The following is a 57,039-nucleotide window of genomic DNA, read 5'->3' on the forward strand; positions in this document are numbered from 1 at the left end:
GGTGAGATTTGCGTTCATCGACGCCTGGAAAGAAGAATGGCCAGTTGAGTTCCTGTGCAAAGTTATGCGGGTCACATCACGTGGTTTTCGCGCGTGGCGGGTTCGCCCGATGAGCCAGCGTCAACGCGATGATATGGTGATCCTGGCTCACATCCGTGAACAGCATCGCTTAAGCCTGCAAAGCTATGGGCGGCATCGGATGGGCTATCAGTAACCGCATGAAGAAGGATCTGGCAATCCGGGCGTTAGATATGGCCGTTGCTTTGCGCCAACCACCGGAGGATTGCATTCACCATACGGATCGTGGTTCACAATATTGCTCAAATGAGTATCAGAAGCGCTTGTCCAAGCACGGTTTCAAGGTCTCGATGAGCGGCAAGGGAAATTGTTATGATAATTCTATGGTCGAGACGTTCTTCAAATCCATTAAGGCTGAGCTGATTTGGCGCAACCGTTGGGACACACGCCGTCAGGCTGAAGGCGCGATCTTCCAGTATATCAACGGGTTCTATAACCCGCGCCGTCGCCACTCATCGCTTGGCGGGAAAAGTCCCTTGGCTTTTGAGCGAAAGGCCGCATAAATGAGTTCAGAGACCGGAACGTAAGCGGGACAAGACCACAGTGGACCGAAACACTTGCCCATGCCACATAGGACGATAAGCGCATCATTGTTACCTCTCTTAGTTCATGCTCCGTATCAAAAGTAAGCGCCGACACGTTAAGTTCGGGTACCTCTCCCCTAATCAGGGCAAGTACATAAGAAAGTCCCGGGCCATCAGTTGTTTCTCTGGAATCCGCATCTTCACGTTGCATATTGGAATAGTCTAAAAACTCCTGGAGGACCTCTTCTGTTGCCTCATGGTTTTCCAGTGCATGGGCGAATGCCAGCAATCTTCTACTATGGTACTCTCCTATTTCCGATCTGTTTGCCAGAGCACGTAGAAGAGAGGTATCCCCAGTAGCTATCGGCAGATAACTATAGAAACTCCATGGATATTCAGCCAATGCGAGTAACTCGAGCGCTTCGTCAACGCACCCGTTCAGCCAATATGCAGAGATAATTCTGTTCTGCCCCTGAGGTTTCGAACGTTCAAAGTCGATGTGCTGCACGACATCGTAAAGCGACCCCTCCTTTAGTTCTTTTCTAAGGCGGCCTCGGTCACCGTCAAATTGCAGCAATGCAACAGACATCAGCAATCGTTTCAACTCATTTCGTTGTTCTTGTGCAGGGGTCTCTGCAATTATGAGAGTACTCAGGCGAGCAATGCGTATATGGTTTTCAGGATCATCTGTTAACCCTTCTGCATATGCCTGAGTTAAGGGCTGGCCATGCCATGTTGGCGTTTCACTACACTGCGAAAACGCTGGTGTTGCTGTCGCCAAGGCAATAATGTAATCTCAAAATCAGCATCATTCATCTTCCCCTCGATGTCAGAGACCGGCAAGAAAAAGTCTTGATGATCATTTGCATCTGCTCCTTTGGGCCGCAGAACGGCCATACCATCGAGAACGGCAACAATTCGAGAGCAGCTTGAACCATCCGTGATTTCGCTTCCAATGGGCAGGTTCGGTTTTGTATACTTTGTCACTTTCAAGGTCTCCAAATCACTGAGGGGTAGTCGATAACTGCATCGCGTTCCGTTCCAACGTGACCAGCCCCAATCATCCGCATTGTCGCGCACCAAGCCTGAGCCTTGTTCAGTCCCGATTTATAGATGAGAGTTGAAAGTCGAAGCGGAGCATTTTCCGCGTCGATCAGGTCGCAAATTCGTTGGTCAGCTTCCGGGTCCGGCATTTCATGACACATTAAAATGCGGCGGTTGTTGTCTCGGTAGTTCCGAGAAAACATCGCATCTGAGACTACCGTAACTCGATGACATGCATCACGAGGCGTATGTTTTACGATCTCAGCGATTGTCGGCACGCTAGAGCTGGACCGGAGCGATGTTTGCGCCTTCACATAAACAAGGTAGACCTTTCCGTCCTGTAGAGTAATCCGTACATCAAAAGTGTGAGATCTTCCCCGACCTTTCCCGGTCCGACTCGGCAACGGAATCGTCAACGGTTGGCATTCGCTTCCAACGACATGCGGTTGCAAAAACGCGTCAATTTTAAATGCTTCCTCAATCTCAGAGTCATTCAGAATCAACGACGGTTGAAATTCAAACATGCTGGTCGACAAGGTCATTCCAGACTTGTACGATCTGTTGCTGCGAGACAGTGGATTGCGGCGATTTCCCCACCCAATGACTCCTTCGATCTCTCCGATTTTAATCCGAGGTTTGCGTTTAGCAGCCTCCTTTCGTGCCTTGGTTCTTTTGGTGGTTTTGCGTGAAAGCTTAGAGGTTTCTTCAAGCGAATTCATCGTGATGCCTCCATCAATGACAGATGTGTCTTTGCGAAGCCCCCAATGGAAAATGCCTTGCCCATCCCTCAGGCATTTCCCCGGCAAGTCTAAGCGCTGCATGCTCCTCATACATACCACCTTCATCAATCGTCTGATCCAACTCCCCTTCCGCTATTTCGAACATCCAGGGAATCCAGGTATCAACGAATTCATGCTTGACGGACGCTTCTGGCGCAGAAACCAATGCGAGTTTATGGATCGGGCAAACCCGCGCGGATGCTATCGCCCAAAGAGCCCGCCCATAACTTAAGACCATTGCGTCGGATGCTACCTGTGACCGGGTGTCCTGACGAAAGCAAGCTGGGCAAATTCGGCTTTCTCCCCGCAGGAGATGTTGCTGACCTATTCTGTGACCAAAGATTTCATAGACATGCGGCTCAACCAGAATAAAAGCCTGTTGTATCAGGTCATCAGTCGCAACACCGGAAAGTTCTTCCAACGCCTCAAATGCCCTGCGCTCTCCCTTTAGGAATTGCGCCATCGTCACTTCTGCGTCCAACAACAGATCTGCAACAGTTGGAACACCATTGGCGAAGGCCAAACGCGAGACAAATGACGCCGTTGTCTCCTCTGAATGTAAAGGAACTGTATTCTTCAATCTCATGTTTTCGGGTGTGGCAAAAAAAGAGGGGCGCCACAAGGGCACCCCAAGGTTTCAATGACCGAACTCACTAATTTACCGCTCGTTTGTTTTATGCCTGCGGCTCAGTCATTGTCATGGAGCAAGCGCACCTGCTCCGTGTTGATCGGAAGTGGGGGAATTGAAACCAGTTCAAGTTCTACGCCCCCTCAAAACCTTCTTAGGTATTGTTTTTACTTCATTTTCATCAAACCATCTCTGGTCCAGACATTAGAATTCCGTCATCCATTTTTCGACGCATTTCGAAATTTCGTAAAAAATTACGATTTCCGACAGTTAGCTGCAGCCAGAGGTGCCGCCACAGGTATTGCACTTCATACAGGTGCCGTTGCGCACAAGCGTGTAGTTGCCACAATCTCCGCAGGGATCCCCCTCATACCCTTGCATCTTGGCCTTGGTACGATCATCCATTGTCATAGACGCAGGCGTTTCAACCGCAGCGGCTTCCGCAGTCAGTGTATCCACTGGCGTTGGCATCGCAGTCTGCGCCACCATCTCAGTGTTACCGCCCTGCAGGACCACCAACTCTTGGGGCATACGCTTGCGCAAATACCCAGTTGATGAAATCTGTTTCAACACAGCAAGTGATTTTGTTGCAGCAGATTCAGTGAGTTCCTTGACGTTCCTCACCCCTTCTTCCTGCCCGCGTCCAATATCATCAAAGCTTGCGCCTTCGGGCTTCACATGGGCCAGATCGGTGCGATCCAAGTAAGACACAGCCAACTCGCGGAAGATATAATCCAAGATCGAGGTCGCATTTTTAATGCTGTCGTTGCCTTGTACCATGCCTGCTGGTTCGAACTTGGTGAAGGTAAATGCGTCCACAAATTCCTCAAGCGGAACACCATATTGCAGACCAACAGACACGGCGATCGCAAAGTTGTTCATCATCGCCCGAAAGCCCGCGCCTTCCTTGTGCATATCGATAAAGATTTCGCCCAGGGCGCCGTCTTTATATTCCCCCGTGCGCAAATAAACTTTATGCCCGCCAACAACCGCCTTTTGGGTGTATCCCTTGCGCCGATCAGGCATTTTCTCACGGTGGGATTTGATGATTTCCTTCACGATCACTTTCTCGATGATCTTCTCGGCCAAAACCGCAGCTTTTGCATGGGGCGTGCCGCTTTCTAGGATCTCTTCGGCCTCTTCATCATCCTCAACCAAGGCCGCCGCCAAGGGTTGCGACAGTTTCGATCCATCCCGATACAGCGCATTCGCTTTCACACCGAGGCTCCAGGACAATTCATAAGCCTGCTGACAATCCTCGATCGTGGCGTCATTTGGCATGTTGATCGTCTTAGAGATCGCGCCCGAAATGAACGACTGCGCCGCCGCCATCATGTGAATGTGACTGTCGACCGACAAGAACCGTTTGCCTTTCTTGCCGCACGGGTTTGCGCAGTCAAAAATATGGTAATGTTTCTCGTCCAGATGCGGCGCGCCTTCTAGGGTCATCGTGCCACAAACATGATCGTTTGCCGCATCAATGTCCACGCGCGTAAAGCCCAGATGGCGCAGCAGGTTGAAACTGGGATCGTTCAGTTTTTTCACTGGAATGCCAAGGGTTTTCTGACAGAATTCTTCGCCCAAGGTCCATTGGTTGAACACAAAGCGAATGTCAAAGGCGCTGGCCAAAGCCGCATCAATTTTCTCCAACTCACGCGAACCAAATCCATGGCCAATCAGTGCTGTTGGATTGATCGCAGGGGCATTGCCAATGCTGGCGTGACCGACGGCATAACCGATGATTTCCTCAATCTGGGCAGATCCATACCCAAGCCCTTCAAGGGCTGCGGGCACCGATTGGTTGATGATTTTGAAATAGCCGCCCCCGGCCAGTTTTTTGAACTTTACCAGCGCGAAATCAGGCTCAATCCCTGTGGTGTCGCAATCCATCACAAGGCCAATTGTTCCCGTCGGTGCAATCACTGAGGTTTGTGCGTTGCGATACCCGTTTTTTCGCCCCAGATCCAACGCTTGATCCCACGCCGCCTTGGACAGCTCAATCAGATCTTCCACCGGACAATTGCCATGGTCCAGCGGCACAGGTTTTACATCCAAATCTCTGTAACCACTGCTTTTTCCATAGGCTGCATTGCGGTGATTTTCGATCACGCGCAGCATGTGTTTTTCGTTGTTTTTGTATCCCGCGAACGCTCCAAGTTCACCTGCCATCTCAGCCGACGTGGCATAAGAAACGCCCGTCATAATCGCGGTCAGCGCAGCACCAAGCGCACGCCCTGCGGCGCTGTCATAACCAAGGCCCATATTCATCAAAAGCCCACCGATATTGGCGTAGCCCAGGCCAAGCGTGCGGTAATCGTAACTGCGTTGGGCGATCTCTTTTGATGGGAACTGTGCCATCGTCACAGAGATCTCAAGCGTCACAGTCCAAAGGCGCGTGGCATGCATGTAATCTTGTGCGTTGAAACGGCCGTTATTGTAGAAGGTCAGCAGGTTCATCGATGCCAGGTTACAGGCGGTGTCATCCAAGAACATATATTCAGAACAAGGGTTTGACCCACGAATTTCGCCATCTTCCGGGCAAGTGTGCCAAGCGTTTACTGTGTCATGAAACTGAATGCCAGGATCGGCACAAGCCCAAGCCGCATGGCCCACTTGTTCCCACAGATCGCGGGCTTTGATGGTCTTAGAGGTCTTGCCATCTGTGCGGTTGATTAGGTCCCAATCCGCATCATCTTTTACCGCTTTTAGGAAGGCATCTGTGACACGAATAGAGTTGTTGGAATTCTGGCCAGAAACCGATGCGTAGGCTTCTGAATCCCAATCCGTGTCATATGTCGGAAACTCAATACTTTCATAACCTTGGCGGGCATAATCCAAAACACGCTTCACATATGTTTCAGGGATTGATGACTTTTTGCTGTCACGCAAAGCCGTCTTCAAGCCCGCATTCACTTTCGGATCATAGGCGTCTTCCACCTTACCATCCCAAGATTTGATCGCTGCGAAAATTGCATTCAGACATTGTTCATGCATTTTGGAGCCGGCCACGATGGACGCAACCTTTTGTTCCTCAAGCACCTTCCAATTGATGAATTCCTCAATGTCCGGATGATCCGCATCTATGATCACCATTTTTGCAGCGCGCCGTGTGGTGCCGCCAGACTTGATCGCACCAGCCGCGCGGTCACCGATCTTCAAAAAGCCCATCAAGCCCGATGATTTACCGCCGCCAGACAGTTTCTCATTCGCCGCCCGCAGTGAACTAAAGTTCGTGCCCGTGCCGGATCCGTATTTGAACAGTCGTGCCTCACGCACCCATAAATCCATAATGCCGCCGTCAGACACCAAGTCATCCTTAACCGATTGGATAAAACAGGCATGCGGTTGCGGGTGTTCATAGCTGGACGTGGATTGGGTCAGTTTGCCGGATTTATAGTCAACATAATAATGTCCCTGCCCCGGGCCATCAATTCCATAGGCCCAATGCAGCCCTGTGTTGAACCATTGCGGGCTGTTTGGTGCGGCACGCTGTGTCGCCAACATATAACGCATCTCATCAAAATACGCGCGCGCATCATCCTCGCAGGAAAAATATCCGCCCTTCCAGCCCCAGTAAGCCCAAGCCCCCGCCAAACGATCGAAAACTTGCTTGGCTGAGGTCTCGCCACCAATGCGGTCCGCCTCGTCCAGTTTTTCAAGCGCAGCATCGTCAGGAACGGAACGCCAGAGAAACTCGGGCACATCTTTTTCACGTATTTTCTTCAACGCCGCCGGAACGCCCGCTTTGCGAAAATATTTCTGCGCAATCACGTCAGAGGCAACTTGGCTCCAGCTGTTGGGCACTTCGATGTCATCCAAGCGAAATACAATCGTCCCGTCCGGGTTGCGGATCTCGGACGTGGTGCGGGTAAACTCAAGCGACGCATATGCGTCGCGGCCAGATTCAGTAAAATTACGCTCGATCTTCATTATACGCCGGTGCTCCCTAAGACTTACCGCTTATCAAATTGGCCATGCGCATGCGTTGCGACGGTCAGAAATTCTGTCGGAAGACCCCCAAGTGCAACTCAGAATTCGCATAAACACGCGTTACGGTCCAATAGAAACGGGCCGAGGAATCTAATGCAGTTTGGGCTTATTATTATGTCCAACATCATGCCCGACTGCCGTCGTACACACGGCTTGGGACACAATATGTGGTGTTATGCCTTCCAGTGACTACAATCTGGCGTAACCTGTGGTTCCCGGTCAACGAAAAAATTTGCGTTTTCCACTGCTCTTTTGGGTTGACCCTACATTCTTTGGATAGCGTCAATATCAATCATAGGTTGTATTGCCGCTTAAACACTCCCCTAAATCTCCAAGTCGGAATTGGATTTCTCATTGAGTACGGCACACTTAGGAACAGTTGTTCACGCGCCCCCGGCCGTAAACATTACGCAAAATCAGAGAACCTGTCACAAGATTGATTCTGTTCACCTAGCGTGTCATCAACGCGTAAGAAATTGATGCCAAGCACAAATACCGGCTTGGGTGGGTGAATTTTTCTTCTATCTGGTGAGATGTGGTCGGGACGGCAAGATTCGAACTTGCGGCCTACGGTACCCAAAACCGTCGCGCTACCAGGCTGCGCTACGCCCCGACTGAGGATTGATTACAGTCTGCGCCCGGGGATTAAAAGAGCAAAAATGCATAAAATCGGGGAAATCATGAGTTTTTTTCCGACTTCCTGATGTTCAAGCAAAATAGCGGTATTTTCATCTGGCGTCAGGGCAGCGATATACCACAGCACCCGAACTGAAGCTTGGATGCGCGATTGAGGTTGGGTCGAACGACTCGGTCTGATTGGAAAGAATCCCCAAGCGACGGGCCATTCCGCCATTAATCTCAAGAACGGCTTTAACGGCATCGCCACCAAAAAGCGCAGTTCGATCCAGTGGGACAGCGTTCTCATGCACGGTGATAAGCCGCCCTGCACTGTCGAAGAACAATATATCGAGTGGGATAAGCGTATTGGCCATCCAGAAACTCGCGGGTCGTGCTGCGGGGTATACAAACAGCATGCCGCTTGAACGTGGCAAGTCCTCGCGGTGCATCAACCCAATGCGTTGTTCTTCGGCGTCATCAGCAATCTCGACCCGGAACCTGGCTGTGCCCCAATCACCACGCAACCAAACGATGTTTTCTGCGCAGTTGGGCGCTGCAATATTTACTTCGGGATCTACTTCGGGCGAAACAGCGTCTTGAGCCATCAATGACCTCGTTAAAACCACCCCCAGAAAACACAACAACGCGGCGCAATCTCTGCACCACGTTGTTGTTCGTTTTCGGTTGTATATATCGAACATCTGCGCCCCTTTCGGTTCATAAGACACGATGACCGCATCAAATGCCCGTACATTTAGTAAATGTATGCACAGTATATAATCCGCAAAACCGCGTTCAACCGCTATTTCGTGGTTAGAACATCGTCTTCCGTCATGGCGGCTTCCCAGCTCGATACGATTGTCGCCATACGCCCACGTTTACCGTCAATCATACGAAGCCCAACGGCTTCACCTGATTGCAGATCCGCAAGACCAGAACGACGCAAGATTTCGATGTGAATAAACACGTCTTCTGGACGACCAAACACATTTGCAAACCCGAACCCTTTGGCTTTATCGAACCACTTGACCCGTGCAGGTTCAAGCGGTGTCTCGGCCAAGCCTGCTATGCTCAGGTATTCCTCGTCCTCAAGTTCAATGAACGAATCCGTTTCCGGAGGTTCGATTGCAAGAACTTCAGTTGCCTGAACGCCACGTGCAGTACGTTGAATGCGAATTTTGACACCGGCTGCATCAGCAACAGAACTTTGCCCAAAATTGCGCAGTACGTTCGCGTGCAGCAAAATATCTGGACCGCCGGTTTCGCAAACCACGAACCCGAACCCTTTAACGGGATCGAACCATTTCACTTTTCCTAGGACCGTTTCGTCCAATTCATTAATTTCAGTCATCCCACAACACTTATATTATAGTTTTTCATCCTCACCCGACAACTTGTGGCCTATGCGCCATCAATTGCAAAGGAAAAACTTGGTTTCGTTACATTTTTTCATTTCACGTTACGTCAAATTTATGGGTTTAGCCTCAAAATTTCCCAGTTTTCGTCTGCAGAACTCCGTCTCCAAGCAAATCTATCGTGCAGTCGAAATGCACCATCTGCCCAGAATTCGATCTCTGTTGGGATCAATCGAAACCCTCCCCAAAATGGTGGCCTCGTTGGGGCTGTTCCATGTTTGGCTGTTTCTTTCGCAACATTCGCAAGCAGCGAAGATTTAGACTTTAGGGGTTGAGATTGCTTCGAGGCCCACGCCCCAATGCGGCTTTGCAAGGACCGCGACGCAAAATACGCATCTGCTTGGGCGCCATCTTCGCGTGACACATGTCCACGCACCCGAATTTGACGTCTTAAGCTTTTCCAATGCATAACGAACGCTGCAGTTCCCGTGGCTTCAATCTCTAGCGCCTTCTGGCTGCCATAGTTAGTATAGAACACAAATGCGTCCTTCTCCACACCCTTGAGCAGAACAATCCGCACATTTGGCATGCCTGAGTTGTCATTTGTCGCAAGTGCAATAGCATTGGGGTCATTCAGCTCACTGTCCTGAGCCTCCTTCATCCAATCCTGCACTATTGCAAATGGATCATCTCCTGCAAAAATCCCAGATCTGCTACTCATTTCGACCTCATGTCTTCACGTAACCTGCGCCACCACCGATATTCATACACCAAAGTAAGATCAACCTGGCCTTGTCGACAGTCTGGCATCGAATAAAGTAATTGACAACGTTCATAAAGATCACTTTTTGAGCATTTCACGCCTTTTTCGTGTATTTCGCGACATTTCTCAACTTTAGGTTAACCGCTCTGTTCGGTCTTGTTGTGCTGAAACGTGCCCATGTTGATTCTGAAGCCGGTTCCATGTCAGACAGCGGGTTGAAGCAAACGCTCTGATAGCTTAGAGAATTCAGACAGAAATCAAACATTCCGGGGAAAGATATGTCGGCAGGACTTATGGAAGGTAAACGCGGCCTGATTATGGGGCTCGCCAATGACAAATCTATTGCATGGGGCATTGCGCAGGCCTGTGCAGAACAAGGTGCGGAACTTGCCTTCTCGTATCTTGGTGATGCATTTAAGAAGCGCGTTGTACCGCTGGCGGAAAGCATGGGCGTTGATACGCTGATCGATTGTGACGTATCAGATGCGGCATCAATGGACGCGGCATTTGCGGAAATCGAAGCCAAATGGGGCAAACTTGACTTCATCGTGCATGCCATCGGTTTTTCAGACAAGAACGAACTGCGTGGCCGTTACGTTGACACGTCGCCTGAAAACTTCCGTATGACCATGGATGTGTCCGTTTATTCCTTCACAGCCGTTGCACAGCGCGCAGCGAAACTGATGACAGATGGTGGATCTATGATCACCCTCACCTATTATGGTGCGGAACAGGTTATGCCACATTATAATGTCATGGGTGTTGCAAAGGCGGCTTTGGAAGCTTCCGTTAAGTATATGGCAGAAGACTTGGGCAAAGATGGCATTCGCGTCAACGCGATCTCTGCGGGTCCGATCAAAACACTGGCGGCCTCTGGCATTGGTGATTTCCGCTACATTATGAAATGGAACGAACTGAACTCTCCTCTGCGTCGCAATGTGACCCAGGAAGAAGTCGGCAAAACCGCTGTTTATCTATTGTCAGATCTCAGCTCTGGTGTGACCGGTGAAAACCTACACGTAGATGCCGGGTATCACGTCGTTGGCATGAAGGCGGTTGATGCGCCTGATATCGACGCCGGCAAAAAGTAAGACACTCATCTATACTATTTATTGCTTTGCTTGCCGCTGCCCGAACCGGGTGGTGGCAAGTTTTGTTTAGGCATATTTGATTTATCCACCGCGCTTGGACTGCCCTCTCGACAAACGGCGGTGCGAAACGCTATTACAACGCAAATCTTTCTGCCGCGCCACAAATCTGAGGACACAGCCATGAGCGACCATCGCCTGCCACATGAAAAAGGCTTCCACATCAGCTGGGACCAAATCCACCGCGACTCTCGTGCGCTTGCTTGGCGTTTGGATGGCAAAGGCCCCGATGATGGCGCGTGGCGTGCTTGCGTTGCCATTACGCGCGGTGGCATGGCCCCTGCGATGATCATGGCACGTGAATTAGATATTCGCACCGTGGACACGATTTCGATCAAATCCTATGACCACCAATCGCAATCCGAGGCAACAGTTCTAAAAGCGCCTGACGCAGAATTGATGGGCGACGGCGAAGGTGTTCTAATCATCGATGATCTCGTCGACAGCGGCAAAACCTTGGAAGTCGTGCGCGCCATGTACCCTAAGGCACATTTTGCAACGGTTTACGCCAAACCAAAAGGCCGCCCTCAGGTCGACACATTCATCACTGAGGTGTCACAAGATACTTGGATCTTCTTCCCCTGGGACATGGCATTACAATATGTCGAACCCTACCGCGGCAAAGACTGATCCCCATATTCAAAGCGCCCGCTGATCCGGGCGCGCTTTTCTTACTATATAATAAAAGACGCATATGATGATGAACTGGTCCGACCTTCTGAACACTTACAACAATGGGACAACACAAACCCGTAAAGATTTCAGACGCGAGCCCTATATTATAGACGCGGATCGTATTTCATTTTCTGCCCCCTTCCGGCGCCTTGCGAATAAAACCCAAGTGCACCCTCTGCATGACCACGACCATATCCATCACCGCCTGATCCATTCCGTCGAAACCGCCAGCGTTGGCCGTTCACTTGGCATCGGTGTTGGCCAGTGGCTTGAGGATGAAAACCACATAGATAAATATGAACGTCACACGATTGCGGGCATTATCCAAGCGGCCTGTCTGGCTCATGACATCGGCAATCCACCCTTTGGGCATTCCGGCGAAAGCGCAATCGGGGCATGGTTTGCACAGCAATTTGACACCCCCAATCCATTGTTCACCGAGATTGACGACAACCTGCGGCCCGAGTTCATGGAATTTGAGGGCAACGCCCAGGGCTTCCGCATCCTCACCCGCCTAGAGATGTATCGAAATGAAGGCGGCATGCGCCTGTCTCATGGGGTCCTGGGGGCCTTCAGCAAATACCCTGTCACAGCCGACGTCCAACGGATCATTGAGGATCACACAAAAGAAATCCACGGCAGTGATTTCAAGAAACATTTATACTGTGGCCTGAAGAAATTCGGTGTGTTCCATTCTGAGGCGGAACAATTCCACAGTTACGCCAAAATCCTTGGCCTGCCCCAAGAAAACCACGATGGTCATCAGTTCTATCGCCGTCACCCGCTTGTATTTTTGGTCGAAGCAGCCGACGATATTTGTTACAATATCATAGACTTAGAAGATGCCTTCACCTCTGGTGACCTCAGCTATCAGGACGTGCGCGATCTTCTCAGCCCGCTTTCTGCGTTCAGCACCGATAGACGCGACGGCAGCACGGAAGCGGAACATATTTCCCATCTGCGTGCCCTCGCCATTGGTGGTGCGGTGTTTGCCTGTATCCAAGCGTTCAAAGCCAAATACGGTGACATCATGTCGGGCAAGTTTTCCGATGGTTTGGTAGATGTATCTGATAAATCCGACACATTCGCCGCCATCAAAACCATCGCCAATCAGCAATTGTTCACCTCGGCGCGCAAAACCAAACTCGAGGTCTCGGGCCGGGCCACCATCCACAACGTCTTAAACGGCATCACGCCCGTCTATGCGGCATTGCAAGACAAGGGATGGGACAAAGGCAAACTCGGCGATTATGAGAAACAAGTTGCGCGTGCCCTTGAACTTGATTTGCGGGACGTCACTGACAGTTACAGTGCACTGCATTCCATGGCTGATTTCACCTCAGGCATGACCGATCGTTACGCAGTGAAGATGTCACGGATGCTCAGCGGTATTTAAAGCCGCGCGCCCCCCCTTCAGCGGCCATTTTCTGCCGTATAAAACCATGTCACAGTTTCGTGAATTGCCTCAAGGCAGGCCTAAACATAGGCGGGGATCAGATATTTTGTATCTGGTTAACTCTATGTGGTAAGGACATAATTCCATGAAAACACTGGCACTCACATCTGCAATTCTCATCGCAACCACGCTTTCGGTTTCCGCTGAAAGCCGCGAAATCCTGACCTATGACGCCGTTGCAAAGGGCGTGTCAGCCTGCGTCAATCTTGCGGCGGAAAACAGCTGGAACATGTCGATCACTGTGGTGGACCGCGGCGACAATCCCGTGGCGACAACCCGCATGACCGAAGCATTGCCCTTCACCTATACCGCGTCCGGCCTGAAGGTGTCTTCCTCACTGGCGTGGGGCATGCCCACCGCCGATATCGAGACCTATATCGCTGATAAACCCGAGTTCCGCGCCCTGCCCGGTCTGTTGACCGTCGGTGGTGGCCTGCCCATCACCAGCGAAAACGGCACATTGATCGGCGCGATCGGTGTCGTCGGCAGCAGCGTTGAAAACGACGCAGCCTGCGCCCAAGCTGCAATCGATGCGATGCTGGCAAAATAAGCCCCAAAACCCGCCCTCGCCCGATCATATTTCAGAACCGGGCGAGACCTTCATCACGTTTTCAGCACTTTTCTCACCCATAAAAATGGCAAATTCCTAACCTGGTGTTTCGTTCATTTGTTCGCGCTACTGGTTGGTTTCCGGCTGCCCGATTTAATCAAATTCTAACCATAACGCTGTTAAGTGGCGCGGTGTTAGATGCCATTCGCAATATATTTGGTCTGCTTTTGCCCGCATTGATCCCGTCTTGGCGGTTCTTTAAGGCTGTCCAACCATCCCCCCGAATTGAATGGCGTTTCCCGGATCAGAACCTCAACAAAGATGCCCAGTGGCAACCTTTTCGCCCCCGGCCATCCCATCTGTCCTGGGCGACTATTCTGCGCCGCCTGTTTTGGAACCCGGACTGGAACGATGCACTTTATATGGACACTTGCGCCGAACGCCTCACCGCGCATCCGACGGATCAATTACAGCAGGAAATTCTAGCCCGACTGTTCAGTGACCTGCCCCCCAAATCCCACGCGACGGCATTGCAGTTTCGATTGAAGTTCATTGATCGTGCGGATGGCCTATTGCAAGACCATGTCACTTTCATCTCAGACATCCACCCGATCCCCGGGAACACCACATGAGCTTTGATACAGCCCTGCGCCTTAGTGAAATTCTGTTGGGATGGGCCATTTTACAGGCCAGCCTTGAACATTTGCGTATGCCACACATGCCACCCCCCCTGTTCATGCTGCGCGCGGCCCTTGCGGTATTACTCATATTTGGTGTCGCCCCTCATCTCGTGTTGCCTTCATTGTTCATCACCTCTCTGGCCCTATTGCACCGTTTTCAAGGCCCCTATAACGGCGGAGCTGATAAGATGGGCCTGTTGATTTTAACCTGTTTGACCAGCGCGCGTCTCGCACCAACACTGGCTTGGGCTGAACTTTCCCTTGGCTATCTCGCGGTGCAATTGATCCTGTCCTATTTCATCTCGGGTCAGATCAAAATCGTGAACGCAGAATGGCGATCTGGCCGCGCCTTGGCCGATGTTTTCGCCTATTCCGCCTATCCCGTCAGCGAAGACTTGCGCGCCATATCACAACGCCCATATTTCACCTGGGCCGCATCATGGGCTGTCATGGCGTTTGAGGTCATCTTTCCCCTAACATTCCTCTGGTTTAGCACTTTGGCAATCGCGTTGATCATTGCCGCCTGTTTCCATTTATCAAATGCGATTTTCTTTGGTCTCAACAGGTTCTTCTGGACATGGCTGGCTGCATATCCCGCGTTGATTTGGCTACAAAACCGACTGATAGGGCTTTAAAATAGGCCTCGGCGTACCTATATACGGGTCATGGTAATTCTTAACAATGATCTTTCTGATATACAGAACCCCGATTTCGACACGCCCCATACGGGCCCCCTTTCCCCGGAAATTGAAGCAAAGCTTCAGGGCCTCGAAAACATCGCATGGACCATGGAAAACCTGATCCCTTTGCCCGCAACGTCTGTGCGCTTGGGCCTTGATAGTTTTCTGGGTATTATTCCGATCTTTGGCGACATCTTCACATTATTGCCCGCAATTTATGTCATCCGTTCGGCGGCTCAAATGGGCGCATCCCGACGGTTGTTGATCCGTATGTCCTTGAACGTCGCGGTCGATTTGGTCACAGGTTTGGTGCCCATCATCGGTGACGTATTTGACGCGACCTGGAACGCAAGCACCCGAAACACCCAATTGCTTCGTTTCTGGCTTGAGACCGGATCAGTTCCCAAGCAATTGACAAATATTCAGCAAACCGCATCGGATCAACATCAGACTGCGAAACCCGCCACTTAATCCGCAGGCACAGATTTCATGCATGTCTTCGCATAAAAGTTGCGTCAGTTGTGCATGCGAGGAAACTCTGACTTGCGCCTGACCAGAAGCCCTGCCACAAATCCTCAACTGACAGAGGACAGACAGATGGTTTCACCGCTCAATCCACGCATGGCTGCAACATTCTCGCCCCCCGTAATGGAGGCCCGGCGTTGGCTGCAAGGCGTTGAATTCACACCGGATCGTCCGCTGATCAATGTCTCACAAGCCGCGCCTGTCGCGCCGCCACCCTTGCCCCTGCGTCAAGCGATTGCCGACGCCGCCTTGAATATGGACGAAGCCCATCTGTACGGCCCCGTGCTTGGCAACGATGATTTGCGGGCTGAAGTTGCCAAGCGATGGTCAAAAGCCTACGCTGGCACCATCCGTGACCAACAAGTTGCGATCACCTCTGGCTGCAACCAAGCCTTCGCTGCGGTTCTTTCGACATTGGCCGGTGAAGGGGATGAAGTTATCCTTCCAACCCCTTGGTATTTCAACCATAAAATGTGGTGCGATATGCAGGGTGTTACCGCAGTGCCCTTGGCGACTGGTGATGATCTTTTGCCTGATCCGACCCATGCACGTGGCTTGATTACCGATCGCACCAAAGCCATTGCACTGGTCTCGCCCAACAATCCGGGTGGTGTCGAATACCCAGCTGAGCTGCTGCAAGCCTTCTTTGATCTTTGCTCTGAGAAAAGCATCGCGCTTTTGCTGGACGAGACCTATCGTGACTTTGACAGTCGCTGTGATGGGGTGACGTCAAGTGCCCATGGGTTGTTCGAAAATCCTGATTGGGATCAAACCCTTGTGCATCTTTATTCCTTCTCAAAGGCTTTTCGTCTGACGGGGCATCGCGTCGGGGCCTTCATCGCCTCAGAAACCCGCCTGTCTGAAGCTGAAAAATTTCTCGACACGGTTGCCATCTGCCCCAATCAACTTGGGCAAATCGCGGCCCTATGGGGGCTGCAAAACCTCACCGATTGGGTCCTTGGCGAACGCCAAGAGATCCTAGATCGCAGCGCAGCAATCCGCGACGGGTTTCCGCAGCTTGAAAACTGGCGTTTGCTGGGATGTGGGGCCTATTTTGCCTGGGTCGAACATCCATTTGACATGCCGTCGGATCAACTCGCGCAACATTTGGTGCGCGATGCAGGCATATTGGTCCTGCCCGGCACCATGTTCACCCCACAAGGCGACGCCCCAGGGACACGGCAGTTGCGCATCGCATTTGCAAACATCGACAGATCTGGCATTTTCGACATGTTTTCCCGCCTAAGCACCTTTACATAAACCTGCACAAAAACGGGCCATTCTTCGCTGCAGTGCAAGGCGGGCTTGCCCCTTGCCGCGCAAGCGTCTAACAACACGTCAACAATTTCAGGGAGAGCCAAATGGCCAGCGCAAAATCAGGTGTAATAACAAAGTTTTTTGTCTGGGCGATCATCGCCATGCTTATCGTTGGCCTTGGCGGCTTTGGCCTGTCAAACTTCGGTGGAAGCAGCCAAGCCGTGGTCACCACAGGCAACCGCACCGTGACGGTTCAAGAATACTACAATGCCATCCGCCAAGAACTAAATCAGTTCTCGGCCGCAACACAACAGCCCGCGACATTGGTCTCTGCCAACGAAGTTTTCACCCAAGCCTATGGTCAAACCCTTGATCAACGGGTTCTTGAACGTCTGACTTTAGAAGCCGCGCTTGATAATGAAGCTGCCAACATGGGCATTTCCGTAGGTGACCTGCAAGTGCAAGAACAGCTTGTCGCAACGGGTGCGTTTCAAGGGCTCGACGGGACATTCGACGAAGACGCCTATAAAGGCACGCTTGCGCGCAACAACTTAAACCCACGTGATTACGAAGCAGGCATTCGCGATGAAATTGCGCGTACATTGGTGCAAGCGGCGATGGTATCTGGGATCAATGCGTCAGATGCGCAAGTTGACCTTATGCTCAGCTATGCGGCTCAGCGCCGGGATGTGACTTGGATTCGCCTTGAAACCGCCGATCTGCCAAACCCGCTGCCCACCCCGACCGAGGCACAGCTAACCACCTATCACGCTGAAAATGCAGAACGTGACTTCACAGCGCCACGCACCAAAGAAATCTCCTATCTGCATTTGTCGCCCAGCATGCTTTCCGGCACGCTTGCGGTGGATGACGCCTCTCTGCGTGAACTTTATGACTCGCGTGCTGAAGAATACATCATCCCAGAACGCCGCCTGCTGGAACGTTTGGTCTTTGGTACACAAGAAGAAGCCGATGCCGCATCTGCCCGCCTAACCGCAGGTGAAATCAGCTTTGATGACTTGGTCATTGAACGCGGCCTGTCCTTGTCAGACGTTGATCTTGGTGACCTGCCTGCAACCGAATTGGAAGCAGCGGCAGCGGATGCGATTTTCGCCCTCACAACCCCGGGTGTAACAGACGTACTGCCAAGCAAATTTGGCCCTGCAATCTTTCGGATGAACGGAACGCTGGCCGGTGAAATCACCAGTTTTGAATCCGTGCGCGACGCATTACAGCAAGACATTGCACAAGAACGCGCACGCCGTCAGCTGGAAGATGAAAGCACCCATATCGACGATCTTCTGGCCGGTGGTGCCACCCTTGAGGAGGTCGCTGAAGAAACCGATATGGTTCTCGCAACCATTTCCTGGAGCGAAGGAACGGGCGACGGCATTGCGGCCTATTCAAACTTTTCAGATGCGGCGCGTGCTGTCACTGAAGATGACTTTCCCGAAGTCGACACATTGTTTGATGGCGGATTGTTTGCCCTGCGCCTTGATGGTTTCACCGAGCCCTTCGTACGCCCATTGGACGAAATCCGTAACATCGTGATCGCCGGATGGGAACGCCAAGAAACGGATAAACAATTGACCGAATTGGCAAACACCTATGCCGCGCAAATGGCACTGGGTGCATCCGCGCAAGACCTTGGTCTGACCGAGAACCGCGATGAAAATCTCACACGTCGGTCCTTCATCGATGGTGCACCAGAAGATCTTGTCGCAACGCTTTTCGAAATGGAACCCGGCGCGTATGAAACCTTGTCTGCTTTCGGCGCCACATTCCTCGTGAACCTGAAAGAGATCAAAGGCCCCGACATGGCGGATCCTGACACCACTGCATTGGCGGATGCTCTTCGCACAGGATTGTCACAAAGCATCGCGCAAGACGCATATGCCGCTTGGGCCATGGATCGTTTGAACGCGGCTGGCACCACGCGTAATCAGGCAGCAATCTCTGGGATTTTAACCCAGATCCCCTAAGACCATCAAAGACCGCAGCCTGTGTATTTCAGGCTGCGGGCCGCCCCTTTTGGGCAGCAATTTCGCAACAAGGACCACGTTATGCGCCTCACCCCTGAATTCTCTGAATTTGAAAAAGCCTGGAATGACGGGAAAAATCAGGTCGTCTGGACACGTTTGGCAGCTGATCTCGACACGCCCGTGAGCGTTATGATCAAACTTGCAGGTGCGCGCACGGACAGTTTCATGTTAGAAAGCGTCACCGGGGGCGAAATACGTGGGCGGTATTCGATCGTCGGGATGAAACCCGATCTGATCTGGAAATCCCATGGCAAAACCGCCCGGATCAATCGCCAAGCGCGTTATGATGCCGACAGTTTCGAAGACGAAACCCTCGCCCCCCTCGACAGTTTGCGCGCCTTGATCGCCGAAAGCCGCATCGAGATGCCCGAAGACCTTCCAGCTGCCGCCGCTGGTCTGTTTGGATTTCTGGGCTATGACATGATCCGCCATGTAGAACATTTGCCCAATGTGAACCCTGATCCGCTTGGCCTGCCTGATGCCATGATGATGCGCCCTTCTGTGGTGGCTGTTTTGGATGGGGTGAAAGGTGATGTGATCATCGTGTCCCCCGCTTGGAACCACTCAGGCATGTCCGCAAAAGCGGCCTATGCCCAGGCCGCCGAACGTGTGATGGATGCTGTGCGTGATCTGGAACGCCCCGCTTCGGGTGAAAGCCGTGACCTTGACGGCGAAGCTGAACTTGGGCCTCTGACATCCAATTTCACCCACGAAGGTTACCTTCAAGCGGTTGAGAAGGCGAAAGACTACATCAAAGCCGGTGATATTTTTCAAGTGGTGCCCGCGCAGCGTTGGACACAGGATTTTCCCCTGCCGCCCTTTGCATTATATCGCAGCCTGCGCCGCACCAACCCGTCGCCCTTCATGTTCTACTTTAACTTTGGTGGCTTCCAAGTGATCGGTGCCAGCCCTGAGATCCTTGTGCGGGTCTTTGGCAATGAAATCACCATCCGCCCCATCGCAGGCACCCGCCCCCGTGGCGCAACCCCTGAGGAAGACCGCGCGCTTGAGGCCGATCTTCTGGCAGATAAAAAGGAACTGGCAGAACATCTGATGTTGCTGGATCTTGGTCGCAATGATGTGGGTCGGGTCGCGAAAGTCGGGTCTGTACGCCCGACGGAAGAATTCATCATCGAACGTTATTCCCACGTTATGCATATCGTGTCCAACGTGGTGGGTGAATTGCGCGAAGACCAGGACGCTCTGTCTGCCTTCTTTGCGGGCATGCCCGCGGGCACTGTTTCTGGTGCTCCCAAAGTGCGCGCCATGGAAATCATTGACGAGTTAGAACCCGAAAAACGTGGTGTTTACGGCGGTGGTTGTGGGTATTTCGCGGCCAATGGCGACATGGATATGTGTATCGCCCTGCGCACGGCTGTGGTGAAAGACGAGAAACTTTACATCCAAGCCGGTGGTGGCGTTGTCTATGACAGCGACCCAGAATCCGAATACCAAGAAACCGTCAATAAATCCAAAGCCATCCGCAAAGCGGCCGAGGAAGCTGGACGTTTCGGCGGGCGCGGCAATCGTTGATATTTGGGCATTTCGACAGGGCCCAACATGATCCAACACGGTGGCAAACGGGTAATGTCGCCGATATAGTGCCCGAGATAGTGTAAGTTTTAGTATGAAGATTATCCACGAAAGCCCTGACAAACTAGTTATCAGGCGTTTTCAGCCCCTTATCGCAGTCGTGCTTTGGGGCACAGCCATTGCATTCTCTTATGTCTGGTACGACACTTTTCCGGTTGGTTCGTTTTTCAGCATGCCAACTGGTGACATTGTCGGCGGTTTCATCTTTGCGGCATTGATCATTTTCATATTAATCGGCGCATGGTGGTACAGCCACAATATGACCCTTTCGCTGGATCTGAAATACGGTGTCTTGACCTTCGACAATCGGTTATTTTTCCACCGCCAGACCAAAGAATTCGACGTCCGGTCCTATATCACCTATCACTATGATGCCCGCCGCAGCATAGGAGGATCATCTGAACACCGTCCCTATGTTTATTTACGGCTCCAGTTTGATCCAAAGGCGCCCGAATCCTGGCTTGAAATTCCTCATGGCTATACTGGCGGGCGCGATCTCGAGATCGTGCAAAAGCTGGATGCGATGATGAAACAATACAACGGCAAAAAGACGGCTAGGCAGGACACTGGAACACCCGGTCTGTTGATCAGACCGACTGCGGCAGACATCCGTTTCTTTTCCTAAATCGCCTTACGGCTGCACCAAAACCGCAGATATAGGCGCAAGGACAACGTTGCTGCCCCGATCATCAAGTGCCCATTCTTGCAGCGCTGTTAAGGTTTCGTCACGCAAATTACCGACCAAAACAACCGCGCCATCTTGCTGCGCCTTGAATTCTGCGCGCACCAGCATGCGCCGGATGGTAGATGCGTTTTGCCCCTGATCATCGAGAACTCGGAATACGCGTGAGTTCGGCACGCCTTGGCGCGACGCAAGCTGACCCGCAGTATTCAAACCCTTATCGTACAAAACAAGACCGTGACCGCTTTCGACAAGGGCTTCGGACAATTGGGTCGCGATGTTACGATCTGAGCCAATGGTTCTGTCAGCATCATCCAAAACTGCAACCGCATCGGGGATAGAGGTTCTCACACTTAGAAAACCCGTTTCGACATCGGACGGAACCGCCCCACGCGGCAAGGCCAATTGAACCAAAACTTCAAAACCGTTTTCGCGCAAACGCGCGGCGTCCTCACCTGCCTGTGGATTGGCCGCGTCAACCGCGATACTTACGGGGAAAGGTAAAGTGTGAATTTTATCCCGTATGGCGCTGTTTTCTTCACTGCCTGAATCCACCAAAATAACGGCAATCAACGCCTTACCTACCGGGCGTTCAAACACCGACGCATTATCTGTCAATGCATGAGGTGCCCGTTCGACGGCTGATTCTGATGTGCCTTGCTGTGCCAGGTCACTTTCTTGCGTTGCGCCAATCGTCGCCAATCGCGACCCGCCGCCTTGATCTGTTAGGCCAACATTTGCTGTCCCAAATCCCGAGCCAACAGCTGTACCAATTGAGGTAGCGGAAGCCGTGGCGCTAGAATCTTGGCCCTCATTCGCGTCGGTTGTAACGGGGTCTGTCGTGGCGGATTCTGTCGTAATGGTCTCGGCTGTGTTGAATTCCGCCTCGCCTGGTCCCTGTTCAGAGGCGGTTTCGACATCGACTTGAACTTCGGCCTCCGCAATCGCCACTTCTGGCGGGATGGTCTCGGCAATGTTTGGCGCGTCCGCAGGCGACGCGACATCCACCGCCTTGTCTTGACCCGGCACAACCGCATCTTCCGAAATGCTAGCACCGTCAACAGGTGCCACAAATGGGGATTGCGTTATAACTTCTGGGCTGGTGTCGACGACAACCGTGTCAGCAATCTGTGTTATGTCTTCAGACTCAGGATCAACAACAGCGACCTCGTTCTCCTCAATGCTGTTTTCCGCAGGCATTTCATCATCCGGGGCGTCATCCGTGTCAGTGATCACATCTGTGGAATTGGCCGTCGGTGCCTCGGCATCTGCGGTGCCGATGGTGGGATCAATCGCCTCATCCACATCAGGCACGATCACCTCTGCAACAATGGGGTCAACATTCGCCACAACGTCGATCTCTACCTCAGAAAGTTCCGGGGTTAGCGCAGGATTAGGCAGATCCGTTTGCAGCGATAAAACCGCCAACCCCGTGCCCCCAACAAGTGCGCCAGCCACCATGCCTGTCAAAATTCCACGTGCCATGAATTACCCCAAAAACGATACAGGCGCGAAAATCGCCCCATATGCCTTATGATGTTTCAAGTCATGCCTGCTTTGTCGCGTTTTTCGAAACAATTTGGAGAAATTCCCAAAGATGTGTTCTGCGCATATCCGGCGGGGCTTGACCCTTTGCTCTGTCTCTGAACATGTATAACGCGGGACGATCCGGGGGCACACCCCATTTATCATCAAATACGGAATATTGGCCAAATGCTGCTGCTCATTGACAATTACGACAGTTTCACCTGGAACTTGGTGCATTACCTTGGCGAACTTGGGACCGAAGTGGTCGTCAAACGCAATGATGCGCTGGATGTGCAGGAAGCTATGGGCATGGGTGCGGATGCGATTTTGCTATCCCCCGGCCCCAAAGCCCCAAAAGACGCTGGCATTTGTTTGCCCCTCACCTTGGCTGCAGCTGATGCGAAACTGCCCCTGTTCGGCGTGTGCCTAGGCCACCAAACCATCGGCGAAGCCTTTGGCGGAGACGTTGTGCGCTGTCATGAGATCGTACATGGTAAAATGGGCAAAATGCACCATGATAACACCGGCGCTTTCAAAGACCTTCCCAGCCCATTTGACGCGACACGCTATCATTCTCTGGTGGTTGACCGCGAAACCCTGCCTGACTGTCTAGAGGCCAACGCCTGGCTTGAAGACGGCACAATTATGGGCCTGCGCCACAAGGAACTTCCCATTAACGGCGTTCAGTTCCACCCGGAAAGCATTGCCTCTGAACATGGGCATAAGCTGTTGAAAAACTTCCTAGATACGGTTCCGGGCCTTGCGTCTGGTGACGTGAAACAGCCCGCAGCCTGACCCCTGATTAAGACGAAAGACCACAGACATGAGCGACGCTTTAAAACCCCTGATTGACGCCGCAGCCGATGGCCCTTTGAATGCAGATCAAGCGCGTCAGGCGTTTCAGATCCTGTTTGAGGGCGACGCGACACCGTCGCAATGTGGTGGGCTTTTGATGGCGCTGCGCACACGTGGTGAAACCGTCGAAGAATACACCGCCGCCGCCGCCGTTATGCGCGAAAAATGCAACGCCGTTGTGGCCCCTGTTGGCGCGATGGATATTGTGGGCACCGGGGGTGACGGCAAGGGCACGCTGAACATCTCCACCGCCACCGCTTTTGTTGTGGCCGGTGCTGGCGTGACGGTTGCAAAACACGGCAACCGTAATCTGTCGTCGAAATCTGGTGCTGCGGATGCGCTGGGGCAAATGGGCGTCAATGTCATGGTCGGCGTGGATGTGGTGGAACGCGCGCTGGCGGAATGCGGCATTGCCTTCATGATGGCCCCAATGCACCACCCGGCCATTGCGCATGTGATGCCGACCCGTGCGGAGCTTGGCTGTCGCACGATCTTTAACATCCTTGGCCCTCTGACCAATCCGGCTGGTGCAAAACGCCAACTGACCGGCGCATTTTCACGCGATTTGATCAAACCTATGGCGCTGACTTTGCAAAAACTTGGGTCGGAAAAAGCCTGGCTTGTGCATGGGTCTGACGGCACGGACGAGTTGTCGATTGCGGGTGTCTCATGGGTCGCGGCCCTGGAAGATGACAGCGTCGACATGCGTGAACTTCACCCAGAAGATGCGGGCCTGCCGGAACATCCCTTTGAGGCCATCATGGGTGGCAGCCCGGCAGAAAACGCCGTTGCCTTCCAAGCCCTTCTAGATGGCGAAAACTCGGCTTATCGTGATGCAGTTCTGCTAAACTCTGCGGCGGCATTGGTTGTTGCGGATCACGCAAGCGATTTGAAGCAAGGCGTTGAAATGGCAGCGACATCCATCGACAGCGGTGCTGCTTTGGGCAAAATTCAAGCCTTGGCCGCCATCACTTCTGCGACCTAATGTATACCATCCCGAAAGACTGGGCACATCTGCCGTTTTTCAATGACAGATTGCCCGAAATCGAGACCGCAATCGCGGCGGACACACGGGTGATTTTGCCGCCTGCGGATCAACGTTTCGCCGCTTTGACATCTTGCGCACCTAAGGATGTGAAACTTGTGATCCTAGGCCAGGATCCCTACCCGACGCCGGGCCATGCCCATGGGTTGGCGTTCTCGGCGGAACCGGATGTGCGCCCTTTGCCGCGATCCCTGAACAATATCTACAAAGAGATGGTGGATGACATCGGCGCCACGCCTATAAACGCGGATCTACGTCCTTGGGCCAAACAAGGCGTGCTTTTGTTAAACACCGTGCTGTCCGTGCCTGCGGGGGATGCCAATGGCCACAAGAAACTGGGCTGGCAGTTGCTTGCGCAACAGGTTCTGACTGAGGTGTCCCAAGGCCCCTGCGCCTTTCTTCTGTGGGGCGCACAGGCGCATAAAATGGAAACCCACATTAATCCAAATGACCATTTCATCCTAAAAACCGCGCATCCTTCGCCCCTGTCCGCCCGCAAAGGATTTTTCGGCTCAAAACCATTTTCGCGCGTGAACGCTTGGCTAAAAAGCCAAGGCAAATCCCCCATCACCTGGGCGTGACATCGCGGCTGCCATTCCCCATTGCAAGGTACGTCTTCGCGGCGTAAACATTGGCTATGACACAGACAGTTCTTGATAAAATCAAAGCTTATAAGCTTGAAGAAGTTGCCGCGCGCAAAGCGGTTCGTTCCATCTCTGAGGTTGAGGCCATCGCACGCGACGCCTCACCCACACGCGGGTTTTCAGACGCCTTGCACAAGGCCGCCCACAGTGGATATGCCCTGATCGCCGAGGTCAAAAAAGCAAGCCCGTCCAAAGGCTTGATCCGCGAAGATTTCAACCCACCCGTTTTGGCGAAAGCCTATGAAGACGGTGGCGCAACCTGCCTGTCCGTGCTGACCGACACGCCAAGTTTCCAGGGCGCAGATGAATTTCTAGTCGCAGCGCGTAACGCAACATCCTTACCCGCACTTCGTAAAGATTTCATGTATGACACCTATCAAGTCGCTGAGGCGCGCGCTTTGGGTGCCGATTGTATCCTGATCATTCTGGCCTCCACCTCTGACGTGCAGGCGCAAGAACTGGAAGACGCTGCGTTTTCTTGGGACATGGATGTGCTGCTTGAGGTCCATAACGAAGAAGAACTAGAGCGCGCCTGCAAGTTGAAAAGCCCCTTGATGGGCATCAACAACCGCAATCTTAAGACATTCGAAACCACGCTGGACACCACACGCACCCTCTCGCGCATGGTGCCAACCGATCGTTTGATCGTCTGCGAAAGTGGCCTGACGGACCGTGATGATCTGGCTGATATGGCGCGTTACGGCGCACGCACTTTCTTGATCGGCGAAAGCCTGATGCGCAAAGAGGATGTCGAAGCTGCAACTCGTGACCTTCTGTCAAATCCGCTGATGCCAGGGGCCATGTGATGACGAACGATACCCATGCTTCTGGCCTGACTCATTTCAATTCTGACGGCCAGGCCCATATGGTGGATGTCTCTGATAAAGCTGTGACTTCGCGTATTGCGACAGCAGCCGGCCACATTAAGATGCACTCAGAAACCCTTGCTGTGGTTAAAGAAAACCGCGCCAAGAAGGGTGACGTATTGGGTGTTGCACGGCTGGCGGGTATCATGGGGGCGAAGAAATGTTCTGACCTGATCCCCCTGTGTCACCCCCTGCCAATCACCAAAGTTTCGGTTGAACTGACGCCCGATGAAACCCTGCCAGGCGTGCGCGTTGAGGCCACCGTCAAAACAACGGGTCAAACCGGCGTCGAGATGGAAGCCCTAACAGCCGTTTCCACCGCCGCGCTGACCGTCTACGACATGCTGAAGGCGATTGATAAAGCGATGGAGATCGGCGCAATTTCTGTTCGTCTCAAAGACGGCGGTAAATCCGGACGCTACGAGGCTTCATGAGCACCGCAGGCCGATCCTTAGAGCTTTTCTTTATCGATGGCCGCCCGGATGGGATGCTGACGGCCGAAGTTTTCAACTGGACCGGCCACGTTCTGCGCCTGCCCCGGACACAGCTGAAACAAGCCCTGCAACGCCAAGAAAGTGAATACACCGGCGTTTACGTGTTGCTGGGCGAACGTGATGGTGCGCCGCTGGCGTATATCGGCGAAAGTGAAGATCTCGGGGAACGGCTGCGCAGCCATGCGGCAAAGAAGGATTGGTGGGACACGGCCATTCTCATCACCTCTGCAGCAAACAACCTACACAAAGCCCATGCGAAATACCTTGAGGCCCGCTTGGTTGAAATTGCACGTGAAGTGGGTCGCATGCCCTTGGAAAACGGCAACACCCCCCCGCGCAGCAGCCTGTCAGAGGCGGCGACGTCGAATATGGAAAGCTTTCTGGAAACGCTGCAAATGGTTCTGCCCGCGATCCGGGTGGATATGTTCCTGAACAAGGCGACGTCCTCAAGCGTCCCTCGCCAAGAGCAAAATGGAGTTGCGCTGTTCGAGCTCAAAGTCCCACGGCATCGACTACATGCACGCGCCAACCTGATAAATGGAGAGTTCATTATTTTGTCTGGATCTACAGGCCAAAAACAATGGATAGGAAAATCACGTGAGACCAACATTCGCGTAAGACTGTATGAAGAGCTAAAGAATACAGGCGTAATTCGCTTAGATGGCGAACATTGCGTGTTTGAAAAAGATTACGCTTTTCAAAGTACCAGCGCTGCGGCTGAATTTATTACCGGGCGCTCAACAAGTGGTCCGACCAACTGGAAACTCGAATCTGATGGCCGTACCTATGCCGAATGGGAAGCGGATGAACTTGCAAAGGACGACCTATGATCTCTGTTTCTGAGGCACTGGATGCCTGTTTCGCTTTGGTATCGCCGCTGAATGCGGAAAAGGTCGCCTTGCGCGATGCGGCTGGGCGTATATTGGCGGCACCCCATGCCGCGACACGCAACCAGCCGCCATTTGCCGCCTCAGCCATGGATGGCTATGCGGTGAAATCTGTGGAACTTCAGCCACAGGCACAATTTTTGGTCGTCGGCGAAAGCGCTGCCGGTGCGCGTTATTCTGGCAAATTACGTGCCGGACAATGCGTGCGTATTTTCACGGGTGCCCCTTTGCCTGAAGGCTGTGATCACGTTGTGATACAAGAAGATACGACGCGCCAAGGCAATGTCATCACCTTGAACGTCGAGATCGAAAGCAAAGACAATATCCGCCTTGCCGGCAATGATTTCACCGATGGATTCACGCTGGATGGCCCACGTATTTTAACACCGGGGAACATCGCCCTATTGGCGGCCATGAATCACGCCAATATCACCGTGACCCGCAAACCCATCGTGGCCCTGCTTGCCACTGGCGACGAGTTGGTTCAGCCCGGTGAAACGCCTGGGGATGACCAAATCATTGCCTCTAACAGCTATGGTTTGAAGGCACTGATTGAAGCCCATGGCGGCGAGGCCCGTTTGCTGCCGATCGCGCGCGACAATGAGGCTTCTTTGCGCCAAGGGTTTGAGCTTTGCGAAGGTGCCGACCTGATTGTGACGCTGGGTGGCGCGTCTGTGGGGGACCACGACCTTGTGCGCCCTGTCGCGACCTCAATGGGAATGGAACCCGCGTTCTATAAAGTGGCCATGCGCCCTGGAAAGCCCCTTATGGCCGGAAAGATCGCAAATACGCCGATGATTGGCCTGCCGGGCAACCCTGTATCATCGATGGCCTGCGCGCATATTTTCATCATCCCAGTGTTGCGTCGCATGCTCGGGTTTGACGCGGCCCCTATGGCGCGCAAAACTGCGATATTGACTGAGGATCTTCATGCGAATGGCCCACGTGAGCATTACATGCGTGGCCGGATTGAAGATGGGGCTTTGACAATATTCTCTCGTCAGGACAGTGCCTTATTGTCCGTCTATGCCGATGCAAACGCATTGGCTGTCATCCCCCCATCAAGCCCAGCCTTGCCCGCAGGCACAGAGGTGGAATACATCGATATCTAGCACGCATAAGGCGATCAACGCCTCATGCTGCATTGAAAGAGTTGACACAAAGCAAGAACAACACTAGAACATGTCCTGAACATGCAGTGCTGAGGATCGAAAGCCTTCGGCGAATAAACTTCAGAGGGTCATTGATATGCTTACCAAAAAGCAGCTCGAATTGCTGACATTCATCAATAAACGTGTACAGCGCGATGGGGTTCCCCCGTCTTTTGATGAAATGAAAGAAGCCCTTGATCTTAGGTCCAAATCTGGGATCCACCGGTTGATCACCGCTTTGGAAGAACGCGGCTTTATTCGTCGCCTTGCCCACCGTGCCCGTGCGATTGAGATCGTGAAGCTTCCTGATGCACTAGACAGCAACACCGGGTTTGCCCCCAAGGTGATTGATGGTGATCGTCCTGATCACACGCCCCCCCATGCCCAACCCGTGGCCAGCAACCAAATTGCGACGCTGCCTATTATGGGCAAGATCGCGGCCGGTACACCGATTGAAGCGCTTGAAGATGGGTCACGTGACATTGCGGTTCCAGGTCAGATGCTGACGAGCAATGACAATCACTATGCGCTTGAAGTCAAAGGCGATTCAATGATCGACGCGGGCATCAACAACGGCGATGTCGTGGTCATTCGGGAAACCATGTCGGCCAAAAACGGTGATATCGTTGTGGCCCAGATTGAAGGGTATGAAGCGACGCTGAAACGCTTCCGCCGTAAAGGCGATATGATCGCTTTGGAAGCGGCCAACCCCGCCTATGAAACGCGCATGCTACCCGAAGGCCAGGTTGCCGTGCAAGGCAAACTTGTTGGGCTTATTCGCACTTATTGATCTTGTCGCCGCGCCCTACGGCGCGGCACCCAAAGACGGTTGCCTGCCAATTCAGCCGCCGTCACCACGTGAATGCCTCCGCCCCCATCAGGATTAGGATAGATGGCCAAGCTGCCTGTGTGCCTAAGGCGGCGTTCCGTGAAGAACTTACACCCCGAAACATCCGGTAAAACATCGATTTTTCCACCGTAAAACAACCAAACACCGTCACGCCAAAGATCTATGATCCGGTCTTTCGCACCGCGGCCCGCCAGTATTGCGATGGTCTCGCCGCCCAGATGGAAAACCGTCACCCCCGCATCATTCACAAGCCCGTCACGTGACGCTGCCTCCTGTTGCAGGGCCGGATCGCCGTCATTCTCCAACCAATTTCGCACTGCAAAACCATCCCCACGCGGCTTAGAAATTACGCGGCCATCCGGCGTCATCACACCCATGGTGCGCCCACTTTGCGCGACAATCACGGCTGGGCGATCTGTCTGACCCCATAATATCATACCAATGATGATCACCACAGGCCCGATGCGCCGCGCAGCACCCTTCCAAAGCGCATACCACAACGCGCCGAGAAAGATCAGCGGCAGCACCGTTTTCTGAGGCGTAATCACTTTCCAAACCGCCCCATCCAATCCCGAAACAAAATCCGCCACCCAGAGGATCCATCGCACCCCCATCTCCATCACCCAAAAACCGACCCAACCCAATCCGACCGGCTCAAGCAGCAATGCCATGACCCCTGCCGGTACAACGATCATCCCCATCACCGGCACCGATAGGACATTGGCCAGCAGGCCATATTGGGCCACCTGATTGAAATGGGCTGCAGCCACCGGTGCCGTCGCCGCACCCGCGATAAATGACGAGGCAAAAACAGCAAAGACCGGCCGCAACCTAGCTGGAATGCGCGACTGCCCCGCATGCGGGCGCAATGTCCCGAATACAAAGACCAATGCGGTCGTGGCAGCGAATGACATCTGGAACCCCGGACCAACCAAGGCTTCGGGGTTGATCAGCAAGACGATCAACCCCGCCAATGCAACCGCATTTAAGGTCAATGCCCGCCGCCCCAAAAGCACGGCAACGAACAACACGCTGATCATGATAAACGCCCGTACCGTCGCGACATTTCCGCCCGACAGCGCGAGATAAACCGCCCCCGTCATCAAGGCGCCAATTGCTGCCAGTTTGCGTACAGGCCAATGCAAGCCGGCCCCTGGGATCAAAATAAACGCAAAACGCAGGCATGCAAAGACAAACCCCGTCATCAATCCCATGTGCAAACCAGAAATAGCCAAGAGATGCGACAGGTTAGAGGCGCGCAACATATCCGTTGTTTCACGCGACATCGCGGACCGATCTCCTGTTGTGATTGCCGCTGCAAATGCCCCCGCTTCGCCAGGAATACGCGCCCGTACCAACGTCGATAGATGCCCGCGCAAACGTTCAATGCGCAGCCAAAATCCGTGTGTCTCGGTGGGGCCTATTTCCAAGACGGGGGTTCGGCTGTATCCAATCGCCCCCAGTTTCTTAAACCAAGCAAAGCGGCGGAAATCAAAGCCTCCCGGTTCAGCTGGGCCCGGCGGAGGCGACAGATTCGCGGTCAAAACCAGATGTTGTCCTGGCTCAGGCATCAGTGCCACAAACCCCTCGTATTTGGACGGTGCATCCGGGTCGGCATCGCCATGCAATGAAATGCGCACCCGTTCTGGTGTGCGTGCGGGCGACGTGTTTTTCAACACCACCCGATCCAGGGTCATTCGGATTTTTCCCGATTGCGACCGATCCACAGCCACAACAAATCCTTCGACCGGCCCGTAATATCTATACCCCAGGACCGGGGCGCGCGACCAATGGGCATGTGCCGCAGATAGTAAAACACCAAATGCAATGAATGCGGCAGCCGCCAACATGGGCGACATCGTTTCTGACCCAAATCGCGCCCCAAGGCAGCACAGCACCGTCACCACAGCCAGCCCGAATAACACTGTCTGCCCGGGTTCGAACCTCACGTTGAAATAAATTGCCACGCCGATGCCCAAGAATACGGCGCTCCAGGGGAACAATGTGCCGCGCTGACGTGCAATTGCTGCAGAAAAACTGATGTTATGCCACACGTTGTTTGCTCATTATTATGATCTGCATGCCCAAAACCGTTTGGAACTTGTTTGACGGGCTTGTTTTGAAGCGCCACGCCCCGTAAAACCGGGCAACTCTTCCTTATGCCTAACAGCAAGTTAATCTCAGAAAGGTTAACGCGTTATGAACGCCACTACATCTGCATCCACATCTGATCGCCCCGTCGTCACCCGTTTTGCCCCCTCGCCAACTGGCTATCTTCATATTGGTGGCGCGCGCACAGCCTTGTTTAACTGGCTTTACGCCCGTGGACGTGGTGGAAAATTCCTATTGCGCATCGAGGACACAGACCGCGAACGTTCCACCCCAGAAGCGCATGCTGCCATTTTGCGCGGCATGGATTGGCTGGGGCTGGATTATGACGGCGAAGCAGTCAGCCAATTCGAACGCGCCCCACGCCACGCCGAAGTCGCCCATGATATGTTGGCACGCGGCAAGGCCTATAAGTGCTTTTCCACCCAAGACGAGATTCAGGCCTTTCGCGATCAGGCGAAGGAAGACGGCCGTTCAACATTGTTTCAATCGCCCTGGCGCGACACCCCAGAGGCAGATCACCCAGATTTACCCTTTGTGATCCGTGTCAAAGCCCCGCGCGAAGGTGTGACACTGATCCAAGATCAGGTGCAAGGCGACGTCACGTTCAAAAACACGACGCTGGATGACATGATTTGTTTACGTTCCGATGGTACGCCGACCTACATGCTTGCAGTCGTTGTTGATGACCATGATATGGGCGTGACCCATGTGATCCGGGGGGATGACCACCTGGCCAATGCCGCGCGTCAAACGATGGTTTACGCCGCCATGGATTGGGAGGTGCCCGTTTGGGCGCATATTCCACTGATCCATGGTCAAGACGGCAAGAAATTGTCGAAACGCCACGGGGCTTTGGGCGCGGAAGAATATCAAGCAATGGGTTATCCTGCTGCCGCAATGCGCAACTATCTGGCCCGCCTGGGGTGGAGCCACGGAGACGACGAATTCTTCTCAGATGCTCAGGCGCTGGACTGGTTCGACTTCAATGGCATCGGCAAAGGGGCAGCCCGGTTTGATTTCAAAAAGCTGGAAAACTTATCCGGCCAACACATTGCGGCATCTGAAAATGCTGCACTGCTGCATGAAATCAAAGATTGGGCAGACCTTCAAAGTGACGTTGCGTTCAATAGTGATCAGATTTCCGCGATTACACCAGGCCTTGATGCGATCAAAAACAACGTGAAGAAGTTCGCAGATATTATTGTTAAATCACACTTTAATCTGATTAAACGCCCTATTGAGGTCGAAGAAAAAGCCGCGAAACATCTTGATAATGTATCCCGTAGTATACTGAAAGAATTGACGCCGCAGCTGCAAAATGCTAGTTGGTCTCGGGATGATCTTGAAGCCTGCGCAAATGATTTCTGTGCGGCGCGAGAGATGAAATTCGGAAAACTCGCGGGACCCATGCGTGCGGCTTTGGCCGGACGGGCTGCAACACCCAGTGTCTTTGACATGATGTTGGTGCTTGGACGTGAGGAAACATGCGCACGTTTGCGTGATGCCGCTGAAGGTAGCGACACGTAAGCCTATATAAGACGCAGCACAAATACAGAGATGCCCCCGGTCCGCGGCGGCATCCACCACAGGAAAGGGAATAGAATGTCCGATACGAAGAAAACCGCAAAGCTAAGCTTTGGTGATAAAGAGCTTGAATTGCCCATCTATTCCCCGACTGCAGGCCCTGATGTTATTGATATCCGTCGCCTTTACGCTGAAGGCGATGTTTTCACCTATGATCCTGGCTTTACGTCAACCGCCGCTTGTGATTCGACCATTACGTTTATTGACGGCGAAAAAGGCGAACTGCTGCACCGTGGTTATCCCATCGATCAGCTGGCTGAAAAATCTCACTATCTCGAAGTTTGTTACCTGCTGCTTTACGGTGAATTGCCCTCCGCGAATGACCTAGAAGAATTCGAAAACCGCGTCACGCGCCACACAATGGTGCATGAACAGATGATGAATTTCTTCCGTGGTTTCCGTCGTGACGCCCACCCTATGGCGATTATGACCGGTGTGGTTGGCGCAATGTCCGCGTTCTACCATGACAGCCTTGATATTACCGATCCACAGCAACGCGAAGTCGCCTCTGTGCGTATGATCGCCAAACTGCCCACCATTGCTGCGATGGCATTCAAATACTCTACGGGCCAGCCATTTGTGTATCCACGCAATGACTTGGATTACGCCTCTAACTTCCTGCGCATGTGCTTTGCCGTGCCTGCGGAAGATTATGAAGTGAACCCAATCCTGTCACGTGCCATGGATCGCATTTTCACGCTGCATGCGGATCATGAGCAAAACGCATCCACCTCAACCGTGCGCCTTGCAGGGTCCTCCGGGGCCAACCCGTTTGCTTGTATCGCCGCTGGTATTGCCTGCCTTTGGGGTCCTGCCCACGGTGGTGCGAACCAAGCTTGCCTTGAGATGCTGAAGGAAATCGGTACGGTTGATCGCATTCCTGAATATATCGCACGTGCAAAAGACAAGAATGACTCGTTCCGCCTGATGGGCTTTGGTCACCGCGTCTATAAAAATTTCGATCCACGCGCGACGGTGCTGAAACAGTCAGCGGATGAGGTTCTGGAACTGCTTGGCGTTGAAAACAATCCGATCCTGCAGGTCGCCAAAGAGCTGGAAAAAGCCGCCATTGCTGATCCGTATTTCGCCGAGAAGAAGCTGTTCCCGAATGTGGATTTCTACTCAGGCATCATCCTAGAAGCGATGGGCTTCCCAACATCTATGTTCACGCCAATCTTTGCATTGTCGCGCACCGTGGGTTGGATTTCCCAGTGGAAAGAAATGATCGGTGATCCAGGCCAGAAGATTGGCCGTCCGCGTCAATTGTACCAAGGCGAAACCAGTCGTGATTATGTTGACGTCGAAAAACGTTAACTTAAACAATCAAATTTTCAACAGAAAGCCCGCCCTTATCGGCGGGCTTTTTGCTTTTTACATCTTTTGTTCAACTCGATCATCTAGCCCTGTTATCAATCCCATTTTGTTGAGGTGTAACATGTCCAGTGACACAATTTTTGAAGCCATTCTGAAATCCCTTCCAGAAGCCGCCCTTCCCGAAATTCCGAACCGTTTTCTCGCGCCGCGCCAAATATTGATTGTCGAAGGCTACACCTTGATCTCGGCGGGTTACCAGCCCTCTATCACTGACCCGGGTTCAAAATCGCTCTATTCCATCCGGTTGCACGGGAAGCCCAGCCCAAGCTCAAATGTCACCGCAGGATATATCCATTTCGTTGATCGCATGGATCTGAAACCACCAACATGGGTGGCCGAGCGCAGCGAAATCAACATCTGGATGGATATGCGCGGCATGAAACAGATTCTCATGCAGGCTGAACATTCAACACGATATCTCTGGCGTGGTGAGTTCGCCAATGGTCACGTCTATGCCGATCTGCACAGTGTTCCATAATTATTCCACAAATTGCTGATTGCTCTCTTGCGCGTCCAACGTTAGTTTAACGTCACGGTCCACAGTTCACCGAGGCGTCGCCGGGGCATTCCCACGCTAAACCTGCTAGATTAAGACCGCACACCACTTTGCTTTGTGCCGTTGACAAGGGCGACCATCGACACCCCAACGGGCCACGCACAGTTGCAAAGGATGCATCTATGTCACGCGATACCACTTCGCTTTTTATCGAAGACCTGTCCCAATTCACGAAAACCTTGCGGGCACATCTGTCCACGTCCAGTCAAATGCCAAGTCACCTGTCTCTGCTCGGTTTAATTGCCAAGGCAGCGGGACAGAAGAACCACCAAAGCCTAAAGGCCGCGAACCCCGCATCGAACCCAGCCCCGCCGAAACAGTCTTTGCCCATGAAGCGGGCATTGCGCGTCTTTGATGAACACGGCAGCATGATCCGGTGGCCGAAACAAACCCAAGTTCAAGGATTGTGTCTTTGGGTCTTTTGGGCTGACCTGCCCCCAGGCGTTGCCATATCGGAACCGCGCATCAACGAAATCCTAAAATCGGGAAGCGGGTTCGGCGATCACGTTTTGATGCGCCGTTCATTAATTGACCATGGGCTTGCCCGGCGTGAAACCGATGGCCGTGCCTACTATCGGGTTGAGCAAAAGCCCCCATCCGATGCGCTGCAATTGATCCGTGACATGCGTGGTCGGAAATCGACTTGATTGCCTGAACCACTGCGTTCAAATTAGGCGCATGTTTTGGTTTATTTTAATATTTGTTGCGCTGACATATTGGTGTCTGCGCAACAATCCCGTTTATCACCGTATCGCATTTTCAGTTACGATCACGGCCTTCGCATTCGGTGCGGCATTTGCCTCGCTGACCCGCAGTTCAAATGGGGGCAGTTGGATCGCATTTGGCCTAATGCTGCTTCCGTGGATGACGCAATTTCTATTCGCACCGGGGCGCAAGAAACCAATACAGCACTGGCTTTCCTTAGGTTGGATCGCTTTGGCGATTGTTTTCTTGTTCTTATGGATTTCAACCCAATCCTTTTTGTCGCTTCGCAGCGCTCAGACGACGCCCTTGATGGTCGCATTTCTGTCTTGGGTCATCAGCGCGTTGTTGCTTTTTTTCACCCCACCAAAAGCATGGCCACAAAACTTAAAAGCTTGGCGCATTCCTTTTGCGTTTATTGGGACGGTCCAAGTCTTGGCAATCGTTAGTGTTTTCACTTTATCGCATTACATCTCGATCCGCGCCAAGGCGATCGCAGGCGATCAAGCCTGCATCATCGACCCCACAGGTAGGTCATTCAAACACAGCTATTGGATCTCGCCGGGGCGCATCTTACAAAATAATTACCGATATATGACCTTGCCTTGGCTCTTGCTTGAAACAAACGGCGAGGCAACCCATCATTGGAGCTTCCGCAACCTGGACTTCATGTCAAACGACGGGCATTGGGCGTTCTATATTCCGGCTGCCCGCCGAAAAGCCGCGCTCAGCGGCCTTCAAACGTCGCCTTGCGGTTCTCAAGAAACGACACAACGCCTTCCTTAAAGTCTCGGGTTTGCCCACAGCGGCCTTGCAATTTTGCTTCGATGTCCAACTGCGCTTCAAGGGTGTTTTCCCATGAACCGCGTATCGCTGTCTTGATCTGGCGGAATGACTTCGTCGGCCCAGCGGCAAGCTGCTCAGCACGATTTAGCCAATGATCAGCGAAGACGGCATCGGGCACGGCTTCCCAAATCATACCCCAGTCGGCGGCCTGTTGGGCCGTCACCGGTTCCGCGAACAGCGCCATCCCCATAGCACGGGCAGATCCAACCTGGCGCGGCAACCACCAGGTGCTGCCCCCATCCGGCATCAGGCCGATTTTGGAAAAGGCTTGAACAAACACCGCTGTCTCGCTGGCGATCACAACGTCCGTCGCCAAAGCAAGGCTTGCCCCCACACCAGCAGCCGCCCCATTGACCGCGGACACGGTTGGAATACGGCAGTTAAAAATCGCTTGAAACAGCGGGTCATATTCTTCGCGCAACGTGCGTTCCAAATCGATGTTTGCGATTTGGGCCTGATCGCCAAGATCTTGACCTGCGCAGAAAACTGCGCCGCGCCCGGTGATGACCAGCGCCCGTGCGGCTTGTTCAGCGGCTTTAATAGCGTGTAAAATTTCCGCGCGCATCTGGGTGTTCAAAGCGTTTTTCGCGTCTGGGCGGTTCAACGTCAGGACCGCCACATCGTTCTTAACTTTGAAGCGGATGGTTTCGTATTCCATGTTTCTCTCCTGGTGAATGCCTGCGGTTAATCTTTTAGCAGCTCTTGTAAGCGTGCTTCTTCTTCCGCCGTCAATATATCTGAACTGTTTGGTTTAGTACGTCTTGAATATAGGAATATCCCAGCAAACGACAAGAGCAACATCAAAGGCCCCGCGATCCAAAGGATTAAATTGCTGCCGTTCAGCTGTGGTGTCATCAACACGCGTTCGCCGTAACGTTCAACAAAGAAGGACATGATCTCTTGGTCGCCGCGCCCTTCTGTCAAAAGCTGACGCACCATGACACGCGCATCTTTTGCCCAATCAGCGTTGGATGATGCAATGTTTTCGCTTTGGCATTGCACGCAACGAATGACCTTATCAAGCGATTGCGCCCGCGTTTCCAACAGTGGATCAGCCAGCATTTCTTCTGGCTGAACGGCCATGGCTGGCACGGTTAAGACCAGCATCAACAAGATTGAAAATAAATAACGCATCATTCCCCCGCAACCGCCGTCATTTTGCCCGCCGCACCTGATCGCCGCCCTGCAGCAACCCGCAAGCGCCGGTCAAACAACGAAAAGAAACCGCCAAGCGCCATAAAAATCGCACCGCCCCAAATCCAATTGGCAAACGGTTTGATATGGCTGCGCACGGTATATCCGCCACCAACTTGGGCGTCACCGATCACAAGGTAAATATCTCGCGCGATCCCATTGGCGATGCCCGCTTCCGTCGTCGGCATGCCGGCCACCGGATAACGGCGACGCTCAGGATGCAGAACTGCGATTTCTTGCCCATCACGTTTCACACGCATTATACCTTGGGTCGCGAAATAATTCGGCCCTTGAATTTCGTCCACGGCTTCCAATGTGATGTCAAACCCGCCAACGTCAAAGCTTTCTCCGATTTGGGCAATGCGGATGTCTTCCACTTCCCAAGCCATCAACCCGGCAATGCCAAAGATCACGATGCCAAAGCCGGAATGCGAGACAAACTTGCCCCAATCAGCCCCGGGAAGTCGTATAAGACGCCGGAATTTCCCACCAGAGCGCTGCCAAAGTTCGGTCACAGTGCCACATCCGATCCAAAGACCCATGAACAATCCAACCGGCCCCATTGCCGAGCGTTCCGTCTGCATTGCCCACAAAAGAATGGCGCCAGAAACCGCGACAAGCCCTGCCAACGCCAGGGTTTTCACAACGCGACCCAGACGTGCGCGCTTCCAAGAGAACAGTGCGCCAATGGGCAAAAACAGGCTTAGCCCCAAGATGAAAGGTGTGAATGCCGTGTTGAAAAATGGCGCGCCCACGGATAATGGCCTGTCGAAAGCCAGCTCTGACACCAAGGGCCAGATCGTGCCGACGAAAACGACGAAAGCTGCGATCACCAAAAGGACATTATTTAAAACAAGCCCGCTTTCGCGACTGACCAAGGCGAAAATCCCTTTGCTTTCCATGACATGGGCCCGTGCCGCGAACAATGTCAGCGCACCGCCCATGAACACGCCCAAGATCACCAAGATGAACAGGCCGCGTTCTGGATCATTTGCAAAAGCATGCACCGAGGTCAAAACACCGGATCGTACGATAAACGTCCCCATCAACGAGAAGCCAAACGCCAAGATCGCCAAAAGGATCGTCCAGCTTTTCAGGGTCTCGCGTTTTTCAACGACAATGGCGGAATGCAGCAAAGCAGTGGCCACCAACCAAGGCATGAAAGATGCGTTTTCCACAGGGTCCCAGAACCAAAACCCGCCCCAGCCAAGCTCATAATAGGCCCACCAAGACCCTAGCGCGATGCCGATGGTCAGGAAAACCCAGGCCGCCAAGGTCCAAGGGCGCACCCAGCGCGCCCAAGCCGCATCAACGCGCCCTTCAAGCAAGGCAGCCACAGCAAAGGAGAACGCCATCGAAAGCCCAACATAGCCGAGATAAAGAAATGGCGGATGAAACGCGAGGCCAGGATCCTGCAAAAGCGGGTTCAACCCCTGCCCGTTTAACGGCGGAAACTCCAGCCTAATAAAGGGGTTAGAGGTAAACAGAATAAAGCATAGAAAAGCTACGCCAACCGCTGCCTGCACCGAAAGCACACGTGATTTCAAACGCATCGGAAGGTCTTGGCCAAACACCGCAGCCGCCGCCCCAAACAAGGCAAGGATCAACACCCACAGCAGGACGGACCCTTCATGATTGCCCCAAACCCCACTGATTTTATACAGCATCGGCTTGGCACTATGCGAATTCACCGTCACCAATTTCAGTGAGAAATCAGAGACAATAAACCCCCATGTCAGTGCGAAAAATGCGATCAATACCAGTAAAAACTGCATCATCGCTGCCGGCGCGCCAACGCGCATCAGCACCGCATCATTTCGTTGCGCCCCAATCATGGGCAGGATCATTTGAACCAATGCGACAGGCAGCGCAAGGATCAGGGCGAGATGGCCAAGTTCTATATACATGCGCGCAAGTTACACCGCCTGACGCCTGGCCGAAAGAGATTCCCCAAACTTGTGATGTGCAGCACTGTCGCAGGTGGTTGTGCACTAATGATCGCGACTGTTGCGCCAATCCTGCAAGGCCGGGTTGTCACTGGTGGCATCATCACCGTTTCGGTTTTCACGCATGCCCCCGCCTGCACCCGCTGACATGGCTTGCAAAGCCTTGGCATTCTGCACAACCTGTGGCGTGCGCGCAATGGTTTGCGCGATAGACCGTTGAAATTCTTGCCCTTTTTCTTGATGACGCGCGCCAAAGTAAAAAGACACAATCGCCCCAAGCAGCCACCACAAAGGTTCTGGCACCAAGGCAAGGCCCTGCATTCTTACCCCAAACCAAAGTGGATCGACCATCGCGCTGACGAACAAGCCAAGCGTTCCCAAGGCCAAGGCCGGACGGGGCAATCGGTTCACCCCATCCATAAAACGATCAAACATGCCCTTTTGCGGATGTGCAAATTCCGCCCCATATTGGGTCAGGGCCGCAGTTTGCGCTGTTGCGTCACGCTTGGCACCCGCCTCTGCGTTTTCGCGAAACACCTCTACAGTTTCAGCAACCACATTGCGGCCACCACCAAAAATGAAATTTAAAACGTCGCCAATAACCGTCATATCACGCCCCCCATGCCGCGATGCGGCGGCTATGTTCGGACGCGTTCAAGTGATAGCGCGGTGAAATGAATTCTTCCGCCCGACGTATCCACCCCCCTTTGCCGCCATCCCGACGACGGGCGTATTTGCGGCTGGCTGGGCGTTGATCCGCCAAACGGTAATAATAGTTTCGGCGCGCAATCCCATAGGCATCTGCCACATGTGACGGGGCCGCAGCAGCAGCGATTTCGGCCGCCTGCACGGTCTGGGGGCCGATCACCCCATCAACCGCAACTTTCTGCCCCATCTGGCACAACAAACGCTGCAAAATCTTCACAGCATTCGCGCCCGCATTGACATACATATCAAAAACAGAGGGTTGCAGCGCTTTCGGCAACCTATCAATACCCGGTGCTTGAAAATAATGCCGTAGGTAAATTTCGACCGCATCTGCGCGTGTTAGCCTGCGCACATCAGCCTCTGTCAGACGACCGTCGCCGGTTTTATCCAGCCCAAGCCGACGTAATGTCCCAAGCGTCACACCGTATTTCGTGGCCCCACCCGGATCATCAGGGTCATTCACATAACCGCCTTCACGGGCCACAATTTCCATAGCTAACTGGCGAACTTCACGCATAATAGACCTCCGAAGCAACTGATTTGCGTTTCTGAGGTCATCGTTACCGTGAAGGGTTAATTCACATAAATTGCACCGTACGCAGGGTGCATACCCAAGGTTACTCGGATTCGTTTTGCTGATACACGCCTTGTTCTTTCAAAGCGTCGATAACTTCCTTTGGCATATATTCTTCGTCATGTTTGGCAAGAATTTCAGTGGCTTCGAAGGTTCCATCCACATAGGAACCTGTACCAATCATGCCTTGGTTTTCTTTAAAAAGGTCAGGCAACACCCCCACATAGATCACGGGCACTGTGCCGCCGCCATCAGTCACGGAAAACCGAACTTCCAAGCCTTCGCCGCGTATCAATGTGCTTTCGGCAACCAAGCCGCCCATGCGAAACACTTCGCCGTTACGTGGTGGTTCTGCCAAGACTTCTGAGGGGGATTTAAAGTATTGAAACGCGTCCTTTGGTAGGAATGCCAAGGCCACAAGAATGCCCGCAATCGCTAAAAACGAGATCACAACGACCTGAATGCGGCGTTTTTTCTCCAATGATTTCATGTCACTGCCTGCCTTTTACAAGGTTGGTAAAATTGCAAATTACGGAAAGAGCGGGGCCAACATTAAGCCTGTTGTTTCTTCAATCCCCAGCATCAAGTTCGCATTCTGAAGCGCTTGTCCGGATGAGCCCTTGGTGAGATTGTCCAACGCGGCCACCACGATTGCTCGCCCCTCGATCCGATCAGCAACCACACCGACATGGCAGAAATTGGATCCGCGAATATGTTTGGTTGAAGGCGCTTCTCCAAGCGGTAAAACCTCAACGAATGGCTCATTCGCATATGTTTTTTCGAAAGTATTATGAATGACTTGCGCATCACCCTTAACGTAACATGTCGCAAGAATTCCACGGTTTGTCGGCACAAGATGTGGCGTGAATTGTATCTTCACATCGCGTCCTGCAATCGCAGAGAATTCTTGATCAAACTCGCCCAAGTGCCGATGGGTGCCACCAAGCGCATAGGCGTGATAGCCCTCGGACAGCTCCGCATGAAGAAGGTTTTCCTTCAACGCGCGCCCGGCACCGGATACACCGCATTTCAGGTCCATAATGATTTCGTCCAAATCGATCACACCGGCTTCGATCAAGGGGCGCAAAGCAAACTGCCCTGTCGCCGCATTACACCCGGTGCCCGCAACCAGACGCGCGTTTTTGATGTCGTCGCGGTAGAATTCCGTCAGGCCATAGACCGCTTCTTTTTGCATCTCGACGGCCGAATGTGGATTGCCGTACCATTTTTCATATTCCGCAGGGTCACGCAGACGGAAATCGGCTGACAAATCCACAATCTTTAGATGGGCTGGCAAAGCGCTGATCACTTCCTGACTGGTTTTATGCGGCAAGGCGCAGAAACACAGATCAATCTTCGAAAAGTCTATTTCACCAATCTTTACAAGGGTTGGCAGCGTCAGATGACGCAGATGTGGGAAGACGTCTCGCATTTCCATTCCGGCTTTTCGTTCCGCAGCCAAGGCTGCGATTTCCATCTCAGGATGAGTTGAAATCAGTCGAACAAGTTCCGCACCCGTATAACCAGATGCGCCGAGAATTGCGATTTTATGGGTCATTTCCGCCACCATTTCATGTCTTCTTGTTCTGGCTATTCGTTTTGCCCCGCCCCGTCAACGCGACACTCTTGTCACGCCTGCGATGGTAGTCTTATTGTGAAAACTAAATTTATGTGGAGTATTCATGTCCTGGTTTTCCAAATCCCCCGAAACCGACGCCAGTGGATTGATTGAAAGCCTTCTGGCCTTAGACAGTCGTAGTCTCATTGGCGCGATGGCGGTTCTGGCCATTGGCGCTTTGATCGCATTGGCAGGCCGTGTTTTGGGCGTTTTTTGGACAAATTATCGGGCTTTGCGTGATCGAAGACGCCATTTTCGCGAAGTCGTCATTGATATGTTGATCCATGCCGAATTCGACCGAAAAAGCGTAGAAGACACAACGAGTCCAGAGCGGCTTGAAGCGTTGAAATCCCAGATTCGCGCTGATGGTGACAACTTTCGCCCTTTCATCGCCTTCGAAGCCAATGACCCGACCTATGAAGATTATCGCGCCGTGCGTCGGCGCCTTCAACCGTCGCAAATCGTGGCCTGTGATCGGTTCTTTGATCACTCGCGCCTGTTCTATCGTTACTATGAAAAGCTTGGAAGTGATGCTTTCGTGGCCCTGTCTGTGCCACGTAAAGAAGCGGCCCTAGATGGGTTACAACAGATCGGGCAAGACGTCTTGAAAAGCCGCATAGAGATGGTGAACAGCCTAAAAGCCGGTAAACGGACTGCGCATATCTTTGAGCGTATCGAAAACGACCTTAAGAAAGTCGCCCCCTTACCCGCATCAAAAGACGCGCTACAACATACTGAAGATACTGGGGAAACCCCAGATATCAACGCTTGATCATACGATGGGTGGTAGTGGTCCGGACATAAATATCTCTCCTATGCTGCTGTCTATATAGCATCTCTGTTAAGGGAATACAAATGACCGGCCCCTTTTGCCTAACCAGCTTGGAAACTGATTTCACGCTTTAGGAACTGCGTTGCCTTGTCGGACACCCGCGCTGCGTTGCCAGAGGTTAGGAACAGGTTTTCTTGCCCCGTGCCTGTCATATTTGGATGACGTGTTAGATAGTCAGCAAGACTTTTCGCAACCACATCGGCCTGAGAAAAGACTTTGACATCATCGCCCAATGCCTTCTGAAACGTATCCTTCAACAGGGGATAATGCGTGCACCCAAGGATCGCAGCTTGTGGACGTGGCATACGACGTTGCAGCGCTTCCACATGCGACCGGACAAGCGCTTGCGCGAGCATCTCATCCCCATCCTCAATCGCATCCACGAGACCGCCACAAGGCTGCGCTTCCACATCCACCCCAATCGCACGGAAGGCAAGTTCACGTTGGAACGCCCGGCTGGCCACGGTCGCAGGCGTCGCAAACAGCGCCACGTGCTTGACGTCAACTTCGCGCGGTGGGGAATTGTCGCCCCATTGGCGTTCGGTCAGGGCTTCGATCAATGGGACAAACACGCCTAGAACGCGTTTGCCCTTTGGCAGGCCCTCTTCTTGCATACGGCGCAAAGCCACCGCGGATGCGGTGTTGCAAGCCAAGATCACCAGATCACAGCCAGCATCCCAAAGGCGTTCTGTCGCGGATTTGGTTAGGCTGAAGATATCATTGGCGCTGCGCACACCATAGGGTGTGTTGGCATGGTCGCCATAATACACAAAGGCCTGATCTGGCAGATTTTTTGCAGCGCCTTCCAGCACTGTCAGCCCGCCAAGTCCAGAATCAAAAATACCTACTGCCATGATCTTACCCCAAATATCCAAGCCTTTTAGGCCCGGTGGTTTTCTTCAAATTCAAATCCCAAGTCGCCAGATGCGATAGGTTTCGGTGACAGTTCATATGTCGCCTTGCGCAGGAAATCCATCATGCCTTTCGGGTCACGGGCATATTTGTCAAGTTCCGCCTGGGGAATAGGCTTGCCCACGACAATACGCACGGGTTCATCCACACGACGCCTGAATTCTTTGATCAAAAGCGCCATGCGCAGGGTGTAATGCAGATGCGAAGCGATCTGAAACAGGCGCGAATTATGACCATCAAAATAGACGGGCACCACGGTTGCACCCGATTTCGCAATCATTTTCGCCGTAAAGCTGCGCCACACCGGGTCAAGCGGCGTCGCCATCGGGCTTTGGGCCGTGGACACTGTTCCGCCTGGGAAAATCCCAATCGCCCCACCGTCGGCCAGATAGTTCAACGCCGTTTTGCGGGTTTCAAGATTGGTCTTCACGGCTTCTTTTGTTTCGTCAAAACTGATCGGCAGAATGACACGATCCAGATCTTCTGCCTTGCGAAAAATCTTATGTGCCAGAATACGAAAATCACCGCGCATGCGTGACAGAATATTCCCCATCATCATGCCATCAAGAATACCATAGGGATGATTGGCAACCAGGATCAAAGGGCCATTTGCAGGAATGTTGGTCAGGCTTCCGCCCACCACATCCAGCGTCAGCCCATAACGTTCTGGGATCACGTCCCAAAAGTTACGCCCTGCCGCAACTTCGTCGTCATATCCCTTGGCACGCTTGATCAGATTGATACGGCCCGTTGCGTTTTCCAACATTCGGATCACGGCCCGCCCACCACGGGTTTGCGCGGATCGCGCATAGGTGATGTCACGGGCGACTTCACGTTGCGCAGAGGTGATTTTCACGGATTTAAAAGGCTTACGGCGAGGCATTTCTGGCCCTCCAAAGGAATACACAAAAGGGTTCACGCCACCTTGTCACAGAAGTTTGTAGGAAATGCGACAATAAATGAAACGAAACCGCCCCCTATCATCCCAGAAAACGGGAAAACTAGTTTTCTAGCTTTCCCGTTTTCTCGTTTTTACAGTGTATTTCCCAGCGTATCCCCCATGTATGTCACGGGTGCCGCCGCTTGGTTACTCCGCCGCAATAGGCGCAGAACTGAGTTCCAGCTCAGCCAACAGCGCATATCGCCGCTTCGCAGCCTTCGCTTCATTCTCAAGTTTCACCGGACCAAAGCCGCGGATATCCAAGGGAAGACGCGCCAAAGCAATCGCGGCATCTTGATTTTCTGCGGCCAAGATCAGTTCCATGTCTGCCTCATATTGCGCAATCAACGCGCGTTCCATTTTACGTTCAGCCGTGCGACCGAAGGGATCAAATGCCGTGCCACGCAGGCGTTTCATCTTGGACATGATACGAAACACTGGTAGCATCCAAGCCCCAAACTCACGCTTCCTGGGGCGGTCCCCAGCACCCTGCCCCATGAACGGTGGCGCAAGATGGAAGCGCGGCTTGAAATCACCGTCAAAGCTTTCCTTGGCCTTGTCCATCGTATCAAGATGCAGGCGCGCGACCTCGTATTCATCTTTATAAACCAGCACCTTATGATAACCCAGTGCAATGGCTTCGCGCAAATCACCTTCTGGGGCACGCATCACGAGGTCAAAGTATTTCTTCGCCAGATGTACGTCTTGAAAGGCCTCAATCCCTTCCATTCGGAAGGTGATTTTATCGTCCAAAGTCTTAGGAAGCTCCACCACTTTTGGTGCGCTCAAAGCTTTCACAGCATCCAGATCATGTGCCGCCCAGCGCCCAAGGTCAAAGGCCCGTAAATTGCCCGCGACAGCTTGACCATTCAATGTGATTGCTTCGTGGATGGAAGTTTCAGACAAAGGCACAAGCCCCGCCTGCCAGGCCGCCCCAAGCATCATCATATTTGAGAAAATCGAGTTGCCCAGCGCCGCTTCTGCAATTTCTGAGGCATTCATCACCATCAAACGATCCCGCAAGCGCGCCTGCAATTGCACATGCAGTTGATCCATCGGCAGTTGAAAGCCTGTGTCTCGGGTGAAATCGCCTGTGATGATCTCTTGGTTGTTTACAACGGCTCCGGTGCGCCCTTCGGTCATCAGACCAATGGTTTTGGATCCCGCTGTGGTCACCAGATCGCCACCAATCACGGCATCGGCCTCGCCTGTGGCCACACGAATGGCGCTGATATCTTGCGGCCGATTGGCAAGGCGGCAATGGATATGAACGGCGCCACCTTTTTGCGCAAGGCCCGCCATCTCCATCATGCCAGCGCCCTTGCCGTCAATATGCGCAGCTTGCGCCATGATCGCACCAATGGTCACAACACCCGTGCCACCAACGCCGGTGATCACCACATTATGGGTGCCATTGATTACAGGCAGAACAGGCATCGGCAGATCAGGAATCGTAAAGGCAGCAGCGGCACGTTTCTTAGGTGTCGCGCCTTCCAGTGTCACAAAGCTAGGACAGAAACCATTCACACAGGAGAAGTCTTTATTACACGAGCTTTGATCAATCGCGCGTTTACGTCCAAGTTCGGTTTCAAGCGGCACAATCGACACACAGTTGCTTTGCACACCACAGTCACCACAGCCTTCACAGACATCCGGGTTGATGAACACACGCTTATCAGGATCGGGGAACAAGCCACGTTTGCGACGACGACGTTTCTCAGCGGCACAGGTCTGGATATAGAGGATCGCCGTCACCCCATCTATCTCGGACATCTGGCGCTGCACATCCATCAGATTGGCACGCTCATGGAATTCAAGCCCGGCGGGAAAGGCGCTTTTGACAACGTCTTCCTTATCGTCATAGACAACAACCAGCTTGCTCACCCCAATCGCCAGCACTTCGCGGGCAATCTTGGGCGCATCTAAGCCACCTTCATTCTCTTGGCCGCCCGTCATGGCAACCGCATCATTGTATAGGATCTTATAGGTCATCTTGGTCTTGGCCGCGACAGCAGCCCGGATCGCCAGCACACCTGAGTGGTTATAGGTGCCATCGCCCAAGTTCTGGAACACATGCTTACGTTTGGAAAATGGCGCTTCACCAATCCAGTTGGCACCTTCCCCCCCCATCTGGGTAAAGCCTGTTGTCTCGCGATCCATCCATTGCACCATATAGTGACAGCCAATCCCCGCATAAGCACGAGACCCATCAGGGACCTTGGTGGAACTGTTATGCGGACAGCCAGAGCAGAAATACGGCAGACGGGCCGCAATATCGGGGGCATTGTCGGCGCGTTGGGCCGCGTCAAGCCGCGCCATAGCGGCCTTCACCCCATCCGTGCCCTTGCCTTCCTCGCATAGGATCTCACCAAGCGCGCGGGCAATCATGATGGGTTCAATCGCCATACGGGTTGGGAACAGTTCTTCGCCGTTCTTATGCCAGCCATAGACACGCCGCCCTTGCCGATCATCAAAGATTGCTTCCTTGATCTGAACTTCGATCAGTTTACGTTTCTCTTCCACCGCAACAATCACATCCAGCCCGTCAGCCCATTCCAGCATCCCCTGCATATCCATCGGCCAAATCTGCCCGACCTTATAGGTGGTGATACCAAGGCGTTCGCACTCAAGCTCATCCAACCCCAGAAGTTGCAACGCATGTGTCAGATCAAGCCAGTTCTTACCAGCGGCCACAAAACCGATCTTTGCTCCGGGTTTGCCCCATACACGGTGATTGATCTTATTCACCCGCGCGAATTCCTCAGCGGCAAAGCGCTTGTGATCAATCATCCGGGCTTCTTGGGCGATGGGTGTGTCTTGCAGGCGAATATTCAAACCACCCTCAGGCATCGTAAAATCAGGTGTCACGATCTTCATGCGATGTGGGTCACCATCTACGACGGATGTGACCTCAACTGTGTCTTTCATAAGCTTCAGACCACACCAGACCCCTGCAAAACGCGACAAAGCCCAACCGTAATGGCCGTAATCAAGGATTTCCTGCACACCAGCAGGCGACAACACAGGCATATAAGCATCCAGCATTGCCCAGTCAGATTGATGCACGGTGGTGGAGCTTTCACCCGTGTGGTCATCCCCCATCGCCATCAGCACGCCACCCATAGGACTGGTACCTGCCATATTGGCGTGACGCATCACATCCCCCGAACGATCAACACCCGGGCCTTTGCCGTACCACAGACCAAAGACACCATCGTATTTACCTTCGCCGCGCAGTTCCGCCTGTTGGCTTCCCCATAGGGCGGTGGCAGCAAGGTCTTCGTTCATACCAGGCTCGAACCGCACATCCGCACCTGTCAGCAGATTTTCCGCCTTAGACATCTGCAAATCGACCCCGCCAACAGGGCTGCCACGGTATCCAGTCACATAACCGGCAGTATTAAGCCCTGCCACGCGGTCACGTTCCTTTTGGGCCAGCATCAGGCGCACCAAAGCCTGCGTGCCATTCAGCAACACTGGGGTTTTTTCGAGGTCAAATCGGTCGTTTAGGCTGATTTTTGGCTGGCTCATGGCGCGCTGCTCCCTATGCTGCCCTCTCCCGTGGGCATATGTCTCATGTTAACACAAATAATAGGTCATAAATTGTGACCTACCAAGCAAAAAGAATGCACAAGTCAGATTGTTTCGATTAAGGTAACAAGTGACAATAAAAAGCGCGCAACAGGGCAGAGTAGAAAAAAATGGATTGGGATAAGCTAAGAATATTTCACGCAGTGGCCGACGCGGGTAGCCTCACCCATGCTGGTGACACGTTGCATTTGTCACAATCTGCGGTCTCTCGGCAGATCCGGGCGCTTGAAGAAAGCCTGGATGCCACATTATTCCACCGTCACGCACGCGGACTGATTCTCACGGAACAGGGTGAGTTGCTGTTTGACGCGACCAAAGCCATGTCCAAACGCCTTGACGCGGCCTCTGCACGCATTCGTGACAGTGACGAAGAAATGTACGGCGAGCTGCGCGTCACCACCACTTTGGGCTTTGGCCTGATGTGGCTGGCCCCGCGCCTGCATCATTTTTACGAGAAATACCCAAACATCAAAATCGACCTGATGCTTGAGGAAAAAGTTTTGGACCTGCCCATGCGCGAAGCAGACGTCGCCATCCGCATGAAAGAACCCTCCCAAGCCGATCTGATCCGCAAACGCCTGATGACCGTGACCATGCAGCTATACGCTAGTCAGGGCTATCTGGAAGAGAACGGCACGCCTCACACTTTGTCAGACCTGCAACACCACCGCCTGCTGTGTCAGCGCACATCCTCAAAGCAGGTCAATGCCGCTGCAAGTTTCGTGCAACGCCTGATGACGAACAACATCCCCTCCATGTTGACCGTGAACAACTATTTCGGCGTGTTGCAAGGCGTGAAACATGACCTTGGCATCGGTGTTCTGCCCGATTACGTCACCCAGGACGTGCCCGAACTTGTGCCCGTTCTGCCCGATGAAAAAAGCGTCGAAGTGCCGGTGTATCTCGCCTATCCCGAGGAACTCCGCGCCTCCAAGCGTATCTCAGCCTTCCGCGATTTCGTCCAAGAAGAGATCATCATCCACCGCAAAGGCAAACTGGTTGAGCAGGCGATGTGACTGGTGCCTTCATGGCCCAAAACCAAGATGCATCGCCTCGCGAACCTCAAGGCTAACAAAGCGCTAGGTCTGCTCTGCGGGCTTTGCTGCCGTTCGCTACGCGCACGCCAATGACCGCTCAATGCCCAAAACTATCCGGTGTGATGACCTGATGCACAGGTTTCGTTCGGTGTAGGCAATCGCTATCAACGCGCCCGATCTGACAGGCTCAACGAAGCAACATGAGTAAAGTGCGGAACATGGGTATTCCTCCTATCGTTTGATAAACCCATATTACACTGTTTTTGGAACCGATGGTTCGAAGCCCGTCGAAGTATTAAACTTGAGTTTTTTGCCTCTTGGGCCAGTTGATCAACGTGACCCCTGCGATCGCCGCCCCAAGTCCAACTGCGACTGGCAGGGAGAAGGTCTCGCCCAAGAAGACCAATCCAAGGATCACGCCGATGCCTGCACGCAGATAGCTTTGGCTTGCCACACCCATAGAGCCGAGCGTCCTGACCAGACGAAAATAGACCAGTAGGGCAATGCCCGTGCAGACGATGGATAGAATAGCAGTTGCAGAAATTGCTGCCATACTTGGAGCAAGCGTCCACGGCTGATCCAGAATGAGCGCCAGTGGGACAAGAACAACAGATGCCCAGATCATCGTTCCAGCAGCGGTGGCGACAGCACTGATATGGCCAAAGCGTTTTCCGTAAATGGCCGACCCCGCATAAAGTGCAGCGCCGATCAAACATGCGACTTGCCCTGCAACCTGATCGCCGAGACCGCGCAGTGCATCCACACCGACAATCAGAACGACACCAAGCACGCCGAGTGCAGCCCCCAACAACTTTCGCCCGCCAAGTGCCTCATGGCGCGTCAACAGCGCTGTTATGACGAACACGAAGATCGGGGATGTGGAATTGAGAACGCTCGCCAGTCCTGTATCAACGTATTGCTGGCCCCACGCCAAGACAGTCCAGGCCCCGATGCTGTTGAAGAACGCTTGGATCAAAAGCATCCGCCATGTTGTGGCGTCGCGTGGGAGTTTTTCAGACCTAAGCCCCATGACGATCATCAGAAAGATCGCAGCCCCCAGAACCCGCAGAGCAATGAGCGTGATCGGTGGAATTTCCGCAACGGCGACTTTGATGAAGAGATAGGACGACCCCCAAAGGAGCGCGAGAAGGGCTAGCAATGCCAGTTCTGTTCGTAAGTTGGCCGTGGTCATTTCGCGTGCACCTTTTTGCTATCGGACGGGGCTTGTGCGCGGTCGAACATGCCGTAATCACGCACCACGTTTGCGATCCGAAGACGGTAATCTGCGAAGACACGACCTCTACCCTTGGCCTGTGCACCGCGATGTGCGTTCAGTGTCCGCCACTGTGCAACTGCCGCTTCATCTTCAAAGAAGGAACGCGACAGGACTTTTTTCGGATCAGTCAGGCTTTGAAACCGTTCGACCGAAATAAAGCCGTCCACTTGGTCCAGCATGGGACGCATGTCAGCAGCGATGTCGAGGTATTCGTCCTTGCGCCCGTCAGCCGGTTCAACTTCGAAAATAACTGCGATCATTTCGACACATCCGGACCGTGTGGCGCGGATGCCAACGTCAGAAAGGTCCTGTCTTCACGTAGGAGAAATTTCTCTTTTTGAGCAAACTCATAGTTTTCGCGTCCAAGCGGATCATTGGCAAGCTTGGCACGGTAGGCTTCATAATCTGCAAGGCTCGCCACGTTGTAGATACCGTAAGCCAACGTGCTGGAGCCTTCGTGTGGCGCGTAATAGCCAATAAGATCAGCGCCGCAGCGCGGGATCGCTTGCCCCCAGTTGCGGGCATATTCTCCGAACTGGGCTTTTTTTGTTGGGTCGATATGGTAGCGAATGACACAGGTCAGCACGGCAGATTCCTTCTCAAAGTTTGATGTAGCCTTTCTATGCTATTGCAGTGTGAATATGCTTCGACTACGGTCGAACTATGAAAGAAGGTCCTGATATCGCCCACGTCGCCGCGCTGATCGGCGATCCGGCACGCGCAAACATGCTGACCGCACTGATGAGCGGCAAGGCATTGACTGTCAGTGAATTGGCCGAAGAAGCGGGTGTGACGATCCAAACCGCAAGCTCGCATTTGTCAAAGCTGAACGAAGGCGGATTGCTCCGCCCGCGCAAACAGGGACGGCATAAGTATTTTTCACTCGCCAATGATGACGTGGCGCATGTTCTCGAAGGTTTGATGGGCCTTGCCGCCGGATCAGGCCATCTGCGCAAACGAACTGGTCCAAAGGATACCGAGTTGCGAAAAGCGCGTGTGTGCTACAACCACCTTGCGGGAGATATGGGGACGCAACTATTCGATAGTCTCATCGCGCAAGGGCATTTGGCCATGAATGGTGAAAATCTAACCCTGACCGAGACTGGCGCAAACTTCGCAACTAGCTTCCAAATTGATCTCGACACCCTACGCAGCAACCGAACGCCACTGTGTCGTGAGTGTCTGGATTGGAGCGAACGCAGGTCGCATTTGGCTGGTAGCCTTGGCCGTGCCTTCTTGAGCCGCTTCGAGGAGTTGTCTTGGGTGAAACGGGATCAGAAAACCCGCGTCGTGACGTTTTCACGAAATGGAGCGAAAGAATTTGAGCGCCAGTTTGCAGTGAATTGAAGTAAAATTTTCATAACTCGTAACCGAAGCGAAAGCCCCAGACCAGACATTCGTCCTTCCCGCAGCATCCGGTACAATGGGCTCCAAGCAGACTATAGCGCAATCCGCCTTCGTTCGTAATAAATTAAATCACTCGGCGTCCACAAAAACCACCTTCTAGGCTTGGCCCCTCATCCCCTCCCGCCACAGCATATACAACGCAGCCCCGACAATCACGGCGGCACCCACCAGGGCATAGGCATCCGGGACCTCGCCAAACAGCACATAACCAAATCCCGCAGCCCAGATCAGCTTCACATATTCCACGTTGCCGATCACGCTTGCCTCGCCCATGCGCAAGGCCTTAACGCCGATCCATTGGCCAAGCGTCGCGATCCCTCCCATGGCAAGCAACAAACACCAGCCCGCCAAACTTGGCGTTTGCCAGAGCCACAGCATCGGCACACCAGACAACAGCCCAACAAACACCGATTGATATGCCAATAGCGTCGCTGTGCTCTCTGTCTGGGATAATCTGCGCACTGAGATCACTGCGAACCCTGCCCCCAATGCGCCAGCAAGTGGGATGAACGCCGTTGCCGTGAACAAACCATCAGTGCCGGGGCGCATTACAATCAACACCCCAAGGAATCCTGCAACAAACAATTGCCCCCAATCGATGCGGTCCCACCCGTTCTCCCACGCACATCATCGCAAGAATGGCCACAAAGAACACCTGTGCGAACCCTAGAGTCGTTGCCGTGGTCAATGGCAATTCCGCAACCGCCCAGATCCCACAGGACAAAGATAAAAACGCACCGCCCAGCCTTACGACGTGAATTACCGGGTGTTGTGTCTTTAAGCTGTGGGGGAAATCACGCGCAATCAAAGGGAGCGAGGATAGAAAGACTATCATCTGGCGCACGAACAAGATTTGCAAAACATGCATCCCCAGTTCAATCACACCGTATTTCGCCATCACTGCGGTGATCGCAAACATCCCCGTCGCCATCAGAGCCCAGGCCATGGCTTGATTATTGTTCTGCGTGCCTATTCGCGAAACCGTCGACATTTGATCGCCCTCTCATTCCACTTCACCTCAACATGTTACCTTGGTACCAAGTTTAACAGGTAACAGCCTATAATTGCAATCCGAGCGAAAACCCCGCAAAATACCCAAAGCAAACGGAGCGCCCATATGACCACCCCAAAAAAGATCGAACGCGTTCAGACCGGCGTGCGCATCGAAAAAAATACATTGAAAGTTTTGAAGGCGCTTGCGGCGCATAAAGACATGGGGCTTGGGGATTTGATCGAAGGAATTGTATTGCACAGCTTTGAAGGCAAAGTCCCGTTTGAGCCCGAAACCCTAGCGTTTATTGAGCAAGTCAGCAAAGCATATGGCTTGACCTTGACGTCAGAAGACAGTCACAGCTTGAATGAAAGTTGACCTAAGGTAAGCCCGTATCAACACACCCCAATAAAGCCATGCAAAAAATGCATATCGGGTATGATGTATTTTTTCACTTTTTTCCTTGATTGCATGTGACTGCACACCTAAATCAAGTCTCGAAGGCGTTGGTGAGTATCTCCCCTCGTCTTCACCTCCCTGTTGGACTTAAGCCGGGCCTTGTGCCCGGCTCTTTTTTTGCCCGATCAGTCCAAAACAAGGTCCTCACTTCGCAAATCACGCCCTCGGTCATCCTTTATGGTGCTTGCATCATACACCCGCATACCAACGCGCAATAACTCTGAGGCTTCCATCGGATCTTCCCCCCAGTTAGACCTATCCTGTTACATCAGCTCTACCGGTTCCAGAAGATCTTCTGATTTAATCACGAGATAGCCAACATACCAGATCCCGTTTTTATCCCTTGCAAACTTGGCATTCAAACGCTCAAAACTCGCAGCATCCGCCCCTTTCAGAATTCGCCCTTCAGCGTATACGTTCTTGCGGTCCCGCGCATATACACCACCCACAACTTCAAGCTCATCTGGTGCCTTACACGCCCGGATAACACTTGCATGCTTTGTTGAGGTTGCTTCATCAAAATAATAAGCTTGGTTTGCATCACGCCCATAACCACACTGATAACCACTCGCACTATTGCAATATCTTGACGGCCCGGCAGGTAACAAAGCCTCAAAGCTGGCCGGATCCGCGATTTTGGCATTGCCATACGTGGTCCAAATCCCGTCCTGATCCCCGTAAAACACGCGCCCCATTCCCTGCAACGTATCGCGCACCGGGCGTATTTGCCGATACTCTCCCCAATATAAAACGTCATCATCACAGGCTATGACCGCATTCAGCGCCCGCACCTTATCCGACCGAAGCTTCAACGGAACCAGCGTAGTTTTATTCTCACCGCGCACATAGTCAGCTGCATGGTACACTTACCTGCAACGAGAAAGAATTCGCTAGATCCCTCACCCCATGGGATATTTTTCACCGCGGAAAAATCCAATATCAGGTCAATAGGCGACGTATTAAAATGGATGGTATCGTAGCTATCCGTACCCTCCAGAGGCAAAAACAACCGCCCCTTGATCGTGATGGAAACCGACCGCACGCCTTGGCACTTGGGCAGATAGTACAGCATTGGTCGAATTGTAACGGGCAAAACCGCCTTATGCCCCGGCTCTACTCTTTGCGGATGGCCATGATCTACGATTGGCACATCAGAAATCGAGAGCCCCGTACGACGACCGTTCAATTGAATTTGACCATCCAAGAAGGGACTCACAAGAATAGGCAGGTCACCCGTGTTTTCGACAACAAGCCCAGTGTTGACATCCTCCCAAGCCGGATGTGCATCATCAGGTGCCGTAAGCCGTACAGTGATGCTCTTTTCCTCGGGCGTATAGGAATCGTACATAATGAACCTCGTTAAATTATGCGCCGTCATAGAATTTTGATATGGTTTAAACAACAATATAGCTGACCTGCCTCGCGCCCAGCCAAGACGTTCCATGATGGCGAGCAATCCCTTGTGCTCTCAGCAATCACCTTCTACTAATCATTCGACAACAAGGAAAACCCATGCAAATCTTCGAGCCCAATTTCAAAACCAAAGCCATCGCGATCATTGTCATCATGTGGTTTATTCTGTTGGCCTTGTATCTGCGATCCCCAGAAGAACTTGCACAGAACCGCACCGGGCCTGTGGCCATCGCAGCGCTTTATATTTTCCCCGTAATCGCCCTATTCCTTGCGTATAAGAAATATCTACAAAACAAATCATAATGTGATCTGAGCGCATGTCGGGGCGAAACACGCAAAAGCAACCTCACTGCTTTCCCATAACGCCCTTCCATCCCGCGCCCCTTTCCCTTAAGAGAAGCCGCAACTGCCAAAAGCTGCTGGCCACACCTGGCCGCACCACAGGGGATACGACCACATGCAAGAACCAGCCATCTCTGACGATCTGATTTCCTCACACGGGCTAAGCCCTGACGAATATCAGCGCATCTTGGAAATCATCGGACGCGAGCCAACCTTCACCGAGCTGGGCATTTTCTCTGCCATGTGGAACGAACATTGTTCCTATAAATCCTCGAAAAAATGGTTGCGCACCCTGCCAACAGAAGGCCCTCAAGTCATCTGTGGTCCAGGTGAGAACGCGGGCATCGTGGATATTGGCGATGGTCAATGTGTTGTTTTCAAAATGGAAAGCCACAACCACCCAAGCTATATTGAGCCTTACCAAGGTGCCGCAACTGGCGTTGGCGGCATTCTGCGTGACGTCTTCACCATGGGCGCACGTCCGATTGCATCCATGAACGCCCTGTCGTTTGGCGAACCGGCCCACCACAAAACCACCCAACTGGTGAACGGTGTGGTTGCTGGCGTTGGCGGCTATGGCAACTGTTTTGGTGTGCCATGTGTGGGCGGCGAAGTGCGCTTTCACCCGGCCTATAACGGCAACTGCCTTGTGAACGCTTTTGCGGCGGGCTTGGCTGACACCGACAAAATTTTCTACTCGGCCGCATCCGGCGTCGGCATGCCTGTTGTGTATCTGGGCGCAAAAACCGGCCGTGATGGCGTGGGTGGCGCAACCATGGCCTCCGCTGAATTTGACGACACGATTGAAGACAAACGTCCCACCGTTCAGGTTGGTGACCCGTTCACTGAAAAACGCCTGATGGAAGCCACGCTTGAACTCATGGCGACAGGTGCTGTGATTTCGATCCAAGATATGGGTGCCGCTGGCCTGACCTGTTCCGCCGTTGAAATGGGCGACAAAGGTGGCCTTGGCGTTAAGCTGAACCTGGAAGACGTGCCCCAGCGCGAAGAGAACATGACAGCTTACGAGATGATGTTGTCAGAATCTCAAGAACGCATGTTGATGGTTCTGAAACCAGAACTCGAAGCCGAAGCACGCGCCGTTTTCGTGAAATGGGATCTCGATTTCGCAATCGTCGGTGAAACCATCGCCGAAGACCGCTTCTTGGTGCTGCACAACGGCGAAGTCAAAGCCGATCTGCCACTGGCAACCCTATCCGGTTCCGCCCCCGAATATGA

Annotated in this window: 56 protein-coding genes, 1 tRNA gene and 1 pseudogene (1 of these 58 only partly in view); 31 read left to right on the top strand and 27 right to left on the bottom strand. The window is 52.9% G+C overall.

Going from position 1 to position 57,039, the window contains the following annotated elements:
• Positions 1 to 581, top strand: a pseudogene (locus RJ38_RS11805) (IS3 family transposase); the annotation flags it as partial.
• Positions 582 to 1,316: 735 nt separating this feature from the next.
• Here the strand turns inward: RJ38_RS11805 and RJ38_RS11810 are convergent.
• The 8 genes from RJ38_RS11810 to pdxH all read right to left on the bottom strand — a co-directional run bounded on the left by RJ38_RS11810 (position 1,317) and on the right by pdxH (position 9,737).
• Positions 1,317 to 1,589 (bottom strand): hypothetical protein, encoded by a 273-nt coding sequence (locus RJ38_RS11810; protein ID WP_039019090.1) that lies wholly within the window; start codon positions 1,587 to 1,589, stop codon positions 1,317 to 1,319.
• 2 nt (positions 1,590 to 1,591) lie between these two features.
• Positions 1,592 to 2,365, bottom strand: coding sequence for a hypothetical protein (locus RJ38_RS11815; RefSeq protein WP_039019091.1), 774 nt, complete (start codon positions 2,363 to 2,365; stop codon positions 1,592 to 1,594).
• Between the two features lie 13 nt (positions 2,366 to 2,378).
• Complete coding sequence (locus tag RJ38_RS11820) at positions 2,379 to 3,005, bottom strand: TniQ family protein (RefSeq protein WP_162183569.1); 627 nt, start codon at positions 3,003 to 3,005, stop codon at positions 2,379 to 2,381.
• A gap of 318 nt (positions 3,006 to 3,323) precedes the next feature.
• On the bottom strand, positions 3,324 to 6,983 hold the full coding sequence (locus tag RJ38_RS11825; RefSeq protein ID WP_039019093.1) for a vitamin B12-dependent ribonucleotide reductase: 3,660 nt from the start codon (positions 6,981 to 6,983) through the stop codon (positions 3,324 to 3,326).
• A gap of 596 nt (positions 6,984 to 7,579) precedes the next feature.
• Positions 7,580 to 7,656: transfer RNA gene (locus RJ38_RS11830), tRNA-Pro, on the bottom strand.
• A 115-nt stretch (positions 7,657 to 7,771) separates the two neighbouring features.
• Positions 7,772 to 8,266 carry a DUF192 domain-containing protein gene (locus RJ38_RS11835; RefSeq protein WP_052245354.1) on the bottom strand — a complete coding sequence of 165 codons (495 nt, stop codon included), beginning with the start codon at positions 8,264 to 8,266 and terminating at the stop codon, positions 7,772 to 7,774.
• Positions 8,267 to 8,463: 197 nt separating this feature from the next.
• Positions 8,464 to 9,012, bottom strand: coding sequence for a cold-shock protein (locus RJ38_RS11840; RefSeq protein ID WP_039019094.1), 549 nt, complete (start codon positions 9,010 to 9,012; stop codon positions 8,464 to 8,466).
• Between the two features lie 119 nt (positions 9,013 to 9,131).
• Positions 9,132 to 9,737 (bottom strand): pyridoxamine 5'-phosphate oxidase, encoded by a 606-nt coding sequence (gene pdxH / locus RJ38_RS11845; protein WP_039019095.1) that lies wholly within the window; start codon positions 9,735 to 9,737, stop codon positions 9,132 to 9,134.
• A gap of 320 nt (positions 9,738 to 10,057) precedes the next feature.
• Between pdxH and fabI the strand changes: the two genes are divergently transcribed.
• From fabI to RJ38_RS11900, 11 genes are all read left to right on the top strand, one after another.
• Positions 10,058 to 10,870 carry an enoyl-ACP reductase FabI gene (fabI, locus tag RJ38_RS11850; protein WP_039019096.1) on the top strand — a complete coding sequence of 271 codons (813 nt, stop codon included), beginning with the start codon at positions 10,058 to 10,060 and terminating at the stop codon, positions 10,868 to 10,870.
• A gap of 180 nt (positions 10,871 to 11,050) precedes the next feature.
• Positions 11,051 to 11,557 (top strand): xanthine phosphoribosyltransferase, encoded by a 507-nt coding sequence (gene gpt / locus RJ38_RS11855; RefSeq protein ID WP_039019097.1) that lies wholly within the window; start codon positions 11,051 to 11,053, stop codon positions 11,555 to 11,557.
• A 67-nt stretch (positions 11,558 to 11,624) separates the two neighbouring features.
• Positions 11,625 to 12,998 carry a dGTP triphosphohydrolase gene (gene dgt, locus RJ38_RS11860; protein ID WP_202903884.1) on the top strand — a complete coding sequence of 458 codons (1,374 nt, stop codon included), beginning with the start codon at positions 11,625 to 11,627 and terminating at the stop codon, positions 12,996 to 12,998.
• Positions 12,999 to 13,143: 145 nt separating this feature from the next.
• Entirely contained in the window at positions 13,144 to 13,608 is a 465-nt protein-coding gene (locus RJ38_RS11865; RefSeq protein ID WP_039019098.1) for a GlcG/HbpS family heme-binding protein, read from the top strand.
• A 191-nt stretch (positions 13,609 to 13,799) separates the two neighbouring features.
• Positions 13,800 to 14,240, top strand: a complete 441-nt coding sequence (locus tag RJ38_RS11870; RefSeq protein WP_156121852.1) for a hypothetical protein — start codon at positions 13,800 to 13,802, stop codon at positions 14,238 to 14,240.
• Positions 14,237 to 14,923: an HTTM domain-containing protein gene (locus tag RJ38_RS11875; protein WP_039019099.1), complete on the top strand. Its 687-nt coding sequence runs from the start codon at positions 14,237 to 14,239 to the stop codon at positions 14,921 to 14,923. The genes RJ38_RS11870 and RJ38_RS11875 overlap by 4 nt, the downstream gene beginning before the upstream one ends.
• 30 nt (positions 14,924 to 14,953) lie before the next feature.
• Positions 14,954 to 15,439 (top strand): DUF4112 domain-containing protein, encoded by a 486-nt coding sequence (locus RJ38_RS11880; protein ID WP_052245356.1) that lies wholly within the window; start codon positions 14,954 to 14,956, stop codon positions 15,437 to 15,439.
• Positions 15,440 to 15,565: 126 nt separating this feature from the next.
• Positions 15,566 to 16,753 (top strand): aminotransferase, encoded by a 1,188-nt coding sequence (locus RJ38_RS11885; RefSeq protein ID WP_039019100.1) that lies wholly within the window; start codon positions 15,566 to 15,568, stop codon positions 16,751 to 16,753.
• 101 nt (positions 16,754 to 16,854) lie between these two features.
• Positions 16,855 to 18,732, top strand: coding sequence for a SurA N-terminal domain-containing protein (locus RJ38_RS11890; RefSeq protein ID WP_039019101.1), 1,878 nt, complete (start codon positions 16,855 to 16,857; stop codon positions 18,730 to 18,732).
• A gap of 81 nt (positions 18,733 to 18,813) precedes the next feature.
• Positions 18,814 to 20,325, top strand: a complete 1,512-nt coding sequence (trpE, locus tag RJ38_RS11895) for an anthranilate synthase component I (RefSeq protein WP_039019102.1) — start codon at positions 18,814 to 18,816, stop codon at positions 20,323 to 20,325.
• 94 nt (positions 20,326 to 20,419) lie between these two features.
• On the top strand, positions 20,420 to 21,010 hold the full coding sequence (locus RJ38_RS11900; protein WP_039019103.1) for a hypothetical protein: 591 nt from the start codon (positions 20,420 to 20,422) through the stop codon (positions 21,008 to 21,010).
• 6 nt (positions 21,011 to 21,016) lie between these two features.
• On the opposite strand, the gene RJ38_RS18185 is transcribed toward RJ38_RS11900, so the two are convergent.
• A complete protein-coding gene (locus RJ38_RS18185) occupies positions 21,017 to 22,552 on the bottom strand; it encodes a divergent polysaccharide deacetylase family protein (RefSeq protein WP_052245357.1) in 1,536 nt (511 codons plus the stop codon).
• A 228-nt stretch (positions 22,553 to 22,780) separates the two neighbouring features.
• Between RJ38_RS18185 and RJ38_RS11910 the strand changes: the two genes are divergently transcribed.
• From RJ38_RS11910 to lexA, 8 genes are all read left to right on the top strand, one after another.
• Entirely contained in the window at positions 22,781 to 23,389 is a 609-nt protein-coding gene (locus RJ38_RS11910) for an aminodeoxychorismate/anthranilate synthase component II (protein ID WP_039019104.1), read from the top strand.
• Between the two features lie 28 nt (positions 23,390 to 23,417).
• The gene (trpD, locus tag RJ38_RS11915; protein ID WP_039019105.1) at positions 23,418 to 24,434 is read left to right on the top strand and encodes an anthranilate phosphoribosyltransferase; all 1,017 of its coding nucleotides are present in this window, start codon (positions 23,418 to 23,420) and stop codon (positions 24,432 to 24,434) included.
• Positions 24,434 to 25,075 carry a uracil-DNA glycosylase gene (locus RJ38_RS11920; protein ID WP_039019106.1) on the top strand — a complete coding sequence of 214 codons (642 nt, stop codon included), beginning with the start codon at positions 24,434 to 24,436 and terminating at the stop codon, positions 25,073 to 25,075. The genes trpD and RJ38_RS11920 overlap by 1 nt, the downstream gene beginning before the upstream one ends.
• A gap of 56 nt (positions 25,076 to 25,131) precedes the next feature.
• Entirely contained in the window at positions 25,132 to 25,944 is an 813-nt protein-coding gene (gene trpC, locus RJ38_RS11925) for an indole-3-glycerol phosphate synthase TrpC (RefSeq protein ID WP_039019107.1), read from the top strand.
• Positions 25,944 to 26,438 carry a cyclic pyranopterin monophosphate synthase MoaC gene (gene moaC, locus RJ38_RS11930; protein ID WP_039019108.1) on the top strand — a complete coding sequence of 165 codons (495 nt, stop codon included), beginning with the start codon at positions 25,944 to 25,946 and terminating at the stop codon, positions 26,436 to 26,438. Before trpC ends, moaC begins: the two co-directional genes overlap by 1 nt.
• Positions 26,435 to 27,328: a GIY-YIG nuclease family protein gene (locus tag RJ38_RS11935; protein WP_039019109.1), complete on the top strand. Its 894-nt coding sequence runs from the start codon at positions 26,435 to 26,437 to the stop codon at positions 27,326 to 27,328. Before moaC ends, RJ38_RS11935 begins: the two co-directional genes overlap by 4 nt.
• Positions 27,325 to 28,497, top strand: coding sequence for a molybdopterin molybdotransferase MoeA (locus tag RJ38_RS11940; protein WP_039019110.1), 1,173 nt, complete (start codon positions 27,325 to 27,327; stop codon positions 28,495 to 28,497). The genes RJ38_RS11935 and RJ38_RS11940 overlap by 4 nt, the downstream gene beginning before the upstream one ends.
• Positions 28,498 to 28,633: 136 nt before the next feature.
• The gene (lexA, locus tag RJ38_RS11945) at positions 28,634 to 29,326 is read left to right on the top strand and encodes a transcriptional repressor LexA (protein ID WP_039019111.1); all 693 of its coding nucleotides are present in this window, start codon (positions 28,634 to 28,636) and stop codon (positions 29,324 to 29,326) included.
• Here lexA and RJ38_RS11950 read toward each other — a convergent pair.
• Positions 29,320 to 31,440, bottom strand: a complete 2,121-nt coding sequence (locus tag RJ38_RS11950; protein ID WP_039019112.1) for a ComEC/Rec2 family competence protein — start codon at positions 31,438 to 31,440, stop codon at positions 29,320 to 29,322. The two genes, lexA and RJ38_RS11950, sit on opposite strands and share 7 nt — an antisense overlap.
• Before the next feature lie 145 nt (positions 31,441 to 31,585).
• Between RJ38_RS11950 and gltX the strand changes: the two genes are divergently transcribed.
• From gltX to RJ38_RS11975, 5 genes are all read left to right on the top strand, one after another.
• On the top strand, positions 31,586 to 33,025 hold the full coding sequence (gene gltX, locus RJ38_RS11955; RefSeq protein ID WP_039019113.1) for a glutamate--tRNA ligase: 1,440 nt from the start codon (positions 31,586 to 31,588) through the stop codon (positions 33,023 to 33,025).
• A 75-nt stretch (positions 33,026 to 33,100) separates the two neighbouring features.
• A complete protein-coding gene (gene gltA, locus RJ38_RS11960) occupies positions 33,101 to 34,396 on the top strand; it encodes a citrate synthase (RefSeq protein WP_039019114.1) in 1,296 nt (431 codons plus the stop codon).
• A 121-nt stretch (positions 34,397 to 34,517) separates the two neighbouring features.
• On the top strand, positions 34,518 to 34,934 hold the full coding sequence (locus RJ38_RS11965) for a hypothetical protein (RefSeq protein WP_039019115.1): 417 nt from the start codon (positions 34,518 to 34,520) through the stop codon (positions 34,932 to 34,934).
• Between the two features lie 200 nt (positions 34,935 to 35,134).
• Positions 35,135 to 35,659, top strand: coding sequence for a DUF2087 domain-containing protein (locus tag RJ38_RS11970; RefSeq protein ID WP_039019116.1), 525 nt, complete (start codon positions 35,135 to 35,137; stop codon positions 35,657 to 35,659).
• 31 nt (positions 35,660 to 35,690) lie between these two features.
• Positions 35,691 to 36,500, top strand: coding sequence for a hypothetical protein (locus RJ38_RS11975; RefSeq protein WP_039019117.1), 810 nt, complete (start codon positions 35,691 to 35,693; stop codon positions 36,498 to 36,500).
• Here the strand turns inward: RJ38_RS11975 and RJ38_RS11980 are convergent.
• From RJ38_RS11980 to argC, 7 genes are all read right to left on the bottom strand, one after another.
• Positions 36,442 to 37,218 (bottom strand): enoyl-CoA hydratase-related protein, encoded by a 777-nt coding sequence (locus RJ38_RS11980; protein ID WP_039019118.1) that lies wholly within the window; start codon positions 37,216 to 37,218, stop codon positions 36,442 to 36,444. The two genes, RJ38_RS11975 and RJ38_RS11980, sit on opposite strands and share 59 nt — an antisense overlap.
• A gap of 26 nt (positions 37,219 to 37,244) precedes the next feature.
• A complete protein-coding gene (locus tag RJ38_RS11985; protein WP_039019119.1) occupies positions 37,245 to 37,694 on the bottom strand; it encodes a cytochrome c-type biogenesis protein in 450 nt (149 codons plus the stop codon).
• Positions 37,694 to 39,661, bottom strand: coding sequence for a heme lyase CcmF/NrfE family subunit (locus tag RJ38_RS11990; RefSeq protein ID WP_039019120.1), 1,968 nt, complete (start codon positions 39,659 to 39,661; stop codon positions 37,694 to 37,696). Before RJ38_RS11990 ends, RJ38_RS11985 begins: the two co-directional genes overlap by 1 nt.
• A gap of 84 nt (positions 39,662 to 39,745) precedes the next feature.
• Entirely contained in the window at positions 39,746 to 40,309 is a 564-nt protein-coding gene (locus tag RJ38_RS11995) for a holin family protein (RefSeq protein WP_039019121.1), read from the bottom strand.
• A 1-nt stretch (position 40,310) separates the two neighbouring features.
• Positions 40,311 to 40,925 (bottom strand): holin-associated N-acetylmuramidase, encoded by a 615-nt coding sequence (locus tag RJ38_RS12000; protein ID WP_039019122.1) that lies wholly within the window; start codon positions 40,923 to 40,925, stop codon positions 40,311 to 40,313.
• 100 nt (positions 40,926 to 41,025) lie between these two features.
• Entirely contained in the window at positions 41,026 to 41,472 is a 447-nt protein-coding gene (ccmE, locus tag RJ38_RS12005) for a cytochrome c maturation protein CcmE (RefSeq protein ID WP_039019123.1), read from the bottom strand.
• A 39-nt stretch (positions 41,473 to 41,511) separates the two neighbouring features.
• Entirely contained in the window at positions 41,512 to 42,540 is a 1,029-nt protein-coding gene (gene argC, locus RJ38_RS12010; protein ID WP_039019209.1) for an N-acetyl-gamma-glutamyl-phosphate reductase, read from the bottom strand.
• A 124-nt stretch (positions 42,541 to 42,664) separates the two neighbouring features.
• Here argC and RJ38_RS12015 point away from each other — a divergent pair, with 124 nt between their 5' ends.
• Positions 42,665 to 43,372 carry a hypothetical protein gene (locus RJ38_RS12015; RefSeq protein WP_039019124.1) on the top strand — a complete coding sequence of 236 codons (708 nt, stop codon included), beginning with the start codon at positions 42,665 to 42,667 and terminating at the stop codon, positions 43,370 to 43,372.
• 101 nt (positions 43,373 to 43,473) lie between these two features.
• Here RJ38_RS12015 and murI read toward each other — a convergent pair whose 3' ends face one another.
• The 3 genes from murI to RJ38_RS12030 all read right to left on the bottom strand — a co-directional run bounded on the left by murI (position 43,474) and on the right by RJ38_RS12030 (position 48,815).
• Positions 43,474 to 44,286, bottom strand: coding sequence for a glutamate racemase (gene murI, locus RJ38_RS12020; protein ID WP_039019125.1), 813 nt, complete (start codon positions 44,284 to 44,286; stop codon positions 43,474 to 43,476).
• A 26-nt stretch (positions 44,287 to 44,312) separates the two neighbouring features.
• The gene (locus tag RJ38_RS12025) at positions 44,313 to 45,227 is read right to left on the bottom strand and encodes a lysophospholipid acyltransferase family protein (RefSeq protein ID WP_052245358.1); all 915 of its coding nucleotides are present in this window, start codon (positions 45,225 to 45,227) and stop codon (positions 44,313 to 44,315) included.
• A gap of 204 nt (positions 45,228 to 45,431) precedes the next feature.
• Positions 45,432 to 48,815, bottom strand: a complete 3,384-nt coding sequence (locus tag RJ38_RS12030) for an indolepyruvate ferredoxin oxidoreductase family protein (RefSeq protein WP_039019126.1) — start codon at positions 48,813 to 48,815, stop codon at positions 45,432 to 45,434.
• 170 nt (positions 48,816 to 48,985) lie between these two features.
• Here RJ38_RS12030 and RJ38_RS12035 point away from each other — a divergent pair, with 170 nt between their 5' ends.
• Positions 48,986 to 49,891, top strand: coding sequence for a LysR family transcriptional regulator (locus tag RJ38_RS12035; RefSeq protein ID WP_039019127.1), 906 nt, complete (start codon positions 48,986 to 48,988; stop codon positions 49,889 to 49,891).
• Between the two features lie 316 nt (positions 49,892 to 50,207).
• On the opposite strand, the gene RJ38_RS12040 is transcribed toward RJ38_RS12035, so the two are convergent.
• Genes RJ38_RS12040 through RJ38_RS12050 form a run of 3 tightly spaced genes read right to left on the bottom strand, consistent with a single transcriptional unit; the run spans position 50,208 to position 51,774 of the window.
• Positions 50,208 to 51,104: a DMT family transporter gene (locus tag RJ38_RS12040; protein WP_039019128.1), complete on the bottom strand. Its 897-nt coding sequence runs from the start codon at positions 51,102 to 51,104 to the stop codon at positions 50,208 to 50,210.
• Positions 51,101 to 51,448 carry an antibiotic biosynthesis monooxygenase family protein gene (locus RJ38_RS12045; RefSeq protein ID WP_039019129.1) on the bottom strand — a complete coding sequence of 116 codons (348 nt, stop codon included), beginning with the start codon at positions 51,446 to 51,448 and terminating at the stop codon, positions 51,101 to 51,103. Before RJ38_RS12045 ends, RJ38_RS12040 begins: the two co-directional genes overlap by 4 nt.
• Complete coding sequence (locus tag RJ38_RS12050) at positions 51,445 to 51,774, bottom strand: NIPSNAP family protein (RefSeq protein ID WP_039019130.1); 330 nt, start codon at positions 51,772 to 51,774, stop codon at positions 51,445 to 51,447. Before RJ38_RS12050 ends, RJ38_RS12045 begins: the two co-directional genes overlap by 4 nt.
• Before the next feature lie 77 nt (positions 51,775 to 51,851).
• Between RJ38_RS12050 and RJ38_RS12055 the strand changes: the two genes are divergently transcribed.
• Positions 51,852 to 52,535, top strand: a complete 684-nt coding sequence (locus RJ38_RS12055; RefSeq protein WP_039019131.1) for an ArsR/SmtB family transcription factor — start codon at positions 51,852 to 51,854, stop codon at positions 52,533 to 52,535.
• A gap of 156 nt (positions 52,536 to 52,691) precedes the next feature.
• Here RJ38_RS12055 and RJ38_RS19250 read toward each other — a convergent pair whose 3' ends face one another.
• Positions 52,692 to 53,156, bottom strand: a complete 465-nt coding sequence (locus tag RJ38_RS19250; protein ID WP_238321690.1) for a DMT family transporter — start codon at positions 53,154 to 53,156, stop codon at positions 52,692 to 52,694.
• On the bottom strand, positions 53,128 to 53,586 hold the full coding sequence (locus RJ38_RS19255) for an EamA family transporter (RefSeq protein ID WP_238321691.1): 459 nt from the start codon (positions 53,584 to 53,586) through the stop codon (positions 53,128 to 53,130). Before RJ38_RS19255 ends, RJ38_RS19250 begins: the two co-directional genes overlap by 29 nt.
• A gap of 126 nt (positions 53,587 to 53,712) precedes the next feature.
• On the opposite strand from RJ38_RS19255, the gene RJ38_RS12065 reads away from it, so the two are divergent.
• Positions 53,713 to 53,964: a hypothetical protein gene (locus RJ38_RS12065; RefSeq protein ID WP_039019132.1), complete on the top strand. Its 252-nt coding sequence runs from the start codon at positions 53,713 to 53,715 to the stop codon at positions 53,962 to 53,964.
• A 344-nt stretch (positions 53,965 to 54,308) separates the two neighbouring features.
• Here the strand turns inward: RJ38_RS12065 and RJ38_RS12070 are convergent, their stop codons facing one another.
• Positions 54,309 to 54,857, bottom strand: coding sequence for a DKNYY domain-containing protein (locus tag RJ38_RS12070; RefSeq protein WP_156121853.1), 549 nt, complete (start codon positions 54,855 to 54,857; stop codon positions 54,309 to 54,311).
• Positions 54,854 to 55,489, bottom strand: coding sequence for a hypothetical protein (locus RJ38_RS12075; RefSeq protein ID WP_039019134.1), 636 nt, complete (start codon positions 55,487 to 55,489; stop codon positions 54,854 to 54,856). The genes RJ38_RS12070 and RJ38_RS12075 overlap by 4 nt, the downstream gene beginning before the upstream one ends.
• Positions 55,490 to 55,557: 68 nt before the next feature.
• Between RJ38_RS12075 and RJ38_RS12080 the strand changes: the two genes are divergently transcribed.
• Positions 55,558 to 55,761, top strand: a complete 204-nt coding sequence (locus RJ38_RS12080) for a hypothetical protein (RefSeq protein ID WP_039019135.1) — start codon at positions 55,558 to 55,560, stop codon at positions 55,759 to 55,761.
• A 154-nt stretch (positions 55,762 to 55,915) separates the two neighbouring features.
• Positions 55,916 to 57,039: the 5' portion of a phosphoribosylformylglycinamidine synthase subunit PurL gene (gene purL / locus RJ38_RS12085; protein ID WP_039019136.1), read on the top strand. The gene runs 1,048 nt beyond the window's last position; only the first 1,124 of its 2,172 coding nucleotides appear in the window; its start codon is at positions 55,916 to 55,918; its stop codon lies off the right edge, out of view.

Origin of the sequence: Halocynthiibacter namhaensis, assembly GCF_000812685.1 — a bacterium.
GTDB lineage: Bacteria > Pseudomonadota > Alphaproteobacteria > Rhodobacterales > Rhodobacteraceae > Halocynthiibacter > Halocynthiibacter namhaensis.

What these genes read in the sequence shown, in the direction of transcription:
- RJ38_RS11815 (WP_039019091.1), bottom strand. Translation starts at nt 2,365, where the DNA reads ATGAATTCGCTTGAAGAAACCTCTAAGCTTTCACGCAAAACCACCAAA.
- RJ38_RS11825 (WP_039019093.1), bottom strand. Translation starts at nt 6,983, where the DNA reads ATGAAGATCGAGCGTAATTTTACTGAATCTGGCCGCGACGCATATGCG.
- RJ38_RS11835 (WP_052245354.1), bottom strand. Translation starts at nt 8,266, where the DNA reads ATGGCTCAAGACGCTGTTTCGCCCGAAGTAGATCCCGAAGTAAATATT.
- RJ38_RS11840 (WP_039019094.1), bottom strand. Translation starts at nt 9,012, where the DNA reads ATGACTGAAATTAATGAATTGGACGAAACGGTCCTAGGAAAAGTGAAA.
- pdxH (WP_039019095.1), bottom strand. Translation starts at nt 9,737, where the DNA reads ATGAGTAGCAGATCTGGGATTTTTGCAGGAGATGATCCATTTGCAATA.
- fabI (WP_039019096.1), top strand. Translation starts at nt 10,058, where the DNA reads ATGTCGGCAGGACTTATGGAAGGTAAACGCGGCCTGATTATGGGGCTC.
- gpt (WP_039019097.1), top strand. Translation starts at nt 11,051, where the DNA reads ATGAGCGACCATCGCCTGCCACATGAAAAAGGCTTCCACATCAGCTGG.
- dgt (WP_202903884.1), top strand. Translation starts at nt 11,625, where the DNA reads ATGATGAACTGGTCCGACCTTCTGAACACTTACAACAATGGGACAACA.
- RJ38_RS11865 (WP_039019098.1), top strand. Translation starts at nt 13,144, where the DNA reads ATGAAAACACTGGCACTCACATCTGCAATTCTCATCGCAACCACGCTT.
- RJ38_RS11875 (WP_039019099.1), top strand. Translation starts at nt 14,237, where the DNA reads ATGAGCTTTGATACAGCCCTGCGCCTTAGTGAAATTCTGTTGGGATGG.
- RJ38_RS11880 (WP_052245356.1), top strand. Translation starts at nt 14,954, where the DNA reads ATGGTAATTCTTAACAATGATCTTTCTGATATACAGAACCCCGATTTC.
- RJ38_RS11885 (WP_039019100.1), top strand. Translation starts at nt 15,566, where the DNA reads ATGGTTTCACCGCTCAATCCACGCATGGCTGCAACATTCTCGCCCCCC.
- RJ38_RS11890 (WP_039019101.1), top strand. Translation starts at nt 16,855, where the DNA reads ATGGCCAGCGCAAAATCAGGTGTAATAACAAAGTTTTTTGTCTGGGCG.
- trpE (WP_039019102.1), top strand. Translation starts at nt 18,814, where the DNA reads ATGCGCCTCACCCCTGAATTCTCTGAATTTGAAAAAGCCTGGAATGAC.
- RJ38_RS11900 (WP_039019103.1), top strand. Translation starts at nt 20,420, where the DNA reads ATGAAGATTATCCACGAAAGCCCTGACAAACTAGTTATCAGGCGTTTT.
- RJ38_RS18185 (WP_052245357.1), bottom strand. Translation starts at nt 22,552, where the DNA reads ATGGCACGTGGAATTTTGACAGGCATGGTGGCTGGCGCACTTGTTGGG.
- RJ38_RS11910 (WP_039019104.1), top strand. Translation starts at nt 22,781, where the DNA reads ATGCTGCTGCTCATTGACAATTACGACAGTTTCACCTGGAACTTGGTG.
- trpD (WP_039019105.1), top strand. Translation starts at nt 23,418, where the DNA reads ATGAGCGACGCTTTAAAACCCCTGATTGACGCCGCAGCCGATGGCCCT.
- RJ38_RS11920 (WP_039019106.1), top strand. Translation starts at nt 24,434, where the DNA reads ATGTATACCATCCCGAAAGACTGGGCACATCTGCCGTTTTTCAATGAC.
- trpC (WP_039019107.1), top strand. Translation starts at nt 25,132, where the DNA reads ATGACACAGACAGTTCTTGATAAAATCAAAGCTTATAAGCTTGAAGAA.
- moaC (WP_039019108.1), top strand. Translation starts at nt 25,944, where the DNA reads ATGACGAACGATACCCATGCTTCTGGCCTGACTCATTTCAATTCTGAC.
- RJ38_RS11935 (WP_039019109.1), top strand. Translation starts at nt 26,435, where the DNA reads ATGAGCACCGCAGGCCGATCCTTAGAGCTTTTCTTTATCGATGGCCGC.
- RJ38_RS11940 (WP_039019110.1), top strand. Translation starts at nt 27,325, where the DNA reads ATGATCTCTGTTTCTGAGGCACTGGATGCCTGTTTCGCTTTGGTATCG.
- lexA (WP_039019111.1), top strand. Translation starts at nt 28,634, where the DNA reads ATGCTTACCAAAAAGCAGCTCGAATTGCTGACATTCATCAATAAACGT.
- gltX (WP_039019113.1), top strand. Translation starts at nt 31,586, where the DNA reads ATGAACGCCACTACATCTGCATCCACATCTGATCGCCCCGTCGTCACC.
- gltA (WP_039019114.1), top strand. Translation starts at nt 33,101, where the DNA reads ATGTCCGATACGAAGAAAACCGCAAAGCTAAGCTTTGGTGATAAAGAG.
- RJ38_RS11965 (WP_039019115.1), top strand. Translation starts at nt 34,518, where the DNA reads ATGTCCAGTGACACAATTTTTGAAGCCATTCTGAAATCCCTTCCAGAA.
- RJ38_RS11970 (WP_039019116.1), top strand. Translation starts at nt 35,135, where the DNA reads ATGTCACGCGATACCACTTCGCTTTTTATCGAAGACCTGTCCCAATTC.
- RJ38_RS11975 (WP_039019117.1), top strand. Translation starts at nt 35,691, where the DNA reads ATGTTTTGGTTTATTTTAATATTTGTTGCGCTGACATATTGGTGTCTG.
- RJ38_RS11980 (WP_039019118.1), bottom strand. Translation starts at nt 37,218, where the DNA reads ATGGAATACGAAACCATCCGCTTCAAAGTTAAGAACGATGTGGCGGTC.
- RJ38_RS11985 (WP_039019119.1), bottom strand. Translation starts at nt 37,694, where the DNA reads ATGCGTTATTTATTTTCAATCTTGTTGATGCTGGTCTTAACCGTGCCA.
- RJ38_RS11990 (WP_039019120.1), bottom strand. Translation starts at nt 39,661, where the DNA reads ATGTATATAGAACTTGGCCATCTCGCCCTGATCCTTGCGCTGCCTGTC.
- RJ38_RS11995 (WP_039019121.1), bottom strand. Translation starts at nt 40,309, where the DNA reads ATGACGGTTATTGGCGACGTTTTAAATTTCATTTTTGGTGGTGGCCGC.
- RJ38_RS12000 (WP_039019122.1), bottom strand. Translation starts at nt 40,925, where the DNA reads ATGCGTGAAGTTCGCCAGTTAGCTATGGAAATTGTGGCCCGTGAAGGC.
- ccmE (WP_039019123.1), bottom strand. Translation starts at nt 41,472, where the DNA reads ATGAAATCATTGGAGAAAAAACGCCGCATTCAGGTCGTTGTGATCTCG.
- argC (WP_039019209.1), bottom strand. Translation starts at nt 42,540, where the DNA reads ATGACCCATAAAATCGCAATTCTCGGCGCATCTGGTTATACGGGTGCG.
- RJ38_RS12015 (WP_039019124.1), top strand. Translation starts at nt 42,665, where the DNA reads ATGTCCTGGTTTTCCAAATCCCCCGAAACCGACGCCAGTGGATTGATT.
- murI (WP_039019125.1), bottom strand. Translation starts at nt 44,286, where the DNA reads ATGGCAGTAGGTATTTTTGATTCTGGACTTGGCGGGCTGACAGTGCTG.
- RJ38_RS12025 (WP_052245358.1), bottom strand. Translation starts at nt 45,227, where the DNA reads ATGCCTCGCCGTAAGCCTTTTAAATCCGTGAAAATCACCTCTGCGCAA.
- RJ38_RS12030 (WP_039019126.1), bottom strand. Translation starts at nt 48,815, where the DNA reads ATGAGCCAGCCAAAAATCAGCCTAAACGACCGATTTGACCTCGAAAAA.
- RJ38_RS12035 (WP_039019127.1), top strand. Translation starts at nt 48,986, where the DNA reads ATGGATTGGGATAAGCTAAGAATATTTCACGCAGTGGCCGACGCGGGT.
- RJ38_RS12040 (WP_039019128.1), bottom strand. Translation starts at nt 51,104, where the DNA reads ATGACCACGGCCAACTTACGAACAGAACTGGCATTGCTAGCCCTTCTC.
- RJ38_RS12045 (WP_039019129.1), bottom strand. Translation starts at nt 51,448, where the DNA reads ATGATCGCAGTTATTTTCGAAGTTGAACCGGCTGACGGGCGCAAGGAC.
- RJ38_RS12055 (WP_039019131.1), top strand. Translation starts at nt 51,852, where the DNA reads ATGAAAGAAGGTCCTGATATCGCCCACGTCGCCGCGCTGATCGGCGAT.
- RJ38_RS19255 (WP_238321691.1), bottom strand. Translation starts at nt 53,586, where the DNA reads ATGTCGACGGTTTCGCGAATAGGCACGCAGAACAATAATCAAGCCATG.
- RJ38_RS12065 (WP_039019132.1), top strand. Translation starts at nt 53,713, where the DNA reads ATGACCACCCCAAAAAAGATCGAACGCGTTCAGACCGGCGTGCGCATC.
- RJ38_RS12075 (WP_039019134.1), bottom strand. Translation starts at nt 55,489, where the DNA reads ATGGAACGTCTTGGCTGGGCGCGAGGCAGGTCAGCTATATTGTTGTTT.
- RJ38_RS12080 (WP_039019135.1), top strand. Translation starts at nt 55,558, where the DNA reads ATGCAAATCTTCGAGCCCAATTTCAAAACCAAAGCCATCGCGATCATT.